This is a genomic window from Methanomassiliicoccaceae archaeon DOK, assembly GCA_009911715.1.
Taxonomy (GTDB): Archaea; Thermoplasmatota; Thermoplasmata; order Methanomassiliicoccales; family Methanomethylophilaceae; genus Methanoprimaticola.
Genome location: CP047880.1, coordinates 1,322,162 through 1,379,832 on the forward strand (window position 1 = coordinate 1,322,162; position 57,671 = coordinate 1,379,832).

The window sequence follows — 57,671 nt, forward strand, 5'->3', positions numbered from 1 at the left end:
TAAACTTTAACGCTTCCAGAGGTGAATCCAAGATCGACACCTTTCATTATGTTCAAGGTGGCTCCGAGAGGTACGTTGGTTCCGATAACATAGGATCCGGAAACAAGAGTGAGTTCGCCAGCATTTATCTGCACAGCAAGAGTTCCTTTATAGGGTTTGACAGAACCCTGGAAGTCATCACCCATGATGTAGGGGGGTTCGGCTCCGAGGTTGAGGGACCGAGCACTCGTGGCGTCCACGATGGTAATGGTTCCGGTGAATGCTCCGGTCGCTGTGAGGCTACTGGCTTCAAGTGTGGAGCCAGAGGCAACAGTGAAAGTAGTGTTGTCGGCGACTGTGAGTGCTCCGTTGACTTTAAGAGTGGTTCCGTTGGAAAGGGAGACGTTTCCTTCAGTCGTAAGGGCTCCAGAGACCACAAGGTCCTCTCCGCTGGCGGAGAAGAGAGGCAGGTTATCAGCGGTGATGGTGGGAATTAAGACACTGGCATCGTTAAGGTCGATGACATTGGTAATCGTACCTGTAACGCCCTTGTGAACAAACGAGCCGCCCTCGTAGACGGTGATGCTTCCGCTGACTGTGATTGATTTCACTGTTTCGGGAATGGTGAGTGTTGCGCCGGCGGGGATGACGATTTTATCGCCGATTGTGACGGCATTGTCGGTGACTTTCATGGTGCCGTCCTCGAGCCACATTGCTCCAAGAGATTCGGTATCGGAGTTCATCCATCCATATTCCTCGAAGTCCTCGGAACCGGTAAACGACACGTTACCGGCCTCAGACCAGATCTGGGCCTGCTCTCCAAAGTTGTTGGATCCGGACAGGGTGAAGTTGGCTGTTCCGTCGTCGCTATCGACGTTGATTCCGCCCCAGGCGTTGCCGGAGGTGGTGATGTTGGATGCGCTGACGGTGGAGGACTGCTCCGCATTGTCACCGCCGTTGACGACGATTCCGGCGGCACCGCAATCTTTGATAGTGATGTTATCGAGCGTTACATCGGCTCCGACCATGTTGATTCCATGCTTGGACTTGCTTGTGTCGGCGGCATAGTCTCCGTCGATGATCAGATCGCTGACGCTGTACTCAGCGCCATCATAGAATCCGATGACACTGGTCTCGTTGGTTCCTTTGAAGGTGATTGTGTTGTCGCCACCGTTGATGGTTATGGTGACATCGTTGGAGTTGTCAAACCACAGCGCGGCCTCGGATACTTCAACACCCGAGGGGATCACTGTGAAACTCTGGTTGATGGTTATCTCAACATCCTCGGTAGCTCCGTTGACCGCATCGAGGAATGTGGTAAGTTCTCCACTGTTAACGGGGACAGGTTTTCCGTCTCCGATCGTGTACGTGATGATGGCGCCTGTCCCATCGCCAGTGGCGTTGGTGGTACCATCCACATTCTCGGAAGGCAGGACTACGGCCACAGCACAGACAACCATCGCGATGATGGCGATCGCGGCCAGCAGTTTGGTCTGCCTTCCTTTCTCGTTCATTATAGCATTCATAGGAACACATGACGAATCCTTCCTAAACGGCGTGAAACGAGTTTTTTCTCACGGAGTTCAACCAATTAAGGTTTAGAACTCCTCAGAAAACAGGTCAAAATCGTCTCGAAATCGGTTCAGAGGAACCGATGCTCGATGATTTGTATAGTTCGGAAAGGGTAAAAAGTAAGGTGGAGGGACGGCCCCTTAACTCCGTCCCTCTCGTTTCCTGTTCAGGTTGCTGTGGGTTCACGCTCTCTCAACGTGGGAGCAGATGTTCTCGTTCACTTCGGCGTTCGTACCCTTTGTTCCCTTTCGGTTTTCGTTTACCTTCAGCTCCTCATCAGCCTGAGGGCGACGATGATCGCCATGACGACGATCAGGATCACGAGGATGATCAGGAGGTAGTCGGTGAGGCCCATAGAGGAGTCGCCAGAGTTTCCGCCGTCGATGACAACGGTGGAGTCCTGGGTGAGACTACCTGTTGCGGAGATCACGATATCCTCGATGGAGTTGATCATGTCGGATGTGATCGTGATCTCACCGTTGGTCACTGCCTGTCCGTTGAAAGTTATGGTCACGTTTCCGGAGAATCCGGGATCGATGACAGCGGACACGGTGTGGGTTCCGATAGTCAGGAGCTTGTCGGAGGTGCTGGTGTAGACAACGCCATCGACAGAGAGCGAGATGTGGCTTCCGACGGAGATGGTAACGGAAATCGAGTTGTACTGGATTTCGGTTGTGACCTCTGCGTAGTCTCCGACAGTCTCTCCGTCCTTGACCTCGCTGCCCTCTGCGTACCAAGTGGCGCTGAAGTCCTCGGTGTTGGATGGTGCAGGAGTGTACAGGTCGTCGAGTCCGTCAACAAAGTCATCGATGACATCGGAGTTGATGTCGATGCTGTCGAAGGTGTAGACTGTGACAAAGTCGATTCCATTGATCTTGTACGCTGTGGCGTTGATCTCAGAGGAGGTCTCGTTGGAGAATTCGGTCTCGGCGACGGAGGCTCCTGCGAAGACATAGACGACTGCCTCGTCTCCGAGAACGACCTCTCCGATGATGGATCCGGTGGTGGCGTCTCCGAGAAGCTCGGGAACCGCACCGACGATGAGGGTTCCGTTGACTCCGAAGTCTCCCTCGGCATCCACTGTGATGGTTCCAGTCACGACCAGAGGGTTGGCTCCGGCAAGAAGCTGGGCATCCTTTCCAACCACGACGTCTCCGGTGAGGGTGACGCCGTCGGCTCCGACGGACAGGATGGCGTCCTCATCGATTACGATGGATCCGTTGTTGTCGATATAGTCTCCACTGATGATGACATCGCCAGTGATGAGCAGAGTGGCACCGCTGTTGACGGCGAGGACCTGCTCCTTGTGGGTGTTGATCTCATAGTCGTCGACACCAGCGAACTCGACGGTTCCGGCGACGACTGTGGTGTTGTTCACAACAGAGTCGATTGTGATCTTGTACTCTGTGACTCCTTCAGCGTTGAGAGAGTCGACGCTCGCGATGGTGGCTGTGGTCTTGTTGACGGACACAGTGCTGGTGGTGGCGGCATCGCCGGCGCCAGTGAGTCCGGAAACTGTAGCGGTGTACTGTCCGGCCTTGTCGGCAGTGTTGCCGGATGCGGGCTGGGCGACGCTGATCTGTGCCCCGGTCAGGGTCACATCGCCGAGAGTTACGACGGAGTTGAGGGCGATGACGATGTTGACGTCGTCGGACTCGATGGCTCCACCCTCGGAGAATGTTCCGGTGGCGGTGATAGAGGGCAGGGCGTTCTCCTCAGCGTAGGCGATGGCCTTGGCGACCGAGGTGTACACTGTCTCGCCGGCATCGCTGTAGTATGCTGCGTTGATGGTGACTCCTGTGATGCTGTTGCCGACAACGGATGTGGCTCCTGTGGAGTACATGTTGACCTTGCCTGTGTTGTCTTCGTTCTTGGCGATCTTTCCGCCCTCGGTGGCATCGAGGTCTCCGTTGACGGTGATTGTGTAGTCTCTGGCATTGTCCTTTCCGACGACGAGCTGGGCGTTGTTGTCCAGGATAAGCTTGCCCTCGGCTTCCACGGTGACGTTTCCAAGGACTGTCAGGACGATGTTCTCGTTGACGTCGACGGTGACCTGGGCGGGAATCACGAGGTTACCATCATACTCGGCGTTTCCGACGACGGTGACTGTCTGTCCAGCAGTCGCGTTGTCCAGTGCTACCTTGAATCCGGAGTAGGTAGTGGTGTTGTCCTCCACCGTCGTCTTCACGGCGTAGATGTAGTGGCTGGTACCAGTAACGGTGGCGCTAGGCCTGTATCCGACACCCTCGGTGACGATGACACGTCCCTCGATGGTGTAGAACGCATCGTTGTCGATGGTCGCGTCTACGCCGACGGTAATCTGCCCGTCCTCTGCGACAACGATCTCGGAGTCGCCCTCGACCTCGATTGCCTGCTCTCCGGTGAGTTCGTATGTTCCGGAGATCTCGAAGGATCCGGATACTGTGACGAGGTTGTCCTGGACGGTGGCGATCTGGGCCATAGCGTTGGCGAATGTGGTGAAGTATGTGGTCTCGACGGGTGCGTTCTCGACGGTGGTCTCGACTACGTACTTGGCTCCGTAGTAATCAAATATAGAGGCGTTGCCGTCGTTGAGGACGATGGTTCCAGCCTCGGAGACGTCGAAGTAGCCGTTATCGGTGAATTTGATGGTGTTCTTCTCGGGTGCGGTCAGGGTTCCATCGATGAACACTGCTCCAGTGAACTTGATAATTCCATCTTCTTCTGCATTGGTACTTCTGTCGTTATTGGTGAAGTCCAGAGTTCCACTGACGTACATCTGCTGGAAGACGTTGGATTTGGTGGCGTCATCCTCGTCGGGGACGGTGATCCTTCCGACGGATACGGTGATTCCAGTGGTTCCATGGTAGATGACGGTCGTTCCAGAATCGTCCCTCACTCCATCAAGGGCGACTGTGGACTCATCAAGAGTTTCAAGGACGAACTCGTCGCCACTCTTAATCTGACCGACCTGGACGGTGATGGTTCCCTTTGTGGGAGCGTTGATGACAGCGGATGCTCCGTTTCCGAGGACGAACTCCCCGTCGATCTGCATGTAGGCTCCGTTGTTGGTGAACACGACGTTCTTGGCAACGGTCGTGTTGTCCGTGACATAGAACTCCACGTTGCTTCCAATGGTCATAGCAGCGTCGATGTCAACGTTGCAGATGCTCAGCTTGTGGACATCGGTTCCGGTGACTCTGGAGATATCTCCGGAGACGGACATGTTGTAGAGGTTCCTGTTGTCAGAGTCCCTGTCCATCTTGAGGTTGACGCCCTTTACACCCTGCATGGAGACGGTCTGGGTCTCGTTGTTCTCACCGTTCTTGATGGTGATGGGCATGGTGTCTCCGATGATTCCATTGTTATTCTGGATGGAACCAGTGCTCATGAGAGTGATGGTTCCAGCATCGTTGGCGTTCATGGAGGTGATGGTGGCGTTCCTCTCGATTACGAGATTTCCGTAGACCTTGAGGTCGAATCCCATCAGGTTGAGGGTGGAGTTGGCGGTGATGGTGACGGTGACGCCCTCCTCGATGACAGTGTCCTGGGAGAGATAGCGGTCTCCCTCGAAGTTCTGGTCGTTGGAGATGATGTTCTCCGTTCCCTGGGCTCCCTCGATCTTGACGATTCCTCCGTCGGAGTTGTCGATGGTGACTCCGCTGGTCTTGGAGGAGTATGTGAAGATGGCTCCGGCGTTGACGTAGATGGTGCCTGTTCCGGTGAGCTCCCCTGCGGTCATGTTGACCGCGGATTCGAGGATGATGTCTCCGTTCAGGATGATATCGGATGCGTTGACGGTGACTGCTCCTTTGGTATCTGCCCTCTGGATTTTGAGGCCGTCGCCGTTGATCGTCATGTCGGAGGCGATGTTGACGGTGGTCCCCCCGTTGGCATTGATCGTCAGGGCGTTGGAGCCGTCTGTACCGGGTGTTGTCTCCGTGGTTCCTGAAAGATTTAGGACCTCATCGGTGACATTGATGGTTCCGGAAAGCTCCTCTCCGTCGATAGTCACCGATCCGTATTTGACGGTGACACCGACTCCGCTGAAATTCTTTACGGAAACAGTGGAACCTCCGGTTCCGTTGTTGAGGCCGAATGTTGCATCGCTGAGGTCTCCGAGCTGTGCGGTTGCACCGGATGCAGTCAGAACAATAGCTGCTCCATCTCCAAGCGTGACGTTGTCACCGAATACGAGCGTGGTGTTGGCAGGAACTGTGAGTTCACTAGTGATTGTGACGCCATCGATCACGACTACATCGTTGTTCTCAAGGGCTTCGTTAATCTGACTTGCATCACCGCTGCTGATAGTCTGAGTCGTCTCGAAGTCGTAGTTGACAGTGAAGGACTTGAGACCCTCGGTCTCCCCTTCGACGATGGTCTCGTCACTGAAGTAGTATGTTGTGCTTCCGGTGGCACGCTCGGCGTCGATGTAGACGAGCTGTGTAGAGGTCTTTCCGAGTTTCTCGATGACTTTCCATTCTCCCTCGGAGTTGTAGTATCCGATGTACATCGCATCATCGGCGGTTCCGAATCCGTAGCTTCCATCCGCGTCGACGACATCGGCGAGGTTGAAAACGAATCCGTACTCGAATCCTGCAGGGGCTCCAGTAGCAGTGAACTCACTGTTATTTGCCTGGTTAGCCAGAGTTCCGGTGATGAGGACTGTCGTGTTGTTGACACGCTGCATGTCCATGTTGTAGTTTCCGAGGCTGCTGTTGGTGATAGGTACAGTGTTTCCACTGACGTAATCCCACTCAGCCCCATCGGCGTCGATGAAGGACACTGTGGCGTTCTGGGTGGAGATGTCTCCCCTGTAGATCATGTCGACGTACGTGCCGTATGGGATGAGGTTGAAGTCGTAGTTGACAGTGAAGGACTTGAGACCCTCGGTCTCCCCTTCGACGAAGGTCTCGTCACTGAAGTAGTATGTTGTGCTTCCGGTGGCACGCTCGGCGTCGATGTAGACGAGCTGTGTGGTTGTGCTTCCAGACTTGTCTAGAACCTTCCACTCTCCCTCCGCATTCTTGTATCCGATGAACACATGGTTGGTTTCATCACCGAATACATAACTGCCGTTATCGTCGACGACGTCGGCGAGGTTGAAAACGAATCCGTACTCGAATCCTGCAGGGGCTCCGGTGAGGTAGTACTGTGCCCCTTCAGGCTGTCCCATGAGGTTTCCGGAGATGGTAACGATTGTTTTGTCGGTTACATCAACTGCAATGTTCATGTTGGTGTTTCCGAGGCTGCTGTTGGTGATAGGTACAGTGTTTCCACTGACGTAATCCCACTCAGCCCCATCGGCGTCGATGAAGGACACTGTCGCGTTTTCTGTGACAATGTCTCCCCTCTGGATCTCGGCGTTGTCTGCATATGTGGGTGCAGCAGCGTCGGCTCCGCTGAAGGGCATGGCAACCGCGAACACGCAGGCGAGCATGGCGAAAATGGCCACTGCCGCGATGAGGCGTTTGCCGTTGTTCGTTTTGTTCATTATAGCATTCATAGGAACATAAGACGAAAGTTTCCTAAACGTCGTGAAAACTTATTCGGAAACCAATGGGGACTTCGAACATGTTGAATCCGTCTCGAAATAAGGACGGAATCTGCAGTTTTTCGGATTCATCGGAAATACTGCTTTAAGTTCCCCATCCCATCGGAGAGACGTATGGGAACGCAGAACTCGGATACGAGGGACGATGGCAAAGGCCTGCATGAATCGCCCCCTTTTCGATGACGAACATGAGTCTGAATCCATCACCCGTGAGTCCCAATATTCATTATTTTGCAATATAAAATAATGATTTGTGATTAATTCACAAATATAATGATTAAAATGTTTGATTTCATCATCTACGGCTACATCCGGGACTCACAGGCCAGCCAGGTCGGCCAGTTCCGAGACGAGGATGTGGAGCATGGTGCTCGGTGTCCTGTCGAAGCAGGTCTCGATGTCACACGATCCTGTCGGAAGCCTCCTCTCAGCCCTTCCTATCGCGTCGCGGATCCCAGAATCCGGGAGCCTGCGCGTCAGGTCGGCGCCCTTCGAATACCTCTGTCCGAGCAGGTCGCCCAGCATGTCCTCCATCTCCCCCTGGGTCATCGCCTTGGTGACGTCCCTGAAGTGCAGCAGGAGCCAATACTCGAAGGAGGGATTGGACATGAACAGCATCACCTCTCCGGCGATGTCCCTCGCCCTGCGTACGTTCTCGAGCGCGTTGAGATCCCTGTCAAAGACTATGGCAGCCCTGTCACCGTCCACGTCGCCGAATCCGCGCAGCCTCAGCTCTCTCAGGCAGTACTCCGTGATGCCGATGACGTCCGTGTTCCCCGCCTGGATGGGGATCACGCTGACGGGCATTCCGCGCCTTCTGAACATCTCGAAATAGAGCACCTCCGACTTCCCCTCAGTGAAGATAAACAGCCTGGGGGCCATGGATCTCGTTCTGCGGCCCCTTCCCATCGTCAGAGTATGTCCCCCCTGTCGATGTCCGGGAGGGCATCGAACCTTCCCGACAGATACGATTTGAGGACATCCAGGTCCTTCCTCACACCCTTGAAGTCGGAAAGGGAGTACAGCTCCGCTGCCCCGGTGCCCCTGTCCTTGTTGGTGAAGTATATCTGGTCCCTCCTGAACAGCATCTCCGTGTCCATGAGCATCAGGTCGTGTGTGTTGACCAGGAGCTGGGCGCCTCTGGGATTCGAGGAGGCGGAGAACTGTCCGACGATCCAGCGTGATATGTTGGTATGCAGGGACGACCCGAACTCATCGAAGAGAACCACGCCCCCGCCCCTCAGGGCCTCTATCACAGGACCCATCATGCTGAACATCTGCAGTGTTCCGCGGGACTCGATGGAGTACGGGAAGTAGTGCAGCGACTCGTCCACGTCCGCGTTCGGGAAGTCGTGTCTCATCTCCAGCCTGTTGCTGACGATCCTGGAATCCGGAACCGACTCGAGAAGCTGTTTCAACTGGATGGGGAGCCCCGGTGTGTCATCGACATTCGCACTGTGGGTTTCGCCGATGAAATCCGATATGCCGAAATCGGCTATGCCCATGGCACGGACCATCCTGTCCTTCACCCGATCGTCGTCCGAGATGCGGGACAGGACATCCCAGAGCAGGTTCATCGGTGCATCCCCGATGACGACTATGTTCCGGGTGAGGTAACGGTGCACGGACTGGCATACGGGGTTGTTCAGTTGGGCGGCCATCGTGAGGAACGGGGTGTTTTGCGGTGTCATCTCAGATATGAGACGCATCGAGGATTCGTCCGACCTCCTGAACGTGAAGCCCTGTCCGTCACGGATGAAGACCTTGGTTATGCGACCGTGCGGATAGCTGTGCAGGTACTCGGATGCGATGCGTTCGGAATCGAAGGCTATACCGTATTCGTACCGCACCCCGTCCGCGGTGAACTTGATGGACATCCCGGTCGGTTCCCGGAGGGAGCCTCTGGAGAGACGGAACGGGTTGTAGAACGGGATCCGGGAATTCGGGGCCGGGGCCGAGCCGATCAGACGGATCAGATCCCCCATCGCCATGAAAACGCGGGACTTCCCCGAGGAGTTCAGCCCGAACACCGCCACCGATGTGAGCACCTGCCTGCCGGTCTCGGGGCAGATGACGGTGTTGTCCGGATGCTCGTCGCCGGCGTCCTTCTCCATGCTCAGCACGGCCTCGTCACGGAACGGTCCGTAGTTCCTCAGGGTGAATTCCAGAAGCATCATGGGATACTCTGATTTTAATTATTTAAATTTGTATATATTTCACAAATACTGATTATAAAATGTGAATTATTCGTATTTGTGCAGAACGTCGATTCGTCACAGACGTCTCTGGAGAACAGAAACCGGTCGCACAGCGGACTCGTGACGGGAATCGGCTTCACTCGCATGCGAGGTGCATTCTGAACGCGCTTTCGACGAAACCGCTCGTGTCCTCGGACACGAGGACGACCTTCTCCAGACACCGTCGTCGGATATCTCCCATCTTCCGTCGATCATTCCTGAACCTGAAATCCCGGCATGTGGAAGTAAATCATGTTGGGAGTTTAGGATTACTCGGATTCATGGGTCTGAGTCAGGATCCGCTCTGCTTCTAACAGGAGATCTGTGAGAGTCCGTCCCTTCTCTGACAGAGAGAGCAGTATTGCGTTGGGACGGCTAGTCTGTTCCATATCGATGAGTCCCTCTTTTCCGAGACACTCGATCTTCTCCTTGGTGTGGGCGTTCCGCGTGACGTTCTGGTAGATGTCCGATTTACGGCATCCAGGGTGATTGTGGATATAGAACAGGATGTCCACCGAGTTTGCGGATTCCAGAACATCGCCGATTCTGGTTTTGCTCATCTCTGTTCACTTCCTAACAAAAAATAAATGTGGGGTCCGGCCCCTTAACTCCGGGCCCCTGTTCCTCTTCAGGTTACTGGCGAGTTGCGCTCTCTCAACGCGGGAGCAGATGTACTCTTTTATTCGCGTTCTGTGTGCGTTCAACCCTTCGATTCTGTTGCTGTGTTTACCTTCAGCTCCTCATGAGCCTCATTGCGACCATGATGGCCATGATCACGATGAGCACGACGAGGATGATCAGGAGGTAGTCGGTGAGTCCGAGGCTGTCGGATCCGCCGTTTCCGCCCTCGATGACGACTGTTGTGTCGGCGGGAGTGGCCCCTCCGAGACTCAGATAGTACACGACAGGTGTCCCGTCGGCGCCCTCGAAGTCTCCGGAGAGTGTGAATGTCATTCCGGAGACGGTGACATTGCTAGAGGACAGGACAGGAGTTCCCTCATAGTTGGCTGCCAAAGTGTAGGTGACGGTGTGCTGTCCGGCCTTGAGCTCGGTTCCTCCGGGGAGGATGTATCCGCCGAGATCAGGGATGTAGGAGAGCAGCTGTCCGTCGATGGCGACGGATCCAACGGTGTTGTCGAGCACGACGACGACGTTGTACACCTCATAGTCGATGTTGGCGTAGACCTGCCTGTAGTTCTCATCTCCGACCTTCGCGGTCGCGGGAACGAGCTTTCCGTCGGCGGTGGTCCATGCAACGAACTTGCTGGATTCAAGCTCTCCGGGCACGAAGTTGTATGTTGCAGGAGTGCTTGAGGTAGCGGCGGACTTGACGATGTTGCTGCCTGTCTTCTCGTATACGGTCATCCACAGGGAATCCTCGACATAGAATCCGGTAGAGTCCATGCTTTCGGTCAGCTTCCCGGTGAAGGTCGACTGAGCGGACACGTAGACTGTGTTGAGTGTTCCTCCGAGGTTGTCCGCTGTGACAGCCCCCGCGGATGCGTCTACGAACTCGCCATCCTCGTTGGTGGCGATACCGATGTAGAGGGTGGTGATCGAAGCACTTCCGGCGTTGTTGTCATCGGTCTTCTCGGCGACGGTGAATGTTCCCCTGACGGTCAGTGAAGTGACATTGACGGCTCCGCTGTCGATGGCGACAAGGGTTCCGTCAACCGTCATCTCATCGGCCTTGAGGACGACACCGTTGCCGGTTACGGTCAGAGTGGCTCCCTCGGCAATCTCGAAGGTCTCGAGTCCGGCGTGAACAGCTCCGCCGATTGTAGCAGAGGAGACGATGTTGAGGTCATTGGTAGCATCGTTGACAACTATGCTTCCGGTGGCAATGACCATGGATGCATCGGCACCCTCGTCGTCCGCCTGAACAGGAGTTCCGCTGACGGCCATGTACTCTACGTCATCACTGTCGTAACCGTCTGTGACGACGAAGTTGGTGGCGTTGACGAATGCGATTGAACCGAGGGCGGAGTCAACGGTTCCATCAAACTGTCCGTCGACATCAAGGATGGCGCGGGACAGGGAGATGGTTCCGGCTGTGAGTTTTCCGTCAGCGGTGACGGTAACGGTCACGGGGTCGGCACCATCCTCGATGCTGCCCGCGAAGTCGATGTCGGCGACGACGATCTCTCCGTTGATCTGGATACCGTTCTCGACGGTCGACGCAACGTCAGCGGCGGCCTCGACGGGTGTAATCCAGTACCAGGCACCGTCGGTGTCGATAATCTGGTAGTAGGCTCCGGGGATGTAGTAGGCGTTGTACGGGACGTTCTCCATGGATTTGAGGGCACCGTTGACGACGATTGCGGCCGGCTCCCTCTCGTCAGTAGGGTCGGTGACGGGCTGGAATCCGTCTCCATCCACGTAGGGTATGGTGGTAGCGGTGGCCTCATCGGGGTTCAGGATCATGCTGTCGATGATTCCGCTGTTCTCGACGGTACCGTTGACTGTCATGGTGACGCCGTTGTCGAGGTAGACGTTGGCTCCGGACGGGATGACGAGTGTCACTCCGGCCTTGACCTCGATGTCCTCGTTGAGGAACACGGTTCCCCTGACGGTGACCTTTCCATCGGTGGCATTGTTGAGTGCGGTGTAGACGTTTGTGTACGTCTTGACGGGTTCGGTCTCGATGACCACGTCGCTGGTGACGGTGGTCCTGTCGTCCCTCTTCGCGTTCTCGAACACGAGGGTTCCGAGAACGGTGACGTTTCCGTTCCTGATGGATCCGCCGTTGGCGACGGTGACAGTAACATCCCTGTTGTCCTCGGATCCGATGACCATGGTTCCGTTTCCGTCGAGCCTGGTTCCATCGGGGATGGTGGCGTTCTCAAGGACCTGGACCTTGCCCATGAAGTCGATGGTGGTGGCTCCGCTGGCAAGGGCGGCAGTGAGGTTGGTGTAGTAGTTTGCCGCACCGGTTCCGCTGGTGCTGTAGTGGAACGCGTTGATCTTTCCGTTGTTCTCGACGGTGATCGCGCTCTTTGAGACGATGGTTCCTGTGACGTCAATCTCCTTCTCATCGCTACCGAAGAATTCGATGGAAGCACCATCTGCGGTTACGGTGAGCTCTCCGTCGACGTTGAGGGTTCCGGATGTGAATCTGGTTGTGGCGTCCTCTCCGACGGTCAGGGAGGACTCGGCCTCGATGTAGATCCCGCCGGCTCCGGCATCGGTCCTGCCGGCTCCGCGGATGTCAACGATGATGTTGAGGTCGGCGACAGTGCCGTTCTCCTCGGCATTGATGCTTCCGGAGACTATCATGGAGTTGCTGTACAGTTTCGCGTCGTCCTCTGTGATGGAGACGACGGACTCTGTGACGAGGAGTCCGCTGACGCCCTCGTTCGCATCAAGGGTGATGTGGATGGCGTTGGTCTCGTTGACTGTGGTTCCATCGACGACATCGTTCTTCTTCTCGTCGAAGACGAGGCCGTTGTCCTGGATACGGAGAGAGGCGCTCTGTGTAGCGTACACGGATCTGACGTCGACGACGGCGCCGTCCCCGGCCATGTTGATGACCGTGGCACCGGAGATCAGGGCGTTGTCGAGAGTGACGGTTCCCTTGTTGTAGATTCCCTCAGCGGCGGCGGTGAATTTGGAGCTGATGGTGAGCTCTCCACCGACCTCGACGGTGAGTCCCTTGTCAACGTTGAGGGTGGACTCGGAACCAGTGGAGATGCTGTCGTTGATAAGGATGCTTCCGCCGTTCTCGATGGTAACGGTAGAGTTGATATCGACAGTTCCCTCGGAGATGATGTCGCCGGTGACTGTGACATCCTTCGCGTTGGCAACCTTGAAGATACCTCCGTTCTCGACGTCAATAGTACCGTTGACGGTGACGCCGGTAGCGAGGATCTCTTTACCGACAGTGTCGTCTCCGACGATGAGTTGGGCACCCTTCTCGATGATGATGGTGCAGTTCTCGTTGATGACGAGCTCTCCGAGCACTACGAGTTTGTATCCAGATTTGATGGTCAGAGTGTCGCCGATAACGACCTTTTGGGACTGGGACCATTCGGAATCGGACTCGATGTCGTCGTTGATGGTGATCGTGGACATGGCGGCGGAGATGTCGATCTCTCCGTCTCCGTTGACGATGACACCCTTTCCAATCGTGGCACCGGCGTAGGCTACGAGGGAGTTCTTAGGCTCTGTTGCGGATTTGTTGACAGTGATGACGACATTGTCGTTGTCGGGGTCGGCGGCCATGATGGAACCGTAAACCCTCATGTTGCCGTTGACGAGATAGGTGATGCCGTCATCAAGGGTAATCGTGGCGCCGTTTGTGATCGTGGCGTTGACGAATGTCAGGGTTCCTGTTCCGGTGACGTTGAGGTCCCCATCGATTGTGCCGTTGATATAGACATCATCTTCATTATTGTTCTCAATCGTTCCGGAGATGTTGCCCTCCACATGGACGGATCCGCCAGTGACGGTGAAGTTTCCGCTCACATCGACGAACTTGACTCCGTTTGTCTGGCTTCCTCCCTTCACGGTGAAAGTCTTGGCAGCGGAGGATGTGGTGTTGACCTCGACAACTCCGCCGTCGGCGATTGAGATGGGGTTGGTGTCGGTTCCAGAGATGCTGGTTCCGTCTGCGATGACGAGGGTCTTGTTCGCGGGAACGGAGAGCGCAGCGCTAGTGGCGTCGATTGTTCCGTTGAGGACGACCTTGTCCACGGATTCGTTCGTCAGGAGACTGTTGGCGGTGGCGACATCTCCAGCTTCCACGGATGTCTCTCCTCCAGTGACCGATCCGATTGTGATGCTATCGTCATTTGTGCCTGTGATGGCGACATCCTTGGCGTCGTGCCCCTCCCATGCGAAGAAGATGGGGACATTGTTGACGGATGTCAGGATGACGGGTTTGGAGCTGGCTGCGGAATTTGTGATGGTCGTGTCCTTGACGGTGACGTTGATCGCATCGGTTTCCGCAGGGTTGGAGTAGTTGTTGTTGATGGTGAGGGTGGAGATGCTAGCTCCACTTCCATTGTTGTTCGATTCGTCAGACTCCACATATCTGGCGGAGCTGAGGGTGCATCCGCTGATGGCGATGTCTCCGGCCTTGATTTCGATGGCACTCTCGGAGGAGGCTCCACTGGTCGTGATGTCACAGTTCGTGACGGTGGCCTTCTGGACGGTCGCGAGATAGATTCCGAGTTCTCCGGTGGTGATATCGCAGTTCGTGAAGGTAGCCTCCGCGATCGCGGCGTTGCTCAGCCAGAACGCGGTGTTGACCGTGTTGATGGTGATGTTCTCGACGTTGATGGTGTTGGTCGGGGCGGTATCGGTGTTGACATCATACCAGATGAATCCGTATTCGCCGGTGGTGTATGTTCCGCCGGTGATCTCGAGGCTGCAGTTGTCGGCCCTGAGGAATACGATACGTCCGGATGCGTCTATGGCGCTTCCCTCCTCCTCGCCGTTGATGGTGAGTGTGATGTTGGCGGTTCCAGGACTCGCTCCTTTCTCGCCATTGGCGTTGTAGAACATGCATCCGACATTGTCGGCGCTGGACAGAGTGAATCCGTTGAGGTTAATGGTGAGGCTCTTGTTCAGATCAACCTGACTTGTGAGTTCTACATCCTTGTCGAGGGTGATAACGCCCTGACCTGCTTCTGCGAGGAACTGTTCGCCGGTCATCTGAGATGCCAGAGCACCGTCGGACTCCTCGGAAGCAACACCGGCAGCCATGAAAGCGCAGGCAATCAGTGCGAGCACTGCAACTGCAGCAATCAGTTTGCCGTTGTTCGTTTTGTTCATTATAGCATTCATAGGAACAAATGACGTTCATTTCCTAACGCCGTGAACATAAGAGAACAATCAGAACGCGACCGATGGAAACTCCTTAGAAAGACCGCAGATGCCGTACGGTTCGGACACGATCGAGCCTCAATAGAAAGGGAGGACTCATTTTGGGAGAGCACGGTGCAATCGAAGGCATCTCCCGAGTGCATCAAATGCACCCCCTAAGGGCGCCCCGGCGGCCCTCCTATAATAATATGTATATTAGGGAAGATGAGGGTCCGAAAGCAGAGAAGAATCGTCGATCCGCTGCTCCTGCCGTTCCCGAGAACGTGAAGATCCGTACAGGTGCCGATATCGTATGATTCCGGTCGGAAGCGGTCGTCTAGGGGCCTCCGGAAGGTCCCGACCATGTCGGCGGTTTGTACAATCTCTGAGCTCTCGATGATTAGCTTTTTATTCTATCATTCATAACCGACCATATCCGAGAGAAAAAGACTCTTTCGGATGCAGAATTGGGATGCTCTGCTGGTGGGTCTGAAAAGGCTAGCCTTTTGGGTGTTCGATTCTGCCCGGCTAAGGTTGGATGTGAGCCGATGATGAGGGCGAAAAACCCTATGAATTGTCGGTTTGCAACAATTACAGCCGAAATGTAAGGAGCAGATGTTCCTATGATAATGAACATGAATGAGAAAGGAAGGCAGACCAAACTGCTCGCCGCCATCGCCGTGCTCGCCATGGTGGTTTGCGCGTTCGCAATGGTCGTACCTTCTGATGTGAACGGTGAGGTCACGGACGACGGAACAACCGCGACCATCACTGAAGCCGGGGACTTCAAAAAAGTTCTTGGTATCGAATCTGATTACACAACAATCAAACTCGGAAAAGACATCGCAGCTGATGTAACAATCCCTGCCAACAAGAAAGTAACGCTTGACCTCAACGGCTACAAACTCACAAACAACACCAGTCACACCATCACTGTTGAAGCCAGTGCTGAGCTAACCATCGTCGATTCCAGCGATGACAAGACCGGAACCATCGACAACGTCACTCACGCTAAAGCTGCCATCTACAACAGCGGAAAGGTCACCCTCAACGGGGGAACCATCGAGAGGAGTCTTGAGAACGGAGCGATTGTCTGGAACGACGAGACTAAGAACTACGACGATGATAAAGCGAAATCCACCAACACATTCTACACTATCCAGAACCTTGGAACCCTCGACATCAACAACGGTGCGGTCGTGAAGAACAACGGCGACATGTCCAGCGTCATTGTCAATGGACAGTCTAGTACCACCGCCGGAATCATGAATGTCTACGGTGGAAAGATCATCGGCGGAAAATACGTCAAGAACGAGAGCGGAACGATGACCATCAGTGGAGGGGAGTTCACCGATGGAAGGTGCGCTGCCATCGCCAGCTACGGAACCCTCAAGATCACTGGAGGAAACTTCGACAATGGAACCAGGGGAAGCCTCTACATCCTTGGTGGATCCCTTGAAATCACCGGTGGATCATTCTCCAGCACCAAATCAGATGATGTACACGCGGATGTCACTTACAAAGGGACAGTGTTCGCCTGGGCCAACTCTATCTCCAAGATTGCAATCAGCGGAATGACCCAGTACAACCCCAACAGTGTGCTCTTTATTGAGGAAACATCCATTGTTGGAGACCTGAGCGTTGATCTCAACGGAAGCATCCTCAAGACCAGTAATATCAAAGCAGGTGAGGATGGTATCATTATCTCCCAGGGATCCGTCGTCATCAGCGGAGACATCGACGGAGCAGCAACCATCACCGCCACCGGCGAGGTCAAGCTGAACGGTGTGGACATCACAAATAAGCTCACTGTCGGCACCGTGAATGGTGATGAGAACAAGGTAATCATCCAGAACCTCACAATCGGTACAGGCGGCTCCCTCGAGATCCAGTCTGGTGCCTTTGTGGAGGTCCCCGAGGACGGCACGCTCACCAACAACAGCAGTATCTCCATTTCCAACGCTGGTACACTTGCACTGTACAACGCCATTCAGGGAAACAAGACTGATGTTACTAACACAGGAACCCTTGCCGTTGCACCTGGTGTCGAGCAGCCTAAAACCACTGGAGAAGGAGGAACTATCGTCTCCACCACAGCCATCGGCGAATCCCTCGGTCTGAACCAGAACCTCGACACAGACCTGACGATCAAGAGCAGCGCATTCCTCGAGAAGAACCTGACTATTCAGGCTGGCGTCACACTGACCATCGGTGCGAACGCCACCCTCGATCTGAATGGATGTGAGCTCATCGTCAACGGATCCATCGTCATTATGAACAACGGATCCATCGTCAACGGTGGAAACAACACTGGTGCAATCGTCCTCAGCAAATCTGGTTCCATTGAGAACAACGGCGGAGTCATCGGAAAGGGCGATGCCATCAACATCAAGCTGACCGCTTCCGAGTCCGTTAACGCCAGGGACCAGTACAACACAGGATACATCTCCGTCCAGGACGTCTCCGGAATCGGAATCGTCATCGACAAGAAGGTCGACGGACAGAAGGTCTACTACACCCTCGCCCTCACGGGAGACATCTCCAAGAAGGGCAACGTCGCCGGAACCGTCACTGTCAAGAACACCACCACTGGAGATAAGGTCTACGTCGACGGAACCCTCGAAGTCGGCAACGGAACAACCCTCAAAGTTGATACCAGTGCCACCCTTGAGTTGAAGAAGAGCGCCACACTAGATGTCGCATCCAAGGGAGCCGTCAACGGTGTCGGAGCTATCGTCCTGAACGATAGTGCCACTGTCAACATGGATGGCTCTGTTACGGGAGTCTTCCAGGCACCCACTGGAAAGTACCTCACCAACGGCATGGACAAAGCAACATACACCACACAGGTCTCCGTGACTAATGTCACAGGACTGGTCATCACTGCCACTTCCGTCACTGCCTACGACGCAGACGAGGAGAACACTGTCACAGAGGTCAGGCTCGTCCTGTCCGGATCCGTTGAGCAGGGATCCTTCACCATTGGCAACGGCGACAAAGCAACCGATGCAGAGGTTGAGATCTCTGCCTCTGGAACCCCCAACGATGACGTCGACAGCTATGCCGGGGTCTACGTCGAGGACACCCTGTTTATCGATGAGAAGGTCAAGACTTTCGAACTCAACAACAATGTTCAGACCGTCATTACCGTCCTGGGAACCGTCACATACGAGAATGCCTACACTCCGTCCGCCACCAACACGATCGGAGTACAGTACACCGTCGAGTCCGAAGACGCGGACGGGAAGAAGACCACGACCAACTACGTCAAACCCTTCGCCACCGCGTTCGCCGACATCGCCAAGGCCGACGACATGACCCTCAACGTCTACGGACCCGTCGAGATCGCTTCCGAGATCACCGTCGGAGCCGACCAGACAGTCTCCGGAGGAGACTTCACCATCACCGTCGATGGAAAGATTACCGTCGCTGAGAGCGGAATCATGAACGTCACCTCCATGGACGTTCAGGGAATCCTTGTCGTCACAGCCGACGGATCCTTCGCCCACACCGGTAAATTCAACTACAGTACCATGACCGAGAACGAGGAGACTGGTGACGTCACCTACGCCGGATTCGCAGTTGCCCTTGCCAACGCCAAGCCCGGAGACATAATCGAGATCTCCAAGGAGACGAAGGTCAGCGCCTCCTTCACCATCCCCGCCGAGGTGACCGTCAGGGTCACTGCCGACGGAAGCATCGTTCCCGCCGAGGACAAGACCGTCAACATGACCGTCAACGGAACCCTGGAGAACGAGGGCACCATCCAGATCAACGGCAACACCACCGTCAACGGTGTGGTCGACCTGACTGAGGGAGGCAGCGCCACCCTCTGCGGAACCCCCGACAAGGTGGTTAACGTCACAGGAGAAGTTATCGCCAACTCCACCATCGCCGACAAGATCAACGCAGTATGGTACACCAACGACGATGGACAGGTCGTATACACCACGCTCGCAAAGGCCGTCACCGCCATCTCGGCCATGGACGTCCCCGTAGAGATCACCCAGGTCGGAAACGTCAGCGACTCCGCCGCCGTCGAGCTCGGTGACATCACCCTGAACGTAACCGGAACCGCCGTCTTCGGCGACATCGCTCTGGAGAAGGGAACCGTGAAGGTCACCGGAAACGGAGTCCTCACCGCAACAATCACGGGACCCGTCGGAGACGAGGGATCCACAGTCGACAGCGCCGTCCAGCTCTCCAAGGTTAGCAACGCGACAGTTACGAGCGGATCCACACCCAACTCACAGAACGTCCAGGTCTGGTACCTGAACTTCGACACAACCGCCTCTGATGACACAATCGACGGAGCCGTCACGGTCTCCGCCGGAACCGTGCAGATCATCGGAACCACAGTAGTTGATGGTAAGGACAACACCCTCACAGTCGCCAACGGAGCCACCGCCGTCATCCCCGCAGGACAGGACAACGTCCTCACTGCTGGAGACAATGACGATGGAAAGGCTGTCGTCACTGTCGCAGGTACAATGACTGTCAACGGCACCCTGAACGTCACTGGAATCATGGATGTCACCGGAACCCTGACCGTGGCCACCTCCGAGGGGGCCGAGGCCGCTGTAGTCAACGTAGATGATGGAGTCAATAACGACGCTGACAACAACGCCACCCTCAACATCCTCGGAACCCTGACCGTCGTCGAGAACGAGGACGAGAACAAGGCTGTCGTCAACGTCAGTGGAATCCTCGTCATCGGTGACAAGCCTACCGTCCTCGGAGCTGGAGGAGTCCTCGCCGGACCCGTCGATACCATCGATGCTGGATACGTGAAGGCCTACGCCGGAGCAGACCTGACCGGAGCCAAGATCGACTGGAACAACCAGTCCGCTGAGTCCGAGGCCGAGTCCTCTGTGTTCTACATCAACGGATACGAGTACATGGCCGTCTACACCAGTGTCACCGTCACCTTCCAGAATGTCCTGGATGATGAGGTCTTCCAGCTCACAGGATATGAGATGGTCGTACCCGGTGCTAATGCTGCGGATGACGTATACAACATCAACAATGCCAAGTTCTGGAATGCTGACGCCGACCTGACTGAGCCTCTTGATTCAGCGATCGGATCCTCCGACGCCTACACCAAGGCCAACGCCTCTGTCGTGCCCGTGACTGTCTCCGTCGGTACCGGAATCTCCCTGTACATCGACGGAATCAAGTACGAGTCCGGTTCCACACCCAACCTGGCCGTCGGAACCCACACGATCACCGCGACCGTCGACCCCGGCTACACCGGAACCGTCACCGTCCAGTTCAACGGACAGGCGGTCACCGGATCGTTCACCATCACCCCTGAGATGGCTTCCGCCGCCTACGAGGGAACTGTGTCTGTGTCCGCCACTGGATCCATCGCTGTCGACGGAGGATCCTCCTCTGGATCCGCATCTTCCGACGACGGAATGGGCCTCACCGACTACCTCCTGATCATCCTCGTTATCCTCATCGTCGTCATGGCTATCATCGTCGCCATGAGGCTCATGAGGAGCTGAAGGTACTGAAAACCGAAACAAGACAAGGGTTGAACGCAACGGATAACGCGAACATAAGAGTACATCTGCTCCCGCGTTGAGAGAGCGCAACTCACCAGAAACCTGAAGGACAAACGGGTCCCCGGAGTTAAGGGGCCGGGGACCCACATTACCGATTCTCGACAACCAGGTGATATAGCATGGATGAAGGCACACTTCTCGGAACCCTTCTCCACTCCGCCAACAGCCTGGACATCCTCCTCTACATCCGCGACCATCCCGGATGCGTGAAGTCCGCCGTCTACCGCGACGTCACCCGCAACGCCCACACCGCCGACAGGATCGGAAGGATGGCGGACATGGGCCTCATCGACATCGCAACGACCTCCCGTCCGAACACCGTCGTCCTGACCCTCACCGAGAAGGGGATGCGGTTCACGGACCATCTCCTCGCCGCTGAGTCCGTGCTCCGCGGAACAGTACCAGATGACCGTTGAAGAACGAATGGAAACCCATGACAACCGTTTTCAAAGCATTTTGAAACCTCTCCCGACTTCTGCACATCTGGCACTATTATCGGCTTCGCTTCTTCTTCGAAAACATACCAAGTCAGATTACTCCAGAAGATGCTGCCAAGAACGTTCTCAGATAGCTGTGATGGACAGCAGAAAGCAGACATGAATGCCACAACGGATGATGTCCAACCCCTCTCACCCATGGCGATCCGACCCCGAATCGAGCGTCGGACCCTTATGACCTGATAACTTAAATCGAAGGTATCGGCGACCTCCGTCTAAAAGGCTAGCCTTTTCGGAACGGGTTTCCCGAAGGGCCTCCCGGTCCCGGCTAAACACATTTCGTCAGTCCCGCCGGGATACCGTCCCATGGACCGTCACACGGATTTCATGATGCTACGCCAGACAGACGAATGGTTGGACCACCTCAGGTCCCTGAACAGGAAGGAGGACACCCTCCGCACCCACCGCAGCAACGTGAGGCGCTGCCTGGTCTTCCTGATGGCGGACAACCGCAGCACCGAGGCCGAGGACATCGACCAGGACGACATACAGTACCTCTGGAAGGTCCTCCCCGTGAAGGAGGACGTCAGGCGCGCCTACCTGCGCAGCCTCGCTGGAATGATCGAGTACCACACCGGCACGGACGTGGTGAAGAAGGCCGACCTGCTCCACAACAGGGAGTCCCGCGAGAGGGTCTTCATCAACGACGAGGAGTTCCGCATCGCCTACGTCGCTGCGGACCCGTTCCAGAGGCTCATCCTCTGCCTGGGGGCCTACATGGGGCTCAGGAGGTCGGAGATGGGCGCCATCCGCGACGACGACATGGACAGGGGGACGCTGACCATCCACGGCAAGGGCCACGGCCTGGAGGGGCTGGTGGCCTACATGCAGATCCCCAACCCCGTCCTCCGCGCCGTCGAGGAGTTCAGGGAGTCGCTGGACGGCCAGGGGAGGCGCGGGGACGACTACCTCCTGCAGGCCCGCTCCAGGGACGGAACCCTCAGGAGGGTGTCGCCCACCAGGATCTCCAGCGCCATCACCGAGCTGGGCAGGGACACCGGGATCAGGATCACCACCCACTCCCTGAGGAGGTACTTCGCCACCACCCTGTACTACAAGACCGGCTGCGACCTGCAGACGGTCAGGAGGCTGATGCGCCACGCCGACGTGTCCACCACGCTGAAGTGCTACGTGGACGCCTACGACCAGAAGGCGAAGGTCGCGTCGGAGAAGCTCGCGGAGCACATAGACAGGCTGATCGGCGAGGACTCCCGCGAAAGGGGAAGGAGGAAGGACGACGGCGATGGCCCGGAGGACCCGCCCAGATGAGCCCTCCGCACGAGGCCCGCGGCGGGAGTCTGGCACATCCCGCCCGGGACGCCAGCCGGGGCAATCGGACCCGTTATCAACGAGTACACCATCCGCCGGTGCATGACTGAAGGCAAGGACGCTGCATCCCTCAGGGAGCTGGGCAACAGGTACCGCGAGGGCGACGGTGTTGAGAAGGATCCCTCGAGGGCGGCGGAGCTCCTCTCCGAGGCCTCGGACCTGGGCGACGCCCAGGCCGCTTCCTCGCTCGGGTACATGCTCATGGTGGGCGAGGGCATCCCCGCCGACCGCTCCGCCGCGGAGGCGCAGCTGAGGAGGGCGGCGGACGCCGGGATCGCGACCGCCATGTGCAACCTCGGCGTCCTGCTCTCAGACACCGCGCCGGACGAGTCCGTGTCGTGGTTCGTCAGGGCGGCGGAGGCGGGCAGCCTCCGCGCCGTCAAGAACCTGGCAGCGGCCTACTCCTCCGGATCCGGCGTTCCCCTCGACAAGGGGAGGGCGGCGGAGTACTACAGAAGAGCCGCCGACCTCGGGGACGCTGACTCCATGTGCGTCCTCGCCTCCATGCTCCGCAACGGTGACGGCGTCCCCGTGGACAAGCCGGGCGCCGCGGAGCTCTACCGCAGAGCGGCGGACCTGGGCGACTCCGAGGCCCAGTACGACCTGGCGTTCATGCTGGACGCCGGCGAGGGCATCCCGCAGGACCGCGCCGAGGCGGAGAGGCTGTTCAGGCTGTCCGCCGACCAGGGCGACACAGATGCCTGCCTCTGCCTGGGAGGGATCCTCTACGAGAGAGGGGACTACGGAGGTGCAGAGGGATACTTCACCGACGCCGCTCTCAAGGGGGAGGTCAAGGCGATGTACAACCTGGGCCTGATGTACTCCGAGGGCTCCCTGGGGGAGCCCGACGCGGGGAAGGCGGAGGAGTGGTTCGAGTCCGCCGCCCAGGAGGGCTTCGCATACGCCCAGACCAGCCTCGCCGGGATCCTCTACGGAAAGGGCGACGTGGAAGGGGCCGCCCTGTGGTACAGGAGGGCCGCCGACCAGGGCGAGCCCACGGCGATGTACAACCTCGGAGCGTTCGGGGTCTCCGGCATGATGGAGATGGACGACAGGGAGGCAATGGACCTCCTCGTCAGGGCCGCCTCCGCCGGCGTCCAGGAGGCCGTGGAGCTCCTCTCCAGGATCACCAGAGGATGAGCTCGTCCAGGGAGTCCACCTGACAGGTGCACTCTATGCCTTCCACGCTGAGCTGGTTGTGCCTGTCCACGATGACGCAGTCAACGCCGGCGGCCTCCGCCGCCAGGGCGTCGTTCGGGCTGTCGCCCACGTAGACCGTCTCGTCCCTCGGGACGTCGAAGGACGACATCCCCCTCAGTATCGGGTCCGGGAACGGCTTGTGCCTCTCTGTCTCGTCGAAGCCCACCACAGTCTCGGGATAGCCGTCGAGGCCGTTGGCCCTCAGGAGGTTGACGATCTTGTAGGCCTTCTTGCCAGAGACTACGCCGATCCTCTTGCCCCTGACCCTCAGGGACTCCAGCACGCACGCGGTCTCCGGGAACGGCGGCGCGCCCAGGTAGGCGTCCGACATGACCACCGACATGAACGACCTCTCGAAGTCCCGGTACCGGGAGCGGTCGTCCCCCATGTACCGGTCGTAGACCTGGTCCATGGTCAGGCCGAGGCACTCGTCGAAGCTGTCCGGGCCGTACTCCACGCCGAGCACGGGAAGGGCCTCCCTGAGGATGGCCTCTATCCCGCACCTTGTGTCGAAGAGGGTGTTGTCGAAGTCGAACAGGTAGAGGGCGTACTCCCTCATCTGGTCCCCACGTAGATGTTGACGGCGCCGAAGCTCTTCACGTAGAACCTGGCGTCCTCGAAGCCGGCCTTCCTGAAGATCTTGACCATGTCCTCGCCGTAAGGGAACCCCTCGATGGAGCATGTGAGCCACTCGTACGCGGACTGCCTCCCGTCGATGGACTTGCCCTTGTCGTACTTGCGGCCGTACCTCTTGACCCTCCTCATGTAGATGTTGTAGAAGAAGCGGATGACCGAGTTCTTCGGCTTGGAGAGCTCCGCCACGATGACCTTTCCGCCGGGGGCGAGCACGCGGTGCATCTCGCTTACGGCCTTCTGGATGTCGCAGACGTTCCTGAGCATGTACCCGGACGTGACCAGGTCGAACGACCCGTCGGGGAACTGCAGGTCCAGGGCGTCGCCGACCTGCCAGTCGATCTTGACCGGGAGGTCCAGCTCGGACTCCTTCTTCTCGGCGAGCTCCAGCATCCTGGGCGTTATGTCCACGCCCACCACGGTGGATCCCTCCCCCGCGGTCCTGGCGACGTGGAAAGCGATCTCCCCGGTGCCGGTGCCCACGTCGAGGCACCTCTTGCCGCGGATGTCCCCCGCCTTCCTCATCATGAACCTGTGCCAGCCCTGCACCATGTGCATGCTCATGATCTCGTTCATCTCGTCGTAGTAGTCCGCGATCTCGGTGAAGACATCCTTGATGTACTCCTCCTTGCCCTCGAACTGGACGCCCTTCTTGAGCTCTTCCTCTGCCATTTCAGATCACCGGAATGAGATAGTAACTTATAATGTACCCCAGCACCAGGAGCACCCCGAAGTGCCAGTTCTGCCTGAACGCCATCGGCACCAGCATGAAGCTGGAGTGCGGGTCCGTCGGCGCGCTGCGCGCGTTGCGGACCAGCCTGTGCGCGTCGTACAGCGCGACGAAGGCCAGCGCGCACCCCCACGGCGCGACGCCCGAGACGAGCAGCGCCAGGAGCACCGGGTACGATGCCAGGTTCATGAACAGGTACAGCCTGATGCTGTTCTCGTAGGACAGGTGCCCGCACAGCGTGCCCACGCCCGCCCTCTTGTCCTCGTGGTAGTCCCTGGTCTCGTTGCCGGTGAGGACCCCTGTGATCATGAACGCGTTGGGCAGGGAGACCAGCAGGACCTCCCATGAGAAGATGTCCCCGGTCAGGACGTAGTAGGTCCCCAGGGGCATCAGGACGCCCATCATCAGGAACACGGACGGCTGGCCGAGACCGTAGTACTTGTACGCCGGCCCGATCGTGTACATGCCGGCGCCCGCGACCCCGAGTATGCCGTAGACCAGGATCCCCCAGCCCACGTGCCAGATGAAGACCAGGCCGATGACGCATGTGACCAGCAGGCACAGCATCCCCGCCAGGAGGACGTGCTTCGGCCTCAGGACGCCCGTCACCAGCTCCGGAGAGCGGGTCTCGTTCTCGACGGTGTCCGTCCCCTTCGAGAAGTCGCCGTACGTGTTCAGGAGGTTCGAGGCGGACTGCAGGAGTATGCCGCCCACCAGGACCAGGGCCAGCAGCACCCATTCCAGGACGTCGAACGCCTGGTGGTGGTACGCGAGGGCGCCGCCTATGAGAACGGGCACCACCGCGCCGTGGAGCGTCCACGGCCTGAACGCGTTGTACCATCCGGCCTTCACCGGTCTGACGCCTTCCATGACGGGGAGATGCCGAACACCGTGATAAACATCATCCAAGGAGGTTAGGAATGGGACGGGCGAAGCCCGTCCCGATTTGCTGAGAATCACTGCCCGAAGAGCCTGAAGACCCTGTCGGAGTACCCGAGCATGTCGTCCAGCGGCATGCCCGCGATGAGCACCGCCTGGTCGTACATGATCTCGGCCATCTCCTTCGCCCTGTCCCTGTCCTCGGCGTACGCCTTCTTCAGGGCGGCGTAGGCGGGGTGCTCGACGTTGACCTCCAGGACGCGCCTGGCCTTCACGTTCTGTGCGTCCCCTCCGGGGATCGAGGAGAAGTACTTCTCCATCTCCAGGGAGACGTCCCCGTCGGTGCTCAGGCACACGGCGTGGGTCTTCAGCTTCCTGGACACCCTTACGTCGACGACCCTGTCCCCCAGGGTCTCCTTGACGAACCCGAGGAGGTCCTTCTCGGATTCGGCCCTCTCGTCGGAGGCTTTCTTCTCCTCTTCAGACTCCAGGCCCAGGTCCCCTCCGGCCACGTCGCAGAACTCCTTGCCGTCGTACTCCCTCATGGTCTTGACGGCGAACTCGTCCATGTCCTCGCCGAAGAGGAGGATGTCGTAGCCCTTGGCCCTGACCTGCTCGGTCTGGGGGAGCTGCCTCGCCCTCGCGACGGACTCCGCCGCCGCGTAGTAGATCCTCTCCTGGCCCTCGGGCATGGCGTCCCTGTACTCCTTCAGCGTCACGAGGGCGTCCTTGTCGAAGGACTGGAACAGCAGTAGGTCCTTGATCATGTCCGCCTTCATGCCGTAGTCCTGGATGACGCCGTACTTCAGCTGGGTGCCGAAGCTCTTGAAGAACTCGAGGTACGTGTCCCTGTCCTCCTCGAGCAGCCTGGTCAGCTCGGCCTTCACCTTCTTCTCGATGTTTGCCCTGATGGTTGTCAGCTGCCTGTCGTGCTGCAGGAGCTCCCTGGAGATGTTCAGGGACAGGTCGGGGGAGTCCACGACGCCCCTGACGAACCTGAAGCAGTCGGGGAGGACGTCCTTGCACTTCTCCATGATCATCACGCCGGAGGAGTACAGCTCCAGCCCGGGCTCGAAGTCCCTGCTGTAGAAGTTGTAGGGCGCGACCTTGGGGATGAACAGCATCGCCCTGTAGTTGACGACGCCCTCCGCGTTGATCCTGATGACGGAGATCGGCTCCTCCCAGTCGCGGAACTTCTCCATGTAGAACTTCTTGCAGTCCTCGTCGGAGACCTCGTCCTTGCCGCGCTGCCAGATGGGCACCATGCTGTTGACGACCTCGTCCCTGACGGACTTGACCCAGTCCTTCTTGGGCTTGCCCTCCTCGTCGGTCTCCCCGGTCTCGACGTAGTCCTCGTGCTCCACCATCATGTGGATGGGCCAGCGGACGTAGTCGGAGTACTTTTTGACCAGGTCCCTGAGCCTGTACGAGTCCAGGTACTCGGAGTAGGCGCCGTCCTCGTCGTCGGGCCTCAGGTGCATGATTACGTCGGTCCCCCAGGAGTCCTTCTCGCACTCCCTGATGCTGTACCCGTCCGCGCCCTCGGAGGTCCACTCCCATGCCTGGTCCTGGCCGTAGGCCTTCGACCTGACGGTGACCCTGTCGGACACCAGGAACGCGGAGTAGAAGCCCACGCCGAACTGGCCGATGATGTCCACGTCCGAGGTGCCGGCCTCCATCTCCTTCTTGAAGTCCAGGGAGCCGCTGTGCGCGATGACCCCCAGGTTGGCGTCCATGTCCTCCTTGGTCATCCCGATCCCGTTGTCCGAGACAGTGATCGTGCCGGCGTCCTTGTCGTAGGAGACGTCGATCCTGAAGTCCTCCCTGGCGACGGTGACCTTGTCGGGCTCCGTGATGGACCTGTAGTGGAGCTTGTCGATGGCGTCAGACGCGTTGGAGATGATCTCCCTCAGGAAGATCTCCCTGTGGGTGTAGATCGAGTTGATCATGAGGTTGAGAAGCTGCTTGGATTCCGCTTTGAACTGTTTCTTTGCCATCCTATCGCCTTCGATTGTGATGACACCCTGTTTTCAACCAGGGCTGCAACAGCGATTTTACTGTTAGAACTTCTATAATAAACTTTCTAATATTTCCAGACAGCGTATGTGTGTAATCAGTTCGTGACCCACGCCCCTGCGTTGACCATTATATATTCGTAAATCGGTGTTAAACGGGTGACAGGATTAGAACTCTATACTGTGTCCTTGTGATCGCGGTTGCGGCTGTATCCGTCCTGGCCGCCTCCGCTTGCGGAACGGAGGCCTCCCCGGATGACGGCATGGTCTTCTCACAGGACGGGATCGTCTACGAGACGAGAGGCGGATTCTACAACTATGTGGAGCTGATCGGAGTGACCGACGGATTCGACGCTGAGGACCTCGTTGTTCCGGAGACCGTCACACACGATGGGATGTCCTACAGGGTGACATACGTCGCTCCGGAAGCGTTCAAGGACCAGACATCCCTGGTCTCTGTCCACCTTCCCGAGACTATACACAGTCTGGGAAACGGCGCATTCTCCGGATGCACCTCACTCAGCGACATTAACATCCCTTACTCGGTAACGGATCTGGAGGAGACCTTCGCGGGATGCACCTCCTTGGAGAAGGTCATCCTTTCCGGGAACTACTACACAACCGAACTCCGTGGAACGTTCCAAGGATGTACATCGCTAAGGGAAGTCTCGATTCCCTGGACCGTCACCGTGGGCGACAACACGTTCGCGGGATGCGATTCGCTTGAGTACATCGATATCGGACGCGCATCCTTCGTAGGTGACGATGCATTCTCTGGATGCTCGTCCCTGACCGAGCTCAGATTCAGCAAGGACATAACACTCATCGGGGACCGTGCCTTCGAGGATTGCACATCGCTAAGGGCGGTGACCATCCCCGAAACAGATGGCCTGGTCATCGAGGAGGAGGCCTTCTCAGGCTGCACCGACCTGGAATCCGTCTACATAGGCGACGGTGTCGAGGTAGTCGGAGACCGTGCCTTCGAAGGATGCCATTCCATTTCGGTACTCACGTTCCTGAGTGTCTGCGAGATTGGTGAATCCGTGTTCGCCGAGAGTGGTTCGATAGAGACGGCACACATACACAGTCAGACACTTCTTGAGAGTCTGGATCACGGAAACGCGCTTGTATCGCTCACCCTTGGTGGGGATGTGGTCGACCTGTCTCCCCGGACCGTCCCGTCGCTGTTGGGCCTGCGCACCCTCGTACTGGAGGACGGTGTCAGGACAGTAGATGTGGGGACTTTCGATGGCTCAAGAAATCTGGAGCTCGTCGCAATACCGCACAGCCTCGAGGCACCAGAGGGGCCGATATTCGATGTGGACGGCGAGTGCCTCGTCGCCGGGAATCGGGAAATCCTGGATTCTGTCGGCATCTGGAATCCGATTCATGGGAACCTGGTGACATACAACCTCACCGGCATGCCGGGAGAGGCCGACCGGCTGGAGTACGACTGGGCCGTTTCCGGAGAATGGGTCACACCTGAATACCATGACAGGGGCGGATACACAGTGGAGGTTTCACTGGACGGGGATGATGCGGAAGAAGGATTCGAGATGCCATCCCATGATGTGAATTTGGATGTCACATACCACAGCGACGTACGTAGAATACTGTTCTACGACGAGAACACCCTGGTGGACTTCCAGAGATTGCACCTCGGTGACCAGATCCAGATTCCCGAGACACCCTATCGCTACCCCACCGTGGGGTACGACTACGAGTTCAGAGGATGGGTGGGTCTGGAACCCGGGATGGTCGTGAAGGAGAGCACCTCCTTCCATTCCGACTTCGTCAGGGTTCTGACTGACGAGGGATGCGGAGAGGCGGCAGACGGTTTCCTGTGCTTCGACTGGAATTCGGAGGCACCAGTCCGCATCACCGGCGACATGGCATCACGTCTCCTCTCCTCGAACATCTCCGAGGGACTCGACGGTGTCTCGTTCTCCTTCGAAACTGGCTGGATTACTTTGGGGAACGACGATCTATCGCTTATCTCCGACGAGGGAGTGGTGTTCGAGACCTACTGGACATTTAATCCGACATCCCGGCACCATGTCACAGCAGAGGGGTCAGACGGATCGGTGACCTTCGATGTGGACCTGGGATGGATGTCTTCGAACAGGATCACGGTGGTCAGCCAGATCGGACCCGACGGGGAACTGACCGAGATCGAAAGCACCACGGCATGGCACGATGGGTTCCGCTTTGTCAGATTCACCGTCACCGATTCCGGGGACTACTTCCTGGACAACGGTGGCCCACTCAGGGAAATACCAATGATCGCGATCCATATCGGAGCGGCGTTGCTGCTGGGGTTGCTCGCCGTTGTCTCCGTGGTCGTCATATCCCGTAGGGTCTGAAAGTCCCAATGACGGGGGGCCCGGCCCCCGCCAACACGGGTAACACTAATGCCATGTCGATGGCAACCTGGTAGCACGTTTCTGTTTCCAGGAATAACACGGTGACACGATTCCATGATTGTTATGTAGCCTACGCTGGCGGAACAGAAACCTTTAAACCCCTTCCGACAGACTGACCTTTCATGATGGGGAAGGCGGCTAAGGCGGTCGTGTTCGCGGTGCTCGCGGCGGTGTTCTACGCCGTGAGCTCGCCCCTGTCCAAGATCCTCCTCGAGGATGTCTCGCCCTACCTCATGGCCGCGCTGCTTTACCTCGGCGCCGGGATCGGGATGACCGCCGTCAGGGCCGCGTCCCCGTCGAAGCGCGCGGAGGAGCGCCCCCTCACAAAGGTCGACTCACCGTACATCTTCGGGATGATCGTCCTGGACATCGCCGCGCCGATACTGCTGATGTACGGCCTGCTCAACTCCCCGGCGTCATCGGTCTCCCTCCTGAACAACTTCGAGATCGTCGCGACCACGCTCATCGCCCTCCTGGTGTTCGGGGAGAGGGTCACACCCACGACCTGGGTCGCCATCATACTGATCACAATCTCAACGGTCATCCTGTCCACAGCCGGTACAGGGGAGATCTCGTTCTCGCACGGCTCCCTCGCCGTCATCCTGGCATGCGTCTGCTGGGGCCTCGAGAACAACTGCACCCGCAGGCTCTCCGACTCCGGGGCGCTGAGGATCGTCGTCATAAAGGGTATCTTCTCTGGCCTCGGCGCCCTCGCGATAGCCGTGTTCATGGGCATGGGCTCCCCCTCCGCGACGGAGGTCATGGGCGCCCTGGCTCTCGGGTTCGTGTCCTACGGCATGAGCCTGTTCTTCTACATCACCGCCCAGGCCAGCCTCGGCGCTGCGAAGGTCAGCGCGTACTACGCCATGGCGCCGTTCATCGGAGCCTTCATCTCCCTCGCCGTCCTCGGCGAGGTCCTGACCCAGGCCTTCGTCCTGGCGCTGGTGTTCATGGCGGCGGGGGCCGTGGTGCTGACCAGGGAGACGCTGAGGCCGGAGCCGACCCCGGCGGCGTCGTAAGCTATATGAGCCCTGAGGCCGTGGTAAAGGCATGGACACCCGTGTCAGGTACCTTCTCATACTGGCCGTCTACGTGGCGGCTTGCGTAGTGGTGGGGACGGGTGTCACGGTCCACCTGACCGACCTGAACGGGGCGGACTCGTTCTACTACGTGGTGCAGACCCTGTGGACCGTCGGGTTCGGCGACGTCATCCCCGCCGGACACGTGGGGAGGGTCATCACGCTGGCCCTCAACTTCTTCGGGACCATCGGCGTGCTCTCGGCGATCGGTATCGTCAGCGGTATCGTCCTGGACAGGTTCGTCGTCCGCCAGCGCAGGCTCGCGGAGGACTACGCCCACAGGCGCGAGCGCATCAGCTCCGCGATTCACGAGTGGGCGGACGAGAACGGAGTGGAGCGCGACAGGGTGGAGGAGGCGATCGTCTTCGATGAAGTCCACCGACGTCGAGCTTCTGAGATGGAGCGCGATCGTGGCCGCGTTCCTGGCGGTGTCCACCGCCGTGTTCTGCCATCTCGAGGGATGGAGCGTGTTCGACTCATTCTACTACTCGTTCACCACATCCACCTCGGCCGGGTTCGGAGACCTCGTGGTCTCGCGCGAGAACAGGGTCCTCGCCGCGGTGTTCATGATGGTCGGCGCGACCCTGGTCCTCTCGCTCGCTGCGAACGTCGGCCAGTGGATCATGGACACCGTCACCCGCAGACGCGCGGTGAGGGCGTTCAGAAGGGAGCTTGAGGCCACGGTGGCCAACCTCCGCGCCCTCGGCCCCGACACATCGGCGCTTGAGAGGAGACTGGACGCCATCGTTTCCGAGGGGGTCGAGGCGGCAGAGGCAGACGACCTGGACCTCGGCATCGGCGGCCACAGGTGAGTCAGACCATCCCATTGGCCAGTCTCCGGCCGAGATCCCTCGCCGCCTCGCGGTCCCTCGGGAACACCTCGTCCCTCTGGACGCGCTTCGACTCCATGTCGAATATCTGATGCTCGTACCTCTCGTAGTCGGGGTACTGCCACGTGTTGTAGCAGTACAGCTCCAGGGGCTCGCTGCCCGTCAGCCTCCTGGTGAAGCGCCTGAAGCGGTTGATGTCTATGCCGTAGTGCGCCAGCTGCTCCTCCGTGACGTTCATGGTGTAGACGTACGCCATGCGCACAGGGTGCTCGCAGAACGACGGCCCGTTGCCGTAGGAGACACGGGGGAACAACAGCCTCTCCAGGAACGCGTCCGTCATGGCGGACAGGCCGTTGAAGTAGATCGGAGATCCGACGACGAGCGCATTCGCGCCGTCGATTGCGTCGAGGCCCGGGGTGAGACCGTCCCTCATGGCGCATCCGTGCTCCTCCAGACCTATGCGCTTGCATGCGAAGCAGCTGGTGCAACCCCTGAAGTCCAGGTCGTAGAGGTTGAACAGCTCCGTCTCCGCGCCCGTCTCTGCGGCTCCGTCCAATGCGTCCTGCACCAGCGTGGCGGTGTTCCACTTCTTCCTGGGGCTTCCGTTGATCCCTATGACCTTCATGACCGGGAGATGGTCTCCAACCCTTAAAATCGATTTCCAGAATGGATTTTCATGGATTCCCCGAATCAACGTGACCGCACGGTGCCTCCTTTAAGAAACATCGCGCAGAAACGAGATGGCCGGCCGGGTTATCGAGACCCCCGACCGGCAGGAGAAGAGTAAATGGAAGTTACTTTCCTCCGGAGGACGTTTTACGTCCGGGTCTCGATCACGATGTTTGGCATCGAGATCGAGATCTCCGTCCAGTGATGGACGGACAAACCCTGGCCGTGAGGCCCCGGGCCTGTTAGGCGCAGGATCGGTTCGGGTATGAGTGTAGGAACGATGAGCTAGTATTTAAAGAATCGTTTCGACACTCGATGGCTTTAGTGCAATCTCAAAATCCTCTTCGGAACACGGGCCGCATTGGTTGCAGAACGCGCCTGTTCCGGAATCGGGATGAACACTCTGCGACCGGCATGCACGGCAGAGGCCCCATGATCCGGAGGACCTCCGTCGAATGGAGATTAGATACCGTCGAACCGCCTGACGCCCCTGCAGTTCGGGTAGTCGCAGCAGCCGTAGAACCTCCTGCCGTCGTGCTCCACGATCCTGACCGGTCCGAAGCACTCGGGGCAGAAAGGCGTGGACCTGGACAGCACCGGGCTCTGGCCCAGCAGCTCGGTGACGAACGGCGACCTGGCGGACTGGGCGTAGTGGTCCTCGTCCGTGCGGTTGACGATGAACAGTCTCCTCCTGGCCCTGGTCATCGCCACGTAGAAGACCCTCCTCTCCTCGGCCAGCGGTATCCCCTCGTCCCTGGTCGCGAACAGGTCCGAGAGCTCGTCGGAGACCGTGTTGGGGAACCCGCCGCGGTCCCTGTCGGCCAGTATGAACACGTTGTCGGCCTCGAGCCCCTTGGACGAGTGCGCCGTGAGAAACCTCACCGGCCTCACGTCCCTCCAGTCGCCGGAGTCCTCGTCCCACCTGCGGTAGACGATGTCCACAGATCCCGACTGGGACCTGTCCCCGAGGCTGAATGAGAACTGCCCGCTCCCGTATCCGAGGGCGTACACGTCCGCCCTGGTCCTGCCGATGATGAAGACCGACTCCCCGGGATCGATGAAGTCCAGGCGGTTGGCGATCGCCCTGGGGATGTCCCTGTCCGAGTTCACCGGCAGCAGCTGCGCCGGCCTGAACGGCGGGTCCCTCACCCCCCTGACCTCCTTCCTCTGCTGCATGGGGTTCGCCGACACGAACCTCCCGGAGAGGTCGACGATGGTCTGCGGGCAGCGGTAGGTGGTCTCTATCCTGGACACGGACACCGTCCCGTACCCTTCCCAGATCCTCTCGAAGTCGTAGAACTGCCACACGTCCCCGCCGCTGAATGAGTAGATGCTCTGCCAGTCGTCCCCGACGCAGAAGAGCCTGAACCCCGTCCTGTCCCTGATCGCCCTCAGCAGGCCGACCAGCGTCGGCGAGACGTCCTGGTACTCGTCCACCAGGACGTGCGTGTACCTCCTCCCGTAGGGCCCTCCGGCGCGGACGGACTCCGTGGCCTGGATGACCATATCGTCGTAGTCCGCCATGTCACCCTGCATGCAGAGCATGTTGTACTCGTCCCAGACCCTGTCCAGGAGGGACAGCTTCTCCTCCACGCGGGGGCGGGTCTTGGTGTCGTTGCGACCGTTGGCCCTCCTGAGGTCGCCGATGGTGGTCCCGGTTGACTTGCACCTGGAGATCAGCGCCCCCATGGCCTCTGGGAGCCTGTCGCCCCACGCGTTGATGACCTCGGCCGCCAGGTCGTTCGGGTTCAGCCTCTCGCACTGGAACCCGTGGCGCTCCATGTGCTCCCACGCCTCGCGGGGCTCCTTGGCTGCCTTCCTCACCACGTCGTCGTCGGAGTAGACGGTGAACCTGTGGCCCTTCCCGTCCTCGGCGTGGACGGAGGCGGGCTTCGTCTCCCTGTCGGTCACGACCGGCCTCTCGTACGTGCAGCGGATGCCGCACTCGAAGAGGGCGTCGGCGAAGTTCCTCAGGCCGCGGTTCCTGATGCTGATGCCGCAGAGCGACACGTCGGAGTACCCGACGGTGCGGAGCCCCTCGACGTAGAGAAGAAGCGCCCTCGCGAACCTGCGGTCGACCTCGGCCGTGTCGTACATGATCCTGCCGAGGAGCCTGGTCCTGTCCTTGCCGACGCAGGACCTCCTGCGGAGGATCCTGTTGCCAAGGGCGTGGATGGTCATCACGTCGCCGGGGAAGCCGCCGCCGAACTCCGAGTCGATGGAGGCGCGGAGGTCCGCGACGGTGTTGTTCGTCAGCGAGATGAGCAGGATGCCCTTCGGATCGACGCCTGTGTCGACCAGGTGCCTGACCTTCCCGACGAGCGTTGTGGTCTTCCCGGTGCCCGCGGCCGCGATGACCAGCTGGGTGTCCGCGTCATCCATGACGGCGGCCAGCTGCTGCGGGTCGAGGGGGTGCTCCCTCACCACCATGACTGGACCTGCTCCGACCATGGGCCCCACATCGTAAGGTCGGTCAATAGGGTTGCGGTGGGAGCCTGCGACCATCTCCGGCATGCCGACGAGCTCCAGCCTTATGCCGGGCTCATCCCTTGCGAAATCCTCCAGCCCCGGGGTGAATTATGGACATCGACAGTGATTTACTGTCAAAAATTTTCATGATTGCACATTGCTGTTATAATGCAAAATCACAACCGTATGCTGGCTCATGTGACGATCGGAAATTCGAGGCCGATGAACCCGGAACCGATTCACCGATGGGATCTCAGGGAGGACACGACGATCTCGTAAGCGTCCCTGTACGGGATGCCCCTCTCCCTGCATATGGCAGCGAGGGACTCGTACTCGGGATGGGCCTTCTCGATACCGTCCACGGTGCAGAACTTCACCTGCACCCTGCCGAGCGGCGTGTCCACATCCTCGATCCTGCGGTCCATCACGGTGCGGTCCATGACCGCCCTGCGGATCCCGACGGTGGAGGTCTCCTCGAAGATCACCCTCTCCATGCGCTCCCTGTCGGATTCGGAGCATATGACGGACAGCATGTACGCCGGACGCCCCTTCTTCATGAAGACCGGGGTGTAGTGGGCGTCCCTGGCCCCCTCGCGCATCAGCCTCCCCGCGGCGAAGCCCAGGGCCTCGCCCGTGCAGTCGTCCACGTTGCACTCCAGCTTGACGATCGTGTCCGTCTCCGGCGCGGGCGTGATAAGCATGGCCCTCAGGATGCCGGACCTCTCCGACTCCCTCTTGCCTGCTCCCATCCCGATCCTGTCTATGGTGAACGACCTCGGAACACCGCGGGTCCTGACCGCGGCGGCGAAGGCGGCGCCCGTGGGCGTGACGTACTCCCCCTTGGAGTCCGTGATCCTGAGCGCCAGCCCGCAGGCCCCGGCTATGTTGACGACCGCCGGCGCCGGCACCGGGATCACGCCGTGCTGGCACCTTATGCATCCGGTGCCCTCGTAGAGCTCGGAGAAGCACACGTCCGCGACCCCGAGGCTGTCGATGCAGACCCCCAGCGACACGACGTCGACGATGGAATCCACCGCACCGACCTCGTGGAAGTGGACCTGCTCGATCGGCACGCCGTGGGCCTTGGCCTCGGCCTCGCCGATGATTTTGAATATCCTCCTGGACACGGACTTGGCGTTCTCGGTCATGTCCGCGCCGTCGATGATCGCCAGTATCTCCGGCAGCCCTCTGTGGACGTGGTGGTGCGGATGCTCCATCTCCTCGTGGACATGGTGCTCCTCGCCGTGGGCGTGGCTGTGGCTGTGGCCGTACAGGTAGTCCGCGTCATGGTCGTGGTTGTCCTCGTCCAGGATCACGTTGAAGTCGCAGACGTCCAGTCCCGACTTGGAGACGCGCGTGACCTCGGTCCTGAACCCCGTGAGGTCGAGGGACGACAGGGCCCTGTCCAGCGCCTCCCTGTCGGCGCCGAGGTCGAGCATCGCCGCCACGGCCATATCGCCGCTTATACCTGAGTAGCATTCGAAGTAGAGCGTCCTTCCGTCCATCTGATCGCCTTCCAATCGACTCCCGGGTATAACTAGGGAGCGACCGGAGTGTCATCGGCAGCAGATATTTAGAGTTGACTCCAACTGTATCGTTCAGACGAGCCTCTCCAGCAGACCCGCCACGTCCCTGAGCCCCTCCCTTACGGGGAGATGCTGGGGGCAGGCCGCCTCGCACTTGCCGCAGCCCGTGCAGTCGGACGCCCTCCCATGGCCCTTGGACCTGTTCAGGTAGTAGAACCTCTGAGGCTGAAGGCCCTTCGCAGGAGCCATCCTGGCACTGTTGTAGATCTGGAAATAGTCCGATATGGGGATGTCCATCGGGCAGCCCTCGAGGCAGTACCCGCACGAGGTGCACGGGATCGCAGTGGATCCGCCGATGATCCCCGCCGCCCTGCGGACCGTTTCCTGTCCAGCGGCGTCCAGCGGCCTCGGGTCGGTCATGGTGCGCATGTTGTCCTCAAGCTGCGCCATATCGGACATCCCGGAGAGGACGGTCTCCACGCCCTCCAGCCCGGCGACGAACCTCATCGCCCATGACGCGGGGGTCGAGCCGGGTTCGGCCTCGTCGAACATCTCCCTGACGCTGTCGGGGACGTTCGCCAGCGCGCCTCCCTTCACGGGCTCCATGACCACGATGGGCTTGTGATGCCTCCTGGCGACCTCGTAGCACTTCCTCGACTGGATGGTGGGGCTCTCCCAGTCCAGGTAGTTTATCTGGAGCTGCACGAAGTCGTAGTCGTCGTTCTCCTCCAGCAGCCTCTCGAGGAACTCGGCGTCGTCGTGGACCGAGAAGCCGATCCTGCCGACCCTCCCCTCCTCCTTGAGCATCCTGACGAAGTCGAATGTCCCGAGACGGTCGGCGGTGTCGTACAGCCCGCGGCAGGGGTTGTGCACGAGGTAGCTGTCGAAGCGGTCGACGCCGCATCTGTCCAGCTGCTCCCTGAAGACCCTCTCTTGATCCTCCGGGACGCTGATCGACATCAGAGGCATCTTCGATGCTATGCGGAAGCTCCCGCGTGGATGCCTCTCGCTGAGCACCTTCCTCACGACCCTCTCGCTCATCCCCCTGTGGTAGAGGTAGGCGGTGTCGAAGTAGTCGAAACCGGATGCGAGGAAAGCGTCCACCATGGCCTCCAGCTGCGGGATGTCCACGCTGGTGGGGTCCTCCGGGTCCATCAGTGGCAGGCGCATCAGTCCGAATCCTAGTTCCGTCATGGATGCGACTATCCCAGAAGCGTATTTGGGCGTTGTGCAGGCTTAAACATATGTTTTTACTTATGTTATAACATATGTTCATCCAACAAGATGATTTCAACTTATGTTGAAACATAAGTTAATATGCGACACCGACGATAGATCGACGGTGATCGGTTGCCAATCCCAGTGAACGCATCGGACCTCATCTATGGCAGAAGGGTGGAGAGCGCCAGGATCGAATACAAGAAAGGATGGAATCCGGCCAAGGTGCTCCACACAATGTGTGCATTCGCTAACGATGTGGAGGGCTGGGGCGGGGGATACATCATCATAGGCGTGGACTTCGAGTCCGGAAGACCGGAGATCGTCGGAATAGACGAAAACACAGTCGACTCCATCAACAAAGAGCTGATCGGCATGGGCAATCTGATGGAGCCCAGATACATCCCGATAGCGGATCTGGAGCACGTGGACGGGAAAGATGTATTCCTGATCTGGGTACCGGCAGGGGACCGCAGACCGTACAGCTGTCCGGTCTCATACTCCAGGGAGAGGAAGAGCGGAGAGCGCGCCTACTACATCCGCAGACTGGCAAGCACCATCCGGGCAGACAGGGACGATGAGAGGATGCTGTTCGAGGCGTCCAGGAACAACCCCTTCGACGAATGCATCAACCCGGATGCCAGGATCGACGACCTGAGGCCGTCTCTGATCCGTGACTACCTGTACCGTGTCGGCAGCGACCTCTACAGGAAGGCGACAGACGAACCCATAGAGAGGCTGGCAGACCTGATGAGAATCGCGGGAGGGCCTCCCGAGGACCGCCGCCCCCTGAACGTGGGCATGATGTTCTTCAACGATGAACCGGACCGTTTCCTGCCAGGTGCATATGTGGAGGTCGTTCACAAACCGAAGCCCTCGGGAGAAGGTATGTCCGTCTGGCGCTTCACAGGGCCTGTGGACCGCCAGATCATAGAATCCATCAGGTTCCTGGAGAACACCTTCGTCACCGAACGCGTTTACAAGACAAACGACCCACAGGCGAGGAGGGTGCTGAGCTATCCTCCCAAGGCCATAAGGGAACTGCTGGTCAACGCCGTGTACCACAAGAGCTACGAGATGAGGGAACCCGTGGTCGTGACCGTCACTCCTGAGTGCATGGAGTTCCTGAACTACCCTGGCCCGTCCCCATCCATCACAGATGAGGACATACGGAACAACCGTCTCAACGTGAGCGCGTACAGGAACAGACGCACGGGCGAGTACCTGAAGGAACTGGAACTCGCCGAGGCCCGTTTCACGGGGATACCTCTGGTCATCGAGTCCCTCGAGAGGAACGGGTCGCCACCGTTGAGGATCCTCACAGACCCGTTGCGCACGTACTTCAAAGCGGTGCTCGGCATCCACCCGGACTTCCTGGAACAGGCGGAGTACGATGATTCGCCCATCGAGGACCGCATAGCCTCCGTGCTCAGATCCTCGGGATGCCTGTCCTTGCGCGAGATATCCCAGTCGCTCGGTTACAAAGGCATCAACAAGACCGTTTCCGAAGCCGTCAAGGGGATGATCTCCGAGGGCCGTCTCGAGTACCTCATTCCGGACAAGCCCCGCTCGCCCAAACAGAGGATATGCCTACGCAGATGACGTACTTGTACGGATCCCGTTCACTTCGACGGGTCGCGCATCGAGCATGGCATGGCGCAGAGGCACTTCCCGCAGATCTGCTCCCCTGTGAGCGGCACGTTCTCCGTGCACCTCTCCAGACAGGCGTCCCTCCTGAAGCCGTCCCCGGTCAGCGCGGACACGGGACAGGCTCTCATGCACCTTCCGCATGAGCCGTCGATCCTGAAGAGGCATCTCTCCTCGAGACAGGGGGCGTCGTGCGCGCATTGGATGTCCGTCACCACGGAGAAGAACCTCCCGGCGCACCCGGCTTCGGTGATGAGCATCCCGTTGACCCCGAAGTTCCCGAGGCCCGCAATGCGGGCGACGTGCCTCTGGGACCAGACGCTGTACGTCCCATCGATGATCGTCCCGGCGTCCTCCGGCACCGCGGCGCGGAACCCCATCGCCTCCACCTGGGAAGCGATGAACCTGTTCATCTCCGCGCACATGGCGTTGGTCAGGGAGTATGCATGGGACCACGACGCGACGGGGCGCTCGCCGCCGGCGTTGTCACCGACAACATCGCGGACGAACGGCATGAAGTAGGATATCACGGTCCTCGCGCCGGGGAGGTAGTCCTGGGGGACCTTGTGCGACGGGTGCGCCACGACCCTCAGCTCGGGGAACATCGGGGACCCAGCGTCCGCCAGCCCGACCATGGGCTCCCTCCAGATCGTCTCCAGTCCGCGCTCGGCGCAGTAGCCCTCCGAGAATCCGGCTATCCATTCCCCGACCCGGCGCTTCAGACCGTCCATGCATATCACGCCGAAGGGTCCCTGAACGAGCAGGGCATGCCAACGATGCACTTCCCGCACGCGTACAGTCCGTTGTAGGTCGCCCTGGAGGCGTCGCCGTACCTGTCGCAGGCCCAGCGGTCGTACCCTCCGGGCGTGAGGGCCTTGCTCCTGCACTTCCTCATGCAGGCTCCGCACGACCCGTCGATCTTGAAGAGGCAGCGCTCGCCCTCGACCGGGGCGTCCGGCTCCACGTCGAGGTTCGTGACGACGGAGTAGAACCTGCCGCAGCAGCCGCGGTCGGTGATGAGCATGTTGTTCTTGCCGAAGGCCCCCAGCCCCGCGATGTACGCCACATGCCTCTGGGACCACCTGCTGACGATGTCCCCCTCGATGCGGTCGTACTGCTCCGGCGTGGGGAACTCGGCCTCGAAGTCCAGCGCCCTGACGTCCGTGGCGACCGTGTCCGCCAGGTCGTCGATGATGCTGGTCGTGAGGGCGTAGGCGAACGCCCACTCGGTGGACGCGGTGTTCCCGGAGATGTTCCCCTTCGCCAGATCCCTGTCGTACGGGATGTAGTACGAGACGACGATGGTCGCCCCGGGCAGGATGTCCTCCGGCATGAGGTGGTCCGGATGGACGACCGTCCTGAGATCCTGGAACAGCGGCGACCTCGCGTCGGCGAACCCGACCAGCGGGTCCCCCCAGACCGGGTCGAACCCGTTCTCGTCGCAGTACCTGTCCAGGTACCTCTTGATAGTGTCCGTCAGAAGCTCCCTCACATCCAGATCCATGCCGGGCACGAAAGAGGAGCCCGTGATAAAGGTGACGGCCAGCCTCAGTCTCTCAGGCACCCAATGGGGATGACGTGGACCCCGTCCGGCCTTGTGTAGGCGTATCCGAGGGCCGTGATCACAGCCAGGGCGGACGGCGGCCTCATCCTCTCCGCATCTATCTTGTCCCTCAGCCTCTTCAACGTGGCAGCCCCCTGCTAGATTGCGTCCTCTCCGCCCAGCTTGACCTCGAATGCCACCCACCTGCCGCCGTAGACATGGACCACCGCGTCCGCCTTATATAGCCAGACTCTCGGATTCGAAGGCCGAATAACCTCTGACGGAATACACGATATACTGGATGAGGGAAGATCTGATTGTCACTATGCTACACACAGGTCTAACATTCCCGCGTTTCGTTATTGATTGATATAATTTTGGTGCAGATTGGTGGTAATATTCGATGCAAGTTGGCTATACTTTTAGATGCAAGTTGGCGGACAGAATCCATGCGGTTCCATGATGTGCCAGACGCGTTCCATAAACAGGAGGACTGCAAGAAAAGGGGGATCTTCCAGACCTCTATACCGACACGGAATCGGTAACGGTTCAAACATCATATTCAACGATGATGAACAACTGTGAAGAAGACGTACCAGGATCCCGGGGCGAGGAAGGTCCCCGCGGGCATGGACGCCCGCGGGGGTTCATAGTCAGAGTATGCCCATGTCCGTGAGCTTCTCCGGCAGGTACGTGTCCGTGACGTAGTCCAGACCGTACTTCGCCAGCGCCTGCTGCTCAGACTTCTTGCCCATGCCGAGCATCGCCTGGATCTCGTTGACCCAGAACTCGTCGGTGAACCTGGGGTCGGAGAGCTCGGCGTTGAGTGCGCCGACGTCCTTGTCGTTGAGCTTGTCGGTCGGCAGGTCGTAGTTCAGGATGTCCGACGCGGTGACGCCGATGAACTGCGCGGTGGGCGTCGCGAGGTACTCGGAGATGTGCGCGGTCTTGATGGCGCCGTACGCGACGGACGCGTAGATCCTGAACGACCAGGGGTCGCCGTCGGTGAAGACCGTGACTGGGAGGTTGTGCTCCTCGTTCATCCTCTTGATGAGGCGCCTGGTGGACCTGGCGGGCTGTCCGGACAGGTGCACGAGCACGCAGTCGTACTTCTCGGGGAACCCGTTCTCGATCAGCCTGGCGTACATACCTCCTGTCTCGATTGCCATGACGAACTTCGCGTTCCCGGGATCGATCTGGAAGGTGTCCTCCTCGACCTTGTACGGGACGGCGAACCCCGCCTCGGACACGTCGTCAACGCAGTTCATCGTCTTCATGCCCTTCTTCGTCATGGTCGTGAAGTTGACGTCGCCGTAGACGTGGGCACCGGACTCCTCCGGACGGAGCTTGAAGTCCTCCCTCATGCAGTGCGTGATGGTCTCCAGATCCTCCGCGAGCAGGTTGCTCTCGTCCTGGGTGTGGAACTTGGCGTTGTTCCATCCCTCGGAGATGTAGTACATCTCCCTCAGGGTGGACGACTTGTTCTCGCGGATCATCTCGTTGATGAAGTCCGCGGTGTAAACGGTCCTGAGCATCATGACCGCCCCGTTGACCGTCTTGGCGGAACGGGACGTCTTGAGGTCCCCGTACTTCCAGACGTTGTGCTGCGGGTCGAACTCGATGTTCCTCTTGGACCTCAGGGGGAGCTCCATGGTGGGGATCTGCCCGCCGTCCAGCTGGTCGTAGATCCTCTCGACCACGCCGGTGAGACTCTCCTGGGCGAGCTGCTGTCTGTTCTCATTCGTCGTCAAGGTCTTCAGCCTCCATCGTCTCTTCCTCCTCGTCCTCGACGTAGTCGCCCTCGTCGGTCTGGATGATCTCCATGCCTTTGATTCCCCAGTCGCCGGGGAGCATGTCGGCGCCCATGACCATCGCCGGGTTGAGCCCGGAGAAGTAGATGTCCTCGGCGTCGAAGGTGTCCGCCATGTCGCCCTTCAGCTCGAAGACCACGTCGATGTGCTTCGACGGCTGCAGGTCGGTCACCTCCCAGTTCGCCTTGCCCTCGTCGTTCATGTCGATGAACATCGGATTGGCGAACAGGGTCAGGTTGACGGCCTCCTTGGGCAGCTGGGCGTGGAGTCTGAAGCTGCGCGGGAGGTTGGTGTAGTTGTAAACCGTGTACGTGACCTCGCGGGTCTTCTTGTCGAGCTTCTTGACCGAGGGCTCGACCCAGACCACGTTCATGATCCTGGTGATCGTCATGTCCAGGTTGGGGACCGGCCTGTTGAGGTGCGCCGCCGCCTTCTGGGCCATGTCCGGGAGGATCTCCTGGACGATCTCGAACTTCGCGTGGGTCTTCTTCTTCCTCTCCAGCTTGTTGAGGTGGCTCTTGAGGTTCCTGGCGCAGAGCCTCAGCGCGAGGCCGATCTCGCTCTGCAGCTCGGGGAAGGACGCGATCGCCTCCTTGCCCTCGGAGGTGAACGGGACCTTTGTCGACGCCACGTGGACCAGGATGATCGCGGGTCCGAAGGGGATGCCCTTGCCTCCCCTCTGCTCCAGCCCGTACCTCCTCCAGTCCATCTCGGAGATGGCCTTCGTGATGGCGCATGCGCCCTGCTGGTAAAGCAGCGGGACGCGGTTGGCGAACCTGAGGATCTGGACCTGGCTGTCGGACGGGATGTCCCCGCCGTAGACGATGCCGGCCTCGACGATGAACGGGTTGCCGTTGACCGCCTTCGGGGAGCGGGTGACCGGCGTGGCGTAGTAGTCGGGCCTGAGCCCGTCCAGCACGTGCATCAGACCCTTCTTGATCAGGGTGTCCCCGATCGGCGACAGGCAGTCCGTCGGAGGGGCCATGATCTTGACCGTCTTGATGGCGGCCAGCATCGCTATGGCGTCCTCCCTGGTGATCTTCTCCGGCTTCTTGTCGCCGTCCACCTTGGACTTCTCCAGGATCTCGGTGGCGAGCCTGTCGGTGATCCTCGAGAAGTCGTTCTTGAGGAACGCCCTGACGGACTTCTGCGCGGAATTCGAGGCGTACTTGAGGAGGTCCCCGATCTCCATGCCCTCGGGATGGGGCTTGATCTCCTTCGGCCTCGGGGGCATGATGTCCGTGGCCCTCTCGAAAACGTACTTGGTGCCGTCGGGGTCGTGGAAAGTTATCTCGGCGTGGGGGTTCACGATGGCCGTGTCCTTCAGGTACTCGAACACGGACTGCTTCCCGGTGATGTACCTGCCCTTGATCGTGTACTCGATCTTGGTCCCGTGCTCCTTGCCCTCCCACGTGAACGCCTTGTCGTTGGTCACGATGGGGCGGTTCGTCTTGGTGTCGATGACGATGTCCATGCCCCAGGCGACCTCGTCGTCGCCCTCGATCTTGGAGATGACGTGGGCCGGCTTGCCGGTGGTGATGTTGCCGTACATCACGGTCGCGGATATCCCGATACCCTGCTGTCCCCTGGACTGCCTGAGGGCGTGGAACCTGGACCCGTAGAGCAGGCGCCCGAACACGTTGGGCATCATCTTGTGGACGATCCCGGGACCGTTGTCCTCGATGGATATCCTGTAGTCCTCGTCGTTGAGCCGCTCTATGACGACCTGGATGTCGGGCAGGAACCCCGCCTCCTCGCAGGCGTCCAGGGAGTTGTCCACCGCCTCCTTGATGCCCATGAGCAGGGACTTGGAGCGGGAGTCGAACCCGAGGATCTGCTTGTTCTTCTCGAAGAACTCGGTGACCGAGATCTCCTGCTGCTTGCTGGCCAGCTTCACAGCCGTCGCCGTCTTCTTCTTGGGAGCGGCGTCTCCGTTAGAAACTTCTTCCGAGGGCATCCGACCCTCGATATGGGGGAATCGCATTTAAGGATGGCTGGTTGGCGCACGGTTCCGGAGGGCCGCTCCGCGGACGGGGGACCACGGCGTTCCTCGACGCGGAACCGGCCTGTCCGAGGGCATGTGCCAGATGTCAGATGTCGACCCCGTCAGCGTCTGGGCATCCTGCCCTTCGGGAGGACCATCGTCTCCACGACGTCGCCCTCCTTCAGGCCCCTGAGGGTCTCCAGGTTGGATGAGGCGCGCCTGTCGCCGAGGCCCATGGCCTCGACGAAGAGCCTCTCCGCCTCCGCCAGGTCCCTCTCCACGCATGTGCCGGTCATGTAGAACGTGCCGAGGGCGTTCAGGGCCTGCGGGTACTTCCTCGCCGCCGCCCCCCGGATGAGCTCCAGCGCCTTCTCCGGATCCGCCTCGGTGGCGACCCCTCTTAGGTACATCATGCCGAGGGTGTACGTGGAGTACAGGTTCCCGTCCTCCGCGGCCTCGACGTTGAGCCTGAGCGCCTCCCCTTTGTCCTCGTCGACCCCGAAACCGTAGTAGTACATCTCGGCGAGATGTGCCTTGGCGTCGGACGAGCCCAGCGAGGCGGCGTACTCCAGATGCGGCAGGGCGTCCCGGTACCTCTTGATCCTGAAGTACCCCGTGCCCACCGCCAGGTTGGCCTCCACGCTGTCACCCGCCAGTTCTGAGAGTGTGTCTAGGTCGCGCTTCTTGGTCAGGTCGAACTTCCTGACCTGGTAGTCCGGCTGGTTCTTGGGCATGCACGGGCCATGGGCTCCTGACTATAACCAAACTGCGGAGACCGATTGCCGGGTGCTGGCGAAGCATTCGGAAACCGGATTCCACGAAAGTGATAAATCCGCTGTCCGCACGTTACACTCCTTATAATGGACACCAACATCCAGAAGTTCCAGGCTTTCGTGAAGACCGTCGACCTTGGAAGTTTCACCAAGGCGGCCGAGGCCCTGTCCTGCTCCCAGTCCGGCATCAGCCGCATGATAGGCGACCTCGAGAAGGAGTGGGGCGTGATTCTTCTGGAGCGCGGCAGGACGGGGATACGCCTGACCCCGGACGGCGCCAGGCTGCTGCCGGAGGCCAGGGCGCTCTGCGACTCGTACGACCGGCTGCAGTCCAGCGTGGACGAGATCAACGGCATCCACTCCGGGATCATAAGGATCGGCAGCCTGTCGAGCGTCGCCACGCACTGGCTACCGAGGATATTCGGGAGGTTCCTGACGGACTACCCCGACGTGAAGTACGAGGTGCTCCTCGGCGACTACGCGGAGATCGAGAACTGGATCGTCGAGGGCAGGGTGGACTTCGGCTTCCTCCGCATCCCGACCGTCCGCAACCTGGACACGACGTTCCTCTCACGCGATCCGCTGATGGCGGTCCTCCCCAATGGACATCCGCTGGCGGAGCTCGACGTCGTCCCGATCGAGGATCTCTGCAGGGAGGACTTCATCCTCGTCGAGAAGAAGTCCAGGTCGGACGCCGGCGAGCTCCTGAAGCAGCACGGCCTCCAGCCCAACGTCCGCTTCAAGACGTGGGACGACAACACGGTCCTGGCCGTCGTCGAGGCGGGATACGGCGTCACCATCCTCTCTGATCTGATACTCAGGAGGAACCCGTTCGACGTAGAGATCCGCCCGCTGGACGTCCCGGCTTACAGGGACATCGGGATCGCCATGCGCGACCACGAGACGATCTCCGCGGCGGTTCGCAGGTTCCTCGGGTACCTTCCTCTGCGGGACGACATGGTGGACAACTTCCTGGCCGGGATGGGTGAGGCCTTCCGCGCCCGCACGCTTCCGGGGGACATCCCGGGAACCGACGGGAAGGACCTGTGAGCCGATTGAAGAGCCGAGGATGACGGTGGCTTGTCCACACTAAATGGCGTAAACGTTATCAAAGACCAATATATTAGTGTCTATCCGATGACAAGTCTGATGAGGTTCGGGATCTCTGGGAACACATACGCCATCAGCGGGGCGACCGCGAAGGGCAGACGGGATGAGAACCAGGACTTCTACGCCTGGTCGGTTGTCAGCGACGGACGGATCGAATCCTGCATCGGCGGCGATGTGCTCCGGTCCTCCGCGGAGAACCGTCCCGAAATGATGCTTGCCCTGGTCTGCGACGGACTCGGCGGGATGCGGGACGGCGCCGCCGCGAGCAGGACCGTGGTGGAGGACCTGATCAGATGGTTCATGACTGACGGACCGTCCGAGGACGACCCGAACGGTTCCCTGGAGACGGCGATCATCGCATCCGACGCGTGGCTCGGCATCCGCCACAGCGGCAGCGGGACCACGCTGTCGGCGGTGATGTCGATTGGCGGCAGCTGGGTCTCCGCCCACCTGGGAGACAGCAGATGCTACCGCGTCTCTGGGAGAGGGGTGTGGCGCACCAGGGACCAGTCCCCCGTGGAGGACCTGTTCAGAGCCGGGATGATCACGGAGGACGAGATGAACACCCACTCGCGGAGCAACGTGATGGACTTCTGCATGGGCCTGGGCGAGGCCCGCCGCACCGTGTTCGACGACCTCGGGGACGATTGGGACAGGCTGGTCCTTTGCTCCGACGGTGCGTTCGGTTACATGGGGGCGGAGGACTTCCGCTCCATCCTGAGGGCATCCGGGAGCGCTGAGGACATCGTTGATGCGGCCTATGAACGCGGCAGCACCGACAACATAACCGCGGTCCTGATCGAAAAGTCGCGAAGAGCCTAATAACAAGATGATATATCCCGCCACGATACAAATGGTCGACGAGAAAGCTATTCAGGTCGCGCAGGAGAAATTCGGCGCACTCGTCAGAAAGCAGCTCGAGAGGGTCGAGAAACTGAAGGCCGAGGATGGCCCCATCGACTACTCCAAGCTGGACAAGCTCATCATCGGTGTCTGCGGCGGAGACGGGATCGGACCCTACATCTGCGCTTCGGCCCAGAAGGTCATGGAGTTCCTCCTGGCGGACAAGATCGCCGCCGGGAAGGTCGAGATCAGGCAGATCGACGGCCTGACTATCGAGAGGAGGGCCGAGGTCATGAAGGCCATCCCCGACGACACCCTCGAGGAGCTCAAGAAATGTCACGTCATCCTCAAGGGACCCACCACGACCCCCGCCAAGGGCGACCCCTGGCCGAACATCGAGTCGGCCAACGTCGCGATGAGGAAGGAGCTGGACCTGTTCGCCAACGTCAGGCCCGTGTCCGTCCCCGAGCTCGGCATCGACTGGACCTTCTTCAGGGAGAACACCGAGGGATCCTACGCCCTGGGAAGCGACGGTTTCTTCGTGTCCGACGACCTGGCGATGGACTTCTGCGTGGCCACCCACCAGGGTACCGAGAGGATCATCCGCGCCGGATTCGAGCACGCCAAGAAGACCGGCAAGAACTACGTGTCCATCATCGTCAAGGCCAACATCATCAAGACCACCGACGGACTGTTCGTCGACCTGGCCGACAAGATCGCTAAGGACTACCCCGAGGTCAAGCACGACGTCTGGTTCGTGGACATCACCACAGCCAAGCTGATCGACCCCGCCAGGAGGAGCGATTTCAAGGTCTTCGTCCTGCCCAACCTGTACGGCGACATCATCACCGACGAGGCCGCCCAGATCCAGGGAGGAGTCGGAACTGCCGGTTCCGCCAACATCGGAAACAGGTACGCCATGTTCGAGGCCATCCACGGCTCCGCGCCCAGGATGGTCACCGAGGGACGCGCCCAGTACGCCGACCCCTGCAGCATGATCAAGGCCGTCGCCCTCATGATGAACCACATCGGCGAGTCCGAGAAGGGAAGGAAGCTCGAGATGGCCCTGGACATCTGTACCCAGTTCGAGAAGAAGCTGGTCATGACCGGAAGGTCCACCGGAGCCACAGGCGACGAGTTCGCCCAGTACGTCCTCGACACCATCCAGCGCCCCGACCTCGAGCAGGCCTGGCAGGGATACGTCGACGCGGCGATTGCCAAGGCGAAGAACTGATAACAAACTCCGAGGGTCTCCCGTCGCGTTTCTGACGGGAGGCCCCATCACACATTTCCCGTTCTCGAAGATACGTTGCACAGACGTTCGGCAACAGCACCCTTCACACAGCCTCCATCTCATCATTTCCACGAATAATGTACAATTGTTCGCTTATTATCGATAATTATATACACCTCCAGGATGAATTCTCATCCCAGTGCTTGTGCAGGAGGATCACCGATCTGACCTCTCCCTACACAGACACCACTGAAAAGAGGTGTATGGATATGGCAGAGACAAGCAAGAAGCACGACAGGGAGCTCAGGAGAAAGGAGAAGAAAGCCGCACGCGAGGCTAGACACAACGCCCGCAACGCGGCCTGATGCCCTCAATCGCCCGGCGTAAGCCGGGCCTCCCTTATTCTTCCGATTATCATCATGTCCGTCATTTTTTACTGAAATCGTTATAAAAAAAACGAAGTGCTGACAGACTCAGTATATAGTATTTCTTCTTCGATTTATATTCTGCGCTGCTTCCATAATTCGGTACGAATGCGGAACCGCAGTCCGTAAATACCGATTCCGCAGACTTCACATCCAAGCGTCTGCGGGAAGGAAAGGCCCGATGAAGACCTCGACGGATCCACGGACACTAAGAGGTGTTTGAAATGACCGACGAGAAGAAAGAGACAAGAGAGGAGAAGAAGGAGGAAAGGAAGGAGGCCCGCGAGAAGAGACACGAGGAGCGCGAGGCGAAGAGGGAAGAGAGAAAGGAGGAGCGCGAGAAGAAGCACGCCGAGCATGAGGCGGAGAAGGAGAAGAGACACGCCGAGAAGGAAGCCAAGAAGGAGCACAAGGCGTAACGAGCGTCTTCACCTGACAAGGAGGTATGTAGTATGCACATGAAGGAGCAGAAGCATGAGAGCAAGCACGACAGAGAGGAGAAAAGGAAGGAGAAGAAAGCGGAGCGCGAGGCGAGACACAACGCCCGCGAGAACCCGACCAACTGAAAACTCCGACGAGGGACAGGCACACACCTGCTCCCCGCCTTTTGATTGTATAATTGTTTAGAAACGATCGCTTTGGACGCGTAACAGCCACGGCCCCATAGCTGGCGTCCCATCGGAAAACCCGACTGACGTCACTTCTTCCTTCTGTCATCCTTCCTGTCCGGAACAGTGCACTGATTAAGAAAGTCCGGAGCCAGCTCGTTCCAGTCATCGAACAGACTGGCACCCTCGCCGGGCTTGGACATGTACGGCTTGTACTTCTCGTAAAGATCACTCCTCCGCTTCTTCTCCTCTTCGGAACACATCGCTATCACCTCCGGGCACCGAAGCCCGATTAAGAGAGGGAGCTGCTGATATAATAACTATAATTTGTAATCTCTGTTATGTATGTTATTCGAACTAAGACGTCGGAAATGACATGAGCAAGCACAAGGACACCGCACTGTCCGTTGTCGACATGTTGCCTCGGAAATGATGAGGCCGTAGAAATGGGAAATGCCGGCCTTACGGCCGGCTTTAGGGTTTAATCAGAGCTCGATCAGGATCAGCACGTTTCCGACCTGGATGGTCTCGACCGCCTTACCGTCCAGCATGAGGCGCTTGTCCAGCTCGAAGAACTCGGCTCCGACGGAGACCTTCTCCCCGTCGATGTCGATCTCGACCGCACCGTCAGCCAGAGCCGCGGCGGCGTCCGCGGGTGCCATGGCGGCGACGGCGGACACGATGGCCTTGGCCTGGGCCTTGAACGCGGGTCCGAGCTTGGCATGGACCGGCTTGACCCCGACGACCTCCTCGGTCAGCTGTGCCTCGGGGGCGATGACGACCTCCTTGGCCTTCGTGGTCTCGGCGATGTCGTCCTTGGTGGACCCCAGCATCTCCGCGTCGGCTCCGACCAGCTCGATCATCGCCATCTCGGCGTTGAGCGGGACCTTCTTCTCGGATTTCCAGGCGCGGACGGCGGCGAGGACGTCGGACAGGAGCTCCCCTGCCCTCTCGGCCTCCTCGTCCTCGAGGACGGGCTCGGGCCATGATGTGAGATGGATGCTCCTGTTCCCGTCGATGGCCTTGAACCTCTCCTGGTAGACGTCCTCGGTCACGTGGGGCATGAACGGGGCGAGCATCTTCAGGCTGCCGAGGAACACGGTGTACAGGGTCCACCTGACGGCGTCGTCGCTCCTTCCCTTGACCATCTCGATGTAGTTGTCGGCGAGCTCGTGCCAGATGAATCCCTCGACCTCCTTCATGGCCTTGTCGAACTGGTAGACCTCGAAGTAGTCTGTGACGGCCCTGACGGTCCTGGAGTACTTGGAGAGGATCCACCTGTCGGAGGTCCTCAGCTGGGGCATGTCGGCGGGCACGTTCTCGAAGAACCTCCCGACGAACTGGCCGATGTTGAACACCTTGTTGCACAGCTTCCTGCCGCGGACGACGTCCTTCTCCCTGAAGGCGTGGTCGATTCCGAGGGAGCAGGTGGCCGCGTAGTACCTGAGCGCGTCGGCGCCGTAGTTCTCGAGGATCGGTATGGGGTCGATGACGTTCCCGATGGACGAGTGCATGGGGGTGCCGTCGGGGGCCATGATGAACCCGTGGATCATGATGTTCTCCCAGGGGATCGAATGCTCGATCTGCTCCGCCCTGAGGATGGAGTAGAACGCCCAGGTCCTGATGATGTCGTGGGACTGGGGCCTCAGGGACATGGGGAACAGCTTCTTGTGGAGCTCGGGGTCCCTCTCCCAGAACGTGTTGTACAGAGACGATCCGGAGGAGTCCATCCAGGTGTCGAAGACGTCGGTGCATCCGACCAGCTTGCCTCCGCACACGGGGCACTTGTCGACCGGGGGCGCGTCGAGGGTGGGGTCGCAGTAGCACATCTCCTTGGTGGCGCAGACGGCGTGGCCGCACTTCTCGCACTCCCAGACGGGGATGGGCGTGGCGAAGATCCTCTGCCTGCTCAGGACCCAGTCCCACTCGAGGGAGTTGGTCCAGTCCTCGAGCCTGATCCTCATGAACTCGGGGAACCAGTTGATCTCCTTCGCCCTCTGCAGGATGACGTCCTTGAAGTCGGTGGTCTTGAGGAACCACTGGGGGACCTGCAGGTACTCGATGGGCGTGTGGCACCTCCAGCAGATGGAGACCTGCTGGGGGTTGTCCTCCTGCTTGACGAGGATGCCCTGGTCCTTCAGGTCCTGGATCGCCGCCTCCCTGGCCTCGAGGACGGGCATGCCGGCGTACTTCCCGGCGAGCTCGGTCATCCTGCCGCGCTCGTCGATGCCCTTCTCCATCTCGAAGTGGTACTTCATGACCCACTCGAGGTCGTCCTTGTCCCCGATGGTGCATATCATGACAGTTCCGGTACCGTAGTCCATCTGGACCTTGGGGTCGGCGATGACCTTGACCCTCTTGCCGAAGAGGGGCGCGATGAGGGTCTTGCCCACGAGCCCGGCCTTCTCCTTGTCGTCCGGGTGGACGGCGACCGCCTTGCATGTGCAGAGCAGCTCCGGCCTGGTGGTGGCGATGAGGACGTATCCGTCCTCGCCCTCGATCTGGAACTTGATGTAGTTGAGCTTGTTGACGTTGTCCCTGTACTCGACCTCCGCGTCGGCGAGGGCGGTCATGCACCCAGGGCACCAGTTGACGGGGAAGTTCGCCTTGTAGACGAGGCCCCTGTTGAACAGCTCCACGAACGAGAGCTGGGTGATCCTCCTGTAGTAGGGGGCGTCGGTCTGGTAGTAGATGCTGGGGTCCATGCTCTCCCCCAGGATCTCGAAGTGGTGGGTCATCTCCTCGATGAACCCGTTGGCGTACTCCTCGCAGAGCCTCCTGTACTCCTGCCTGGGCGTGTCCAGCTTCGTGATGCCGTGCTTCTTCTCGACCTTGACCTCGATCGGCGTCCCGTTGACGTCGAAGCAGAGGGGGAAGAACACGTTGTACCCGCGCATCCTCTTGTAGCGGGCCGCGAAGTCGATGAGGGAGTACCCGGTGGCGTGCCCCAGGTGGAGCGATCCGGACGTGTACCTCGGCGGGTTGTCGATGCTGAAGACTGGCTTGTCGGATTTGGGGTCGAAGCGGTAGATCTCCTCCTTCTTCCACATCTCCTCCCAGCGTTTCTCGATGGATGAAGAGTCGTACTGTGCCATGGCTAACGGGACTGCGTAGTCGGGATTACTATAAAATTTATGCGCGCGCGTGAGTTTCCGAGGACAACGCTATAACGGAGTTCCGCATAGCGCCCTCCGCAGGGGTGACGAAATGGCCGTACCGCTTCACATCATCAGGCTCACCATGGAGATAGACAAGGGCAACCGCCAGGCGTACGACCAGCTCAAGGCCCTGGCCAGGACCAACGAGGACGCCAGGCGCGTCCTGAGGACCGTTAAGGAACCGCCGAAGCCCGCCAAGCCCCCTGTGAAGACCGCGCCCGTAAGCAGGCCCGACACCCCCGAGCAGACCGCCGAGAAGGCTAAGGCGGGGGACGCGGCGTCCATCGCGCAGCTCAGGAAGAAGGCCGAGTACGAGGACATCAAGGCCCAGAACGCACTGGGTCTGGCACTTCTCAGGACCGACCCCGACGAGGCCAGGAAGTGGCTCATCCGCTCGGCCAAGATGCCCGAGTCCGTGGAGGCGCTGAGGCGCATGGCGGCCTCCGGAGACGCCGAGGCTAAGAAGTGGCTGGACGCCCAGGGGAAGCCCGCCGAGCCGAAGAGGAAGCCTATCGCCCAGGAGATGCCCAAGAGGGACGAGCTCGGATACTACAAGCCGCCGACCAAGCACAGCAAGCCCAGGATCGGCGACGTCTTCAGGCTGAACGACGCCATCCTCAACACCGGCCAGAAGAACAGCATGGTTCTGATCAAGGAGATGAAGGGCGACTTCGTCACTGCCTGGACGGTCACCCGCGAGCCGGGGAGGCACAAGGCCGTGAAGCTCATCGACCCATCCCTGGCAGGGTTCGCCAGCGCCCAGGTCTACGTGCTCACCGACACGGACAGGGTGCTCAGGAAGGACAGCCTCGCCGAGTACAGGGGCAGCCTCGGACCCAGGGACATCGCGCAGTTCAGGCTCTCGCACTGACGGTCTGGCTCTTATCCAAAAAGCCCATTCCGCAGCTGTCGACATGGATCGTGTCCGCCTCCGGCTCCCATGGCCTGCAACCCGGAAACGGGTCCTGACGGGAACCGTCCGTCAAACATCCCTACGAGATCCGACGGCCGTCATCCGCCTCTAAGGTCCCTTCGGGACCTTGTAAATTTTGACCGCCAATCATGTTGCTTCTTTTGAACCTTTTTTATACAGCATGTTGTTCGTTGGCTCATGGCATACGACAGACTCGCCGATGCCATCATCAAACACGCCAAGCTCATCCTGGTCGCCTGGATCGTCATCCTCCTGGTTGCCGCGGTTCCGGCCATCAACGCCTTCAGCAACATGAGCTACGACATGAATGAGATGGGCATCGATGAATCGGAATCGATGAAGGGCCTCGAGATCATCGGGACCTACTTCCCCTCGTCGGACGCCGACGCCTCGGCATTGCCGATGCTGGTTGTCGGGTATGATGACGCGGAGGAGCACGACCAGGCCCTCGCGATAGTCTCCGCTCTCCAGGAGAAGCGGGGCGAGTTCTTCGTCTACACCGACGAGGACGGAACGATCCACGAAAAGATATCGTCCATCAGCGCGATGATGGACACCGGCGTCACGAACGATCCGGAGACGGGCGAAGAGACCATCGTCCCCGGGATCCTGGTCCTCTCGCTCTCCTACAGCAGCGACTGGACAGGCAACGTTATCGACGACACCCCCGTCCTGAGGGACCAGATCGCAGCCGCGCTCGCCGACTACGAGACTGAGAACAACACCGAGTTCACCCTCTCGACCTACCTCACAGGCAACCCCGCCGTGTCCTACGACATGGAGAACGGTGCCATGGAGGACATCTCCCACATCGACATCTTCACCGTCCTCATGATCCTCATCCTGGTCGGACTGTTCTTCAGGTCCTTCATCACGTCGGCCATGCCGCCCGTGACCATGGGTGTGGCGTTCGCCGTCACCATGGGTCTGATTTACGGCCTGATGTACTTCATGGACATCTTCTTCATCACCGAGATCATGCTGCTCGTCTCCATGATGGGTGCCGGATGCGACTACTGCATCTTCATCCTGGCCCGTTACAGGGAGGAGAGGCGCGACGGCAAGGACCACCACGCGGCACTCCACAGCGCCATCAAGTGGGCCGGGGAGTCCATCACCATCTCCGGAGCCTCCGTCATCATCGGGTTCGGAGCCATGTCGATCTGCTCGTTCAGCATGATCTCCACCATGGGAATCTGTCTCGCCCTGGGCATCATCATCGCCCTGCTGGCCGCGCTCACGTTCATACCCTCGCTCCTCGAGGTCGTCGGGGACAGGATCTTCTGGCCCACCAAGATGAAGGAGTACGAGGAGGGCGGCAAGGCCACCAGGGGCTGGTTCGCCTGGAGCTCCAGGGTCGGCCACAAGTACTTCGACATCTCATCCAAGTTCACACTGAAACACGCCAAGGCGATCGCCATCGTCGCGGTGCTCGTCACCGTCCCGGCGGCGTACGTCGCACTCGAATCGGACACATCGTACGACATGACGAGCTCCCTGATGACCGGGGACTCGGAGAAGGGAATGGACCTCATCGGGGAGTACGCCGACCAGGGCATGATCTACCCCAACTACGTGCTCCTCGAGTACGACGAGCCCGTTGCCACCGTCGATATAGCGTACGACATCACAGGTCAGCCAGCAGGATACACCCTGACATGGAATGATAACTGGCTGAATAACCAGAAGCAAGCCCTCCAGGAGATGTCGTCCAAGTTCCAGGAAGACGAGAACATTACTAGCGTCCTGACTCCATACGAATGGAGCGACGTGATTGCCGCTTCTGGACAGAATGTAGACATCTCGATGTCGGATCTAATCGCTTTAGCGTCCACTGACCCCATGGCTGCCCTGTCGTATCTGAACGCAGCACAGGCAGTCGTTGATTACGCTCAGCAGAACGCTTACGCGACAGTCGCAATTGTATTAGAGAACATGTTCCCCGCCATGGTTCAGGAATATCGCGCGAACCTTGAGGCTATGCTCGCCATGTCTGGTAGCGATATCACGATTCCCGAGTTCCTGAAGGATCCTATCGCTACTTTCATGCTTGTGACATCTGGCGGTGCGAGCATCGATTACATTGTGAACTCGAACCTTGGCTACATCGGAGGCGACTTTGCCAACTCGGAAACTGGCACCGGAAACGTCACGTACGTGAAAGTATCCGCATCCACCCACGAAGCCGCCATGTCTCAGAGATCCATGGATTCCATCGCATACATGCAGAATGTCGTTAACGATGTCACCGGATCCATGGTTGGGGTCACAGCGACCTGGGTCACTGGAACCGCCGTCGTCATGTACGACATCTCCGAGATCATCTCCGGCGAGTTCACGCAGATCGAGATCCTCGTGGTCATCCTGATCATCATCCTGCTGTTCTTCGTGATGCGCTCGTACACCATCCCGCTCAGGTCGGTCGCGACCATCCTGATGAGCATATGCTGGACGCTGGCAGCCACGCACCTGATCTTCGGAGACGAGGTCACCTGGCTGATTCCGCTCATCCTGCTTGTGATCTGTCTAGGACTCGGAATGGACTACGACATCCTGCTCACGACGAGGATCAAGGAGAACGTCAGGGCGCACGGCATGTCCAACGACGAGGCCATCCACCACGCGGTGGTCCACTCCGGATCGGTCATCACCATCTGCGGACTGATCATGGGAGGGGCGTTCGGAACCCTGATGCTGTCCTCCATGGGCATGCTCCAGCAGTTCGGGTTCGCCCTCTGCTTCGCCATCCTGTGCGACGCGCTGATCGTCAGGACGTACATCGTCCCGGCCGTGATGCACCTGCTCGGCGACTGGAACTGGAAGGGACCCAGGTTCCTCATGACGAAGGCCGAGAGGGAGCAGCTGGACCAGAAGAAGTCCGAGTGATCTCCGGAACCTTTCAAAGAGGGGCTCGAGGCCCCTCACCTTTCCTTTTCGTATCGATTTCCGCCTGCTGCATCCTACGTGTAATAATAGTTTCCAACTTAGAACATTATCAGATTGATAACGTTATATATGGGATAACATTATCACCCTGACATGGTGGTGGAGCTTGAGTCCGTCATGGAGTGTCTGGGCAACCCGCTCAAGGCCAGGGTCATGATCATGATCAAGGAGCATGGGCCGTTGACCCCCAAGCAGATGCTGTCGTACGACTCCAAGATACCTCAGGCGTCTCTGTACCGCGCGCTGAAGAGCATGGAGGAGAACCGTATCATCATCACAGTGTCCGAGACCAAGGTCAGGGCCGTGGTCGAGAAGTGCTACTCGCTGAACGAGGAGCTCAGAGGAAGGATCGACGAGATGGTGGCAAACAACAACGGTGACATCTACTTCAAGCTGTTCATGAGCTTCGCGTTCAACCTCCTAAGAACGTTCGAAGACTACACCAGGAACCAGAACATCGATCTC

38 protein-coding genes (2 of these 38 running past the window's edge) are annotated in these 57,671 nt (G+C 59.2%); 16 read left to right on the top strand and 22 right to left on the bottom strand.

The genetic code is table 11. From position 1 onward, the window contains the following. From JS82_06695 to JS82_06720, 6 genes are all read right to left on the bottom strand, one after another. Positions 1-1,493 carry the start of a hypothetical protein gene (locus JS82_06695; protein ID QHK17809.1) on the bottom strand. Its footprint begins 3,439 nt before the window's first position, so the window shows 1,493 of its 4,932 coding nt (coding positions 1-1,493); it begins with the start codon at positions 1,491-1,493; its stop codon lies off the left edge, out of view. Between the two features lie 323 nt (positions 1,494-1,816). Further along, positions 1,817-7,024 carry a hypothetical protein gene (locus JS82_06700; GenBank protein ID QHK17810.1) on the bottom strand — a complete coding sequence of 1,736 codons (5,208 nt, stop codon included), beginning with the start codon at positions 7,022-7,024 and terminating at the stop codon, positions 1,817-1,819. A 378-nt stretch (positions 7,025-7,402) separates the two neighbouring features. Beyond that, positions 7,403-7,993 carry a hypothetical protein gene (locus JS82_06705; GenBank protein QHK17811.1) on the bottom strand — a complete coding sequence of 197 codons (591 nt, stop codon included), beginning with the start codon at positions 7,991-7,993 and terminating at the stop codon, positions 7,403-7,405. A 2-nt stretch (positions 7,994-7,995) separates the two neighbouring features. Next, positions 7,996-9,258, bottom strand: a complete 1,263-nt coding sequence (locus tag JS82_06710; GenBank protein ID QHK17812.1) for an AAA family ATPase — start codon at positions 9,256-9,258, stop codon at positions 7,996-7,998. A 332-nt stretch (positions 9,259-9,590) separates the two neighbouring features. Then, positions 9,591-9,881, bottom strand: a complete 291-nt coding sequence (locus JS82_06715; GenBank protein QHK17813.1) for a hypothetical protein — start codon at positions 9,879-9,881, stop codon at positions 9,591-9,593. Between the two features lie 172 nt (positions 9,882-10,053). Beyond that, positions 10,054-15,096 (bottom strand): hypothetical protein, encoded by a 5,043-nt coding sequence (locus JS82_06720; GenBank protein QHK17814.1) that lies wholly within the window; start codon positions 15,094-15,096, stop codon positions 10,054-10,056. A 665-nt stretch (positions 15,097-15,761) separates the two neighbouring features. Here JS82_06720 and JS82_06725 point away from each other — a divergent pair. The 4 genes from JS82_06725 to JS82_06740 all read left to right on the top strand — a co-directional run bounded on the left by JS82_06725 (position 15,762) and on the right by JS82_06740 (position 23,659). Then, on the top strand, positions 15,762-20,633 hold the full coding sequence (locus JS82_06725; protein ID QHK17815.1) for a hypothetical protein: 4,872 nt from the start codon (positions 15,762-15,764) through the stop codon (positions 20,631-20,633). A gap of 179 nt (positions 20,634-20,812) precedes the next feature. Further along, on the top strand, positions 20,813-21,109 hold the full coding sequence (locus JS82_06730) for a hypothetical protein (GenBank protein QHK17816.1): 297 nt from the start codon (positions 20,813-20,815) through the stop codon (positions 21,107-21,109). Positions 21,110-21,496: 387 nt separating this feature from the next. Then, the gene (locus tag JS82_06735) at positions 21,497-22,459 is read left to right on the top strand and encodes a tyrosine-type recombinase/integrase (GenBank protein ID QHK17817.1); all 963 of its coding nucleotides are present in this window, start codon (positions 21,497-21,499) and stop codon (positions 22,457-22,459) included. Positions 22,460-22,561: 102 nt separating this feature from the next. After that, on the top strand, positions 22,562-23,659 hold the full coding sequence (locus tag JS82_06740) for a tetratricopeptide repeat protein (GenBank protein ID QHK17818.1): 1,098 nt from the start codon (positions 22,562-22,564) through the stop codon (positions 23,657-23,659). Here JS82_06740 and JS82_06745 read toward each other — a convergent pair. The 4 genes from JS82_06745 to htpG form a co-directional block, all read right to left on the bottom strand. Continuing rightward, positions 23,646-24,278: an HAD hydrolase-like protein gene (locus JS82_06745; protein ID QHK17819.1), complete on the bottom strand. Its 633-nt coding sequence runs from the start codon at positions 24,276-24,278 to the stop codon at positions 23,646-23,648. The genes JS82_06740 and JS82_06745 overlap by 14 nt on opposite strands. Further along, positions 24,275-25,024 carry a ubiquinone/menaquinone biosynthesis methyltransferase gene (locus JS82_06750; protein ID QHK17820.1) on the bottom strand — a complete coding sequence of 250 codons (750 nt, stop codon included), beginning with the start codon at positions 25,022-25,024 and terminating at the stop codon, positions 24,275-24,277. The genes JS82_06745 and JS82_06750 overlap by 4 nt, the downstream gene beginning before the upstream one ends. A gap of 1 nt (position 25,025) precedes the next feature. Next, positions 25,026-25,952, bottom strand: a complete 927-nt coding sequence (menA, locus tag JS82_06755; protein ID QHK17821.1) for a 1,4-dihydroxy-2-naphthoate octaprenyltransferase — start codon at positions 25,950-25,952, stop codon at positions 25,026-25,028. 86 nt (positions 25,953-26,038) lie between these two features. Next, positions 26,039-27,958: a molecular chaperone HtpG gene (gene htpG / locus JS82_06760; GenBank protein QHK17822.1), complete on the bottom strand. Its 1,920-nt coding sequence runs from the start codon at positions 27,956-27,958 to the stop codon at positions 26,039-26,041. Positions 27,959-28,167: 209 nt separating this feature from the next. On the opposite strand from htpG, the gene JS82_06765 reads away from it, so the two are divergent. The 4 genes from JS82_06765 (at position 28,168) to JS82_06780 (ending at position 32,290) form a co-directional block, all read left to right on the top strand. After that, entirely contained in the window at positions 28,168-30,339 is a 2,172-nt protein-coding gene (locus tag JS82_06765) for a leucine-rich repeat protein (protein QHK17823.1), read from the top strand. Between the two features lie 182 nt (positions 30,340-30,521). Then, positions 30,522-31,418 (top strand): EamA family transporter, encoded by an 897-nt coding sequence (locus tag JS82_06770; GenBank protein ID QHK17824.1) that lies wholly within the window; start codon positions 30,522-30,524, stop codon positions 31,416-31,418. A gap of 31 nt (positions 31,419-31,449) precedes the next feature. Then, the gene (locus JS82_06775; protein QHK17825.1) at positions 31,450-32,154 is read left to right on the top strand and encodes a hypothetical protein; all 705 of its coding nucleotides are present in this window, start codon (positions 31,450-31,452) and stop codon (positions 32,152-32,154) included. Further along, positions 31,919-32,290 carry a hypothetical protein gene (locus JS82_06780; protein QHK17826.1) on the top strand — a complete coding sequence of 124 codons (372 nt, stop codon included), beginning with the start codon at positions 31,919-31,921 and terminating at the stop codon, positions 32,288-32,290. The genes JS82_06775 and JS82_06780 overlap by 236 nt, the downstream gene beginning before the upstream one ends. A 1-nt stretch (position 32,291) precedes the next feature. On the opposite strand, the gene JS82_06785 is transcribed toward JS82_06780, so the two are convergent. The 4 genes from JS82_06785 to JS82_06800 all read right to left on the bottom strand — a co-directional run bounded on the left by JS82_06785 (position 32,292) and on the right by JS82_06800 (position 38,166). Next, the gene (locus JS82_06785) at positions 32,292-32,933 is read right to left on the bottom strand and encodes a flavodoxin family protein (protein QHK17827.1); all 642 of its coding nucleotides are present in this window, start codon (positions 32,931-32,933) and stop codon (positions 32,292-32,294) included. A gap of 506 nt (positions 32,934-33,439) precedes the next feature. Next, positions 33,440-35,428 carry a UvrD-helicase domain-containing protein gene (locus JS82_06790; protein QHK17828.1) on the bottom strand — a complete coding sequence of 663 codons (1,989 nt, stop codon included), beginning with the start codon at positions 35,426-35,428 and terminating at the stop codon, positions 33,440-33,442. A gap of 257 nt (positions 35,429-35,685) precedes the next feature. After that, the gene (larC, locus tag JS82_06795; GenBank protein ID QHK17829.1) at positions 35,686-36,951 is read right to left on the bottom strand and encodes a nickel pincer cofactor biosynthesis protein LarC; all 1,266 of its coding nucleotides are present in this window, start codon (positions 36,949-36,951) and stop codon (positions 35,686-35,688) included. A 93-nt stretch (positions 36,952-37,044) separates the two neighbouring features. After that, complete coding sequence (locus tag JS82_06800) at positions 37,045-38,166, bottom strand: 4Fe-4S dicluster domain-containing protein (protein ID QHK17830.1); 1,122 nt, start codon at positions 38,164-38,166, stop codon at positions 37,045-37,047. A 168-nt stretch (positions 38,167-38,334) separates the two neighbouring features. Here JS82_06800 and JS82_06805 point away from each other — a divergent pair, with 168 nt between their 5' ends. Next, on the top strand, positions 38,335-39,792 hold the full coding sequence (locus JS82_06805; protein QHK17831.1) for an AAA family ATPase: 1,458 nt from the start codon (positions 38,335-38,337) through the stop codon (positions 39,790-39,792). Between the two features lie 20 nt (positions 39,793-39,812). Here JS82_06805 and JS82_06810 read toward each other — a convergent pair whose 3' ends face one another. The 6 genes from JS82_06810 to JS82_06835 all read right to left on the bottom strand — a co-directional run bounded on the left by JS82_06810 (position 39,813) and on the right by JS82_06835 (position 45,909). Continuing rightward, positions 39,813-40,568, bottom strand: a complete 756-nt coding sequence (locus JS82_06810; protein ID QHK17832.1) for an epoxyqueuosine reductase — start codon at positions 40,566-40,568, stop codon at positions 39,813-39,815. Positions 40,569-40,573: 5 nt separating this feature from the next. Further along, entirely contained in the window at positions 40,574-41,341 is a 768-nt protein-coding gene (locus JS82_06815; protein QHK17833.1) for an epoxyqueuosine reductase, read from the bottom strand. Between the two features lie 44 nt (positions 41,342-41,385). Then, positions 41,386-41,523: a hypothetical protein gene (locus JS82_06820; GenBank protein ID QHK17834.1), complete on the bottom strand. Its 138-nt coding sequence runs from the start codon at positions 41,521-41,523 to the stop codon at positions 41,386-41,388. Positions 41,524-42,033: 510 nt separating this feature from the next. Further along, positions 42,034-43,131, bottom strand: a complete 1,098-nt coding sequence (locus JS82_06825; GenBank protein ID QHK17835.1) for a DNA topoisomerase IV subunit A — start codon at positions 43,129-43,131, stop codon at positions 42,034-42,036. Further along, positions 43,118-45,148 (bottom strand): DNA topoisomerase VI subunit B, encoded by a 2,031-nt coding sequence (locus JS82_06830; GenBank protein ID QHK17836.1) that lies wholly within the window; start codon positions 45,146-45,148, stop codon positions 43,118-43,120. The genes JS82_06825 and JS82_06830 overlap by 14 nt, the downstream gene beginning before the upstream one ends. A 149-nt stretch (positions 45,149-45,297) precedes the next feature. Beyond that, on the bottom strand, positions 45,298-45,909 hold the full coding sequence (locus JS82_06835) for a hypothetical protein (GenBank protein ID QHK17837.1): 612 nt from the start codon (positions 45,907-45,909) through the stop codon (positions 45,298-45,300). 126 nt (positions 45,910-46,035) lie between these two features. On the opposite strand from JS82_06835, the gene JS82_06840 reads away from it, so the two are divergent. The 4 genes from JS82_06840 to JS82_06855 all read left to right on the top strand — a co-directional run bounded on the left by JS82_06840 (position 46,036) and on the right by JS82_06855 (position 49,979). Continuing rightward, a complete protein-coding gene (locus JS82_06840; GenBank protein ID QHK17838.1) occupies positions 46,036-46,998 on the top strand; it encodes a LysR family transcriptional regulator in 963 nt (320 codons plus the stop codon). Between the two features lie 87 nt (positions 46,999-47,085). Next, positions 47,086-47,880, top strand: coding sequence for a hypothetical protein (locus tag JS82_06845; protein QHK17839.1), 795 nt, complete (start codon positions 47,086-47,088; stop codon positions 47,878-47,880). Between the two features lie 31 nt (positions 47,881-47,911). After that, positions 47,912-49,135, top strand: coding sequence for an isocitrate/isopropylmalate dehydrogenase family protein (locus JS82_06850; protein QHK17840.1), 1,224 nt, complete (start codon positions 47,912-47,914; stop codon positions 49,133-49,135). 649 nt (positions 49,136-49,784) lie between these two features. After that, positions 49,785-49,979, top strand: a complete 195-nt coding sequence (locus tag JS82_06855) for a hypothetical protein (GenBank protein QHK17841.1) — start codon at positions 49,785-49,787, stop codon at positions 49,977-49,979. 278 nt (positions 49,980-50,257) lie between these two features. On the opposite strand, the gene JS82_06860 is transcribed toward JS82_06855, so the two are convergent. Further along, positions 50,258-50,431 (bottom strand): hypothetical protein, encoded by a 174-nt coding sequence (locus tag JS82_06860; GenBank protein QHK17842.1) that lies wholly within the window; start codon positions 50,429-50,431, stop codon positions 50,258-50,260. 222 nt (positions 50,432-50,653) lie between these two features. Next, entirely contained in the window at positions 50,654-53,263 is a 2,610-nt protein-coding gene (locus JS82_06865) for a valine--tRNA ligase (protein QHK17843.1), read from the bottom strand. A gap of 112 nt (positions 53,264-53,375) precedes the next feature. Between JS82_06865 and JS82_06870 the strand changes: the two genes are divergently transcribed. The 3 genes from JS82_06870 to JS82_06880 all read left to right on the top strand — a co-directional run. Next, a complete protein-coding gene (locus JS82_06870; protein ID QHK17844.1) occupies positions 53,376-54,197 on the top strand; it encodes a hypothetical protein in 822 nt (273 codons plus the stop codon). Positions 54,198-54,437: 240 nt separating this feature from the next. After that, positions 54,438-57,146, top strand: coding sequence for an MMPL family transporter (locus JS82_06875; GenBank protein QHK17845.1), 2,709 nt, complete (start codon positions 54,438-54,440; stop codon positions 57,144-57,146). Positions 57,147-57,299: 153 nt separating this feature from the next. Beyond that, positions 57,300-57,671, top strand: the 5' portion of a protein-coding gene (locus JS82_06880) for a hypothetical protein (GenBank protein QHK17846.1). It continues 183 nt past the right edge of the window; only the first 372 of its 555 coding nucleotides appear in the window; its start codon is at positions 57,300-57,302; its stop codon lies off the right edge, out of view.

Bases quoted from the DNA above. Each gene is read 5' to 3' on its own strand.
- JS82_06700 (QHK17810.1), bottom strand. From the start codon at position 7,024: ATGAACAAAACGAACAACGGCAAACGCCTCATCGCGGCAGTGGCCATT.
- JS82_06705 (QHK17811.1), bottom strand. From the start codon at position 7,993: ATGGGAAGGGGCCGCAGAACGAGATCCATGGCCCCCAGGCTGTTTATC.
- JS82_06710 (QHK17812.1), bottom strand. From the start codon at position 9,258: ATGCTTCTGGAATTCACCCTGAGGAACTACGGACCGTTCCGTGACGAG.
- JS82_06715 (QHK17813.1), bottom strand. From the start codon at position 9,881: ATGAGCAAAACCAGAATCGGCGATGTTCTGGAATCCGCAAACTCGGTG.
- JS82_06720 (QHK17814.1), bottom strand. From the start codon at position 15,096: ATGAACAAAACGAACAACGGCAAACTGATTGCTGCAGTTGCAGTGCTC.
- JS82_06725 (QHK17815.1), top strand. From the start codon at position 15,762: ATGAATGAGAAAGGAAGGCAGACCAAACTGCTCGCCGCCATCGCCGTG.
- JS82_06730 (QHK17816.1), top strand. From the start codon at position 20,813: ATGGATGAAGGCACACTTCTCGGAACCCTTCTCCACTCCGCCAACAGC.
- JS82_06735 (QHK17817.1), top strand. From the start codon at position 21,497: ATGGACCGTCACACGGATTTCATGATGCTACGCCAGACAGACGAATGG.
- JS82_06740 (QHK17818.1), top strand. From the start codon at position 22,562: ATGACTGAAGGCAAGGACGCTGCATCCCTCAGGGAGCTGGGCAACAGG.
- JS82_06745 (QHK17819.1), bottom strand. From the start codon at position 24,278: ATGAGGGAGTACGCCCTCTACCTGTTCGACTTCGACAACACCCTCTTC.
- JS82_06750 (QHK17820.1), bottom strand. From the start codon at position 25,024: ATGGCAGAGGAAGAGCTCAAGAAGGGCGTCCAGTTCGAGGGCAAGGAG.
- menA (QHK17821.1), bottom strand. From the start codon at position 25,952: ATGGAAGGCGTCAGACCGGTGAAGGCCGGATGGTACAACGCGTTCAGG.
- htpG (QHK17822.1), bottom strand. From the start codon at position 27,958: ATGGCAAAGAAACAGTTCAAAGCGGAATCCAAGCAGCTTCTCAACCTC.
- JS82_06770 (QHK17824.1), top strand. From the start codon at position 30,522: ATGATGGGGAAGGCGGCTAAGGCGGTCGTGTTCGCGGTGCTCGCGGCG.
- JS82_06775 (QHK17825.1), top strand. From the start codon at position 31,450: ATGGACACCCGTGTCAGGTACCTTCTCATACTGGCCGTCTACGTGGCG.
- JS82_06785 (QHK17827.1), bottom strand. From the start codon at position 32,933: ATGAAGGTCATAGGGATCAACGGAAGCCCCAGGAAGAAGTGGAACACC.
- JS82_06790 (QHK17828.1), bottom strand. From the start codon at position 35,428: ATGGTCGGAGCAGGTCCAGTCATGGTGGTGAGGGAGCACCCCCTCGAC.
- larC (QHK17829.1), bottom strand. From the start codon at position 36,951: ATGGACGGAAGGACGCTCTACTTCGAATGCTACTCAGGTATAAGCGGC.
- JS82_06800 (QHK17830.1), bottom strand. From the start codon at position 38,166: ATGACGGAACTAGGATTCGGACTGATGCGCCTGCCACTGATGGACCCG.
- JS82_06810 (QHK17832.1), bottom strand. From the start codon at position 40,568: ATGGACGGTCTGAAGCGCCGGGTCGGGGAATGGATAGCCGGATTCTCG.
- JS82_06815 (QHK17833.1), bottom strand. From the start codon at position 41,341: ATGGATCTGGATGTGAGGGAGCTTCTGACGGACACTATCAAGAGGTAC.
- JS82_06830 (QHK17836.1), bottom strand. From the start codon at position 45,148: ATGCCCTCGGAAGAAGTTTCTAACGGAGACGCCGCTCCCAAGAAGAAG.
- JS82_06835 (QHK17837.1), bottom strand. From the start codon at position 45,909: ATGCCCAAGAACCAGCCGGACTACCAGGTCAGGAAGTTCGACCTGACC.
- JS82_06840 (QHK17838.1), top strand. From the start codon at position 46,036: ATGGACACCAACATCCAGAAGTTCCAGGCTTTCGTGAAGACCGTCGAC.
- JS82_06845 (QHK17839.1), top strand. From the start codon at position 47,086: ATGACAAGTCTGATGAGGTTCGGGATCTCTGGGAACACATACGCCATC.
- JS82_06850 (QHK17840.1), top strand. From the start codon at position 47,912: ATGGTCGACGAGAAAGCTATTCAGGTCGCGCAGGAGAAATTCGGCGCA.
- JS82_06855 (QHK17841.1), top strand. From the start codon at position 49,785: ATGACCGACGAGAAGAAAGAGACAAGAGAGGAGAAGAAGGAGGAAAGG.
- JS82_06860 (QHK17842.1), bottom strand. From the start codon at position 50,431: ATGTGTTCCGAAGAGGAGAAGAAGCGGAGGAGTGATCTTTACGAGAAG.
- JS82_06865 (QHK17843.1), bottom strand. From the start codon at position 53,263: ATGGCACAGTACGACTCTTCATCCATCGAGAAACGCTGGGAGGAGATG.
- JS82_06870 (QHK17844.1), top strand. From the start codon at position 53,376: ATGGCCGTACCGCTTCACATCATCAGGCTCACCATGGAGATAGACAAG.
- JS82_06875 (QHK17845.1), top strand. From the start codon at position 54,438: ATGGCATACGACAGACTCGCCGATGCCATCATCAAACACGCCAAGCTC.